At 72.1% G+C, this 55,603-nt stretch carries 53 protein-coding genes, 1 tRNA gene and 1 pseudogene (2 of these 55 running past the window's edge); 21 read left to right on the top strand and 34 right to left on the bottom strand.

Annotation, left to right across the window (positions count from 1 at the left end):
* From V5O46_RS07455 to V5O46_RS07400, 12 genes are all read right to left on the bottom strand, one after another.
* Positions 1–1,358 carry the 5' portion of an eCIS core domain-containing protein gene (locus V5O46_RS07455; RefSeq protein WP_332883634.1) on the bottom strand. Its footprint begins 88 nt before the window's first position, so only the first 1,358 of its 1,446 coding nucleotides appear in the window; the start codon lies at positions 1,356–1,358; the stop codon falls past the left edge of the window.
* Between the two features lie 176 nt (positions 1,359–1,534).
* A complete protein-coding gene (locus V5O46_RS07450) occupies positions 1,535–3,133 on the bottom strand; it encodes an alpha/beta fold hydrolase (protein WP_332883633.1) in 1,599 nt (532 codons plus the stop codon).
* Positions 3,130–4,380, bottom strand: a complete 1,251-nt coding sequence (locus tag V5O46_RS07445) for an alpha/beta fold hydrolase (protein ID WP_408648936.1) — start codon at positions 4,378–4,380, stop codon at positions 3,130–3,132. Before V5O46_RS07445 ends, V5O46_RS07450 begins: the two co-directional genes overlap by 4 nt.
* Before the next feature lie 763 nt (positions 4,381–5,143).
* A complete protein-coding gene (locus V5O46_RS07440) occupies positions 5,144–5,554 on the bottom strand; it encodes a hypothetical protein (protein ID WP_332883631.1) in 411 nt (136 codons plus the stop codon).
* Positions 5,555–5,882: 328 nt separating this feature from the next.
* Complete coding sequence (locus V5O46_RS07435) at positions 5,883–6,986, bottom strand: peptidoglycan recognition protein family protein (protein ID WP_332883630.1); 1,104 nt, start codon at positions 6,984–6,986, stop codon at positions 5,883–5,885.
* Positions 6,986–7,297 carry a twin-arginine translocation signal domain-containing protein gene (locus V5O46_RS07430; protein WP_332883629.1) on the bottom strand — a complete coding sequence of 104 codons (312 nt, stop codon included), beginning with the start codon at positions 7,295–7,297 and terminating at the stop codon, positions 6,986–6,988. Before V5O46_RS07430 ends, V5O46_RS07435 begins: the two co-directional genes overlap by 1 nt.
* A gap of 24 nt (positions 7,298–7,321) precedes the next feature.
* A complete protein-coding gene (locus V5O46_RS07425; RefSeq protein WP_332883628.1) occupies positions 7,322–7,660 on the bottom strand; it encodes a peptidoglycan-binding domain-containing protein in 339 nt (112 codons plus the stop codon).
* A gap of 76 nt (positions 7,661–7,736) precedes the next feature.
* Entirely contained in the window at positions 7,737–8,162 is a 426-nt protein-coding gene (locus V5O46_RS07420) for a peptidoglycan-binding domain-containing protein (RefSeq protein ID WP_332883627.1), read from the bottom strand.
* Between the two features lie 452 nt (positions 8,163–8,614).
* Positions 8,615–9,601, bottom strand: a complete 987-nt coding sequence (locus V5O46_RS07415; RefSeq protein WP_332883626.1) for a TniQ family protein — start codon at positions 9,599–9,601, stop codon at positions 8,615–8,617.
* A 4-nt stretch (positions 9,602–9,605) separates the two neighbouring features.
* Positions 9,606–10,658 carry an ATP-binding protein gene (locus V5O46_RS07410; protein WP_332883625.1) on the bottom strand — a complete coding sequence of 351 codons (1,053 nt, stop codon included), beginning with the start codon at positions 10,656–10,658 and terminating at the stop codon, positions 9,606–9,608.
* The gene (locus V5O46_RS07405; RefSeq protein WP_332883624.1) at positions 10,655–13,411 is read right to left on the bottom strand and encodes a TnsA-like heteromeric transposase endonuclease subunit; all 2,757 of its coding nucleotides are present in this window, start codon (positions 13,409–13,411) and stop codon (positions 10,655–10,657) included. Before V5O46_RS07405 ends, V5O46_RS07410 begins: the two co-directional genes overlap by 4 nt.
* 121 nt (positions 13,412–13,532) lie before the next feature.
* Positions 13,533–13,799, bottom strand: a complete 267-nt coding sequence (locus V5O46_RS07400) for a hypothetical protein (protein ID WP_332883623.1) — start codon at positions 13,797–13,799, stop codon at positions 13,533–13,535.
* A gap of 57 nt (positions 13,800–13,856) precedes the next feature.
* Between V5O46_RS07400 and V5O46_RS07395 the strand changes: the two genes are divergently transcribed.
* On the top strand, positions 13,857–14,450 hold the full coding sequence (locus V5O46_RS07395; RefSeq protein WP_332883622.1) for a DUF4240 domain-containing protein: 594 nt from the start codon (positions 13,857–13,859) through the stop codon (positions 14,448–14,450).
* A gap of 17 nt (positions 14,451–14,467) precedes the next feature.
* Here V5O46_RS07395 and V5O46_RS07390 read toward each other — a convergent pair whose 3' ends face one another.
* The 3 genes from V5O46_RS07390 to V5O46_RS07380 form a co-directional block, all read right to left on the bottom strand.
* A complete protein-coding gene (locus tag V5O46_RS07390; protein WP_332883621.1) occupies positions 14,468–14,884 on the bottom strand; it encodes a DUF5958 family protein in 417 nt (138 codons plus the stop codon).
* A 64-nt stretch (positions 14,885–14,948) separates the two neighbouring features.
* Positions 14,949–15,710 carry an SMI1/KNR4 family protein gene (locus V5O46_RS07385; RefSeq protein ID WP_332883620.1) on the bottom strand — a complete coding sequence of 254 codons (762 nt, stop codon included), beginning with the start codon at positions 15,708–15,710 and terminating at the stop codon, positions 14,949–14,951.
* Between the two features lie 59 nt (positions 15,711–15,769).
* Positions 15,770–16,555, bottom strand: a complete 786-nt coding sequence (locus V5O46_RS07380) for a hypothetical protein (protein WP_332883619.1) — start codon at positions 16,553–16,555, stop codon at positions 15,770–15,772.
* Positions 16,556–16,853: 298 nt separating this feature from the next.
* On the opposite strand from V5O46_RS07380, the gene V5O46_RS07375 reads away from it, so the two are divergent.
* From V5O46_RS07375 to V5O46_RS07365, 3 genes are all read left to right on the top strand, one after another.
* Positions 16,854–17,423, top strand: coding sequence for a helix-turn-helix domain-containing protein (locus tag V5O46_RS07375; protein WP_332883618.1), 570 nt, complete (start codon positions 16,854–16,856; stop codon positions 17,421–17,423).
* A gap of 77 nt (positions 17,424–17,500) precedes the next feature.
* Entirely contained in the window at positions 17,501–18,145 is a 645-nt protein-coding gene (locus V5O46_RS07370) for a hypothetical protein (protein WP_332883617.1), read from the top strand.
* Between the two features lie 108 nt (positions 18,146–18,253).
* Complete coding sequence (locus V5O46_RS07365; protein WP_332883704.1) at positions 18,254–18,586, top strand: DUF2516 family protein; 333 nt, start codon at positions 18,254–18,256, stop codon at positions 18,584–18,586.
* A gap of 114 nt (positions 18,587–18,700) precedes the next feature.
* On the opposite strand, the gene V5O46_RS07360 is transcribed toward V5O46_RS07365, so the two are convergent.
* From V5O46_RS07360 to V5O46_RS07350, 3 genes are all read right to left on the bottom strand, one after another.
* Positions 18,701–20,266 (bottom strand): PP2C family protein-serine/threonine phosphatase, encoded by a 1,566-nt coding sequence (locus V5O46_RS07360; RefSeq protein ID WP_332883616.1) that lies wholly within the window; start codon positions 20,264–20,266, stop codon positions 18,701–18,703.
* A gap of 269 nt (positions 20,267–20,535) precedes the next feature.
* The gene (locus tag V5O46_RS07355) at positions 20,536–21,642 is read right to left on the bottom strand and encodes an NlpC/P60 family protein (protein WP_332883615.1); all 1,107 of its coding nucleotides are present in this window, start codon (positions 21,640–21,642) and stop codon (positions 20,536–20,538) included.
* A gap of 175 nt (positions 21,643–21,817) precedes the next feature.
* A complete protein-coding gene (locus tag V5O46_RS07350) occupies positions 21,818–22,630 on the bottom strand; it encodes a class I SAM-dependent methyltransferase (RefSeq protein WP_332883614.1) in 813 nt (270 codons plus the stop codon).
* Positions 22,631–22,991: 361 nt separating this feature from the next.
* Here V5O46_RS07350 and mshA point away from each other — a divergent pair, with 361 nt between their 5' ends.
* Complete coding sequence (gene mshA, locus V5O46_RS07345) at positions 22,992–24,329, top strand: D-inositol-3-phosphate glycosyltransferase (RefSeq protein WP_332883613.1); 1,338 nt, start codon at positions 22,992–22,994, stop codon at positions 24,327–24,329.
* Complete coding sequence (locus V5O46_RS07340; RefSeq protein ID WP_332883612.1) at positions 24,322–24,822, top strand: type III secretion system chaperone family protein; 501 nt, start codon at positions 24,322–24,324, stop codon at positions 24,820–24,822. The genes mshA and V5O46_RS07340 overlap by 8 nt, the downstream gene beginning before the upstream one ends.
* A gap of 67 nt (positions 24,823–24,889) precedes the next feature.
* On the opposite strand, the gene V5O46_RS07335 is transcribed toward V5O46_RS07340, so the two are convergent.
* Positions 24,890–26,155 carry an MDR family MFS transporter gene (locus tag V5O46_RS07335; RefSeq protein WP_332883611.1) on the bottom strand — a complete coding sequence of 422 codons (1,266 nt, stop codon included), beginning with the start codon at positions 26,153–26,155 and terminating at the stop codon, positions 24,890–24,892.
* A gap of 196 nt (positions 26,156–26,351) precedes the next feature.
* Here V5O46_RS07335 and V5O46_RS07330 point away from each other — a divergent pair, with 196 nt between their 5' ends.
* From V5O46_RS07330 to V5O46_RS07320, 3 genes are all read left to right on the top strand, one after another.
* Positions 26,352–27,110, top strand: a complete 759-nt coding sequence (locus V5O46_RS07330) for a phosphoglyceromutase (protein WP_332883610.1) — start codon at positions 26,352–26,354, stop codon at positions 27,108–27,110.
* Positions 27,111–27,332: 222 nt separating this feature from the next.
* Positions 27,333–28,358, top strand: coding sequence for an alpha/beta fold hydrolase (locus V5O46_RS07325; protein WP_332883609.1), 1,026 nt, complete (start codon positions 27,333–27,335; stop codon positions 28,356–28,358).
* 169 nt (positions 28,359–28,527) lie between these two features.
* A complete protein-coding gene (locus V5O46_RS07320; RefSeq protein WP_332883608.1) occupies positions 28,528–28,749 on the top strand; it encodes a hypothetical protein in 222 nt (73 codons plus the stop codon).
* 360 nt (positions 28,750–29,109) lie between these two features.
* Here the strand turns inward: V5O46_RS07320 and V5O46_RS07315 are convergent, their stop codons facing one another.
* From V5O46_RS07315 to phoU, 3 genes are all read right to left on the bottom strand, one after another.
* Positions 29,110–29,448 carry an SCO4225 family membrane protein gene (locus V5O46_RS07315; protein WP_332883607.1) on the bottom strand — a complete coding sequence of 113 codons (339 nt, stop codon included), beginning with the start codon at positions 29,446–29,448 and terminating at the stop codon, positions 29,110–29,112.
* A gap of 132 nt (positions 29,449–29,580) precedes the next feature.
* Positions 29,581–29,829: an SCO4226 family nickel-binding protein gene (locus V5O46_RS07310; RefSeq protein ID WP_332883606.1), complete on the bottom strand. Its 249-nt coding sequence runs from the start codon at positions 29,827–29,829 to the stop codon at positions 29,581–29,583.
* A gap of 480 nt (positions 29,830–30,309) precedes the next feature.
* Positions 30,310–31,002: a phosphate signaling complex protein PhoU gene (phoU, locus tag V5O46_RS07305; protein WP_332883605.1), complete on the bottom strand. Its 693-nt coding sequence runs from the start codon at positions 31,000–31,002 to the stop codon at positions 30,310–30,312.
* A gap of 193 nt (positions 31,003–31,195) precedes the next feature.
* Here phoU and V5O46_RS07300 point away from each other — a divergent pair, with 193 nt between their 5' ends.
* Positions 31,196–32,518: a sensor histidine kinase gene (locus V5O46_RS07300; RefSeq protein ID WP_332883604.1), complete on the top strand. Its 1,323-nt coding sequence runs from the start codon at positions 31,196–31,198 to the stop codon at positions 32,516–32,518.
* The gene (locus V5O46_RS07295; protein ID WP_043502011.1) at positions 32,515–33,195 is read left to right on the top strand and encodes a response regulator transcription factor; all 681 of its coding nucleotides are present in this window, start codon (positions 32,515–32,517) and stop codon (positions 33,193–33,195) included. Before V5O46_RS07300 ends, V5O46_RS07295 begins: the two co-directional genes overlap by 4 nt.
* 85 nt (positions 33,196–33,280) lie before the next feature.
* Here V5O46_RS07295 and V5O46_RS07290 read toward each other — a convergent pair whose 3' ends face one another.
* A complete protein-coding gene (locus V5O46_RS07290) occupies positions 33,281–33,985 on the bottom strand; it encodes a copper chaperone PCu(A)C (protein ID WP_332883603.1) in 705 nt (234 codons plus the stop codon).
* Positions 33,986–34,650: 665 nt separating this feature from the next.
* On the opposite strand from V5O46_RS07290, the gene V5O46_RS07285 reads away from it, so the two are divergent.
* From V5O46_RS07285 to V5O46_RS07260, 6 genes are all read left to right on the top strand, one after another.
* On the top strand, positions 34,651–35,133 hold the full coding sequence (locus tag V5O46_RS07285; protein WP_003953493.1) for a CarD family transcriptional regulator: 483 nt from the start codon (positions 34,651–34,653) through the stop codon (positions 35,131–35,133).
* A 246-nt stretch (positions 35,134–35,379) separates the two neighbouring features.
* Complete coding sequence (ispD, locus tag V5O46_RS07280) at positions 35,380–36,216, top strand: 2-C-methyl-D-erythritol 4-phosphate cytidylyltransferase (RefSeq protein ID WP_332883602.1); 837 nt, start codon at positions 35,380–35,382, stop codon at positions 36,214–36,216.
* Positions 36,206–36,784, top strand: a complete 579-nt coding sequence (ispF, locus tag V5O46_RS07275) for a 2-C-methyl-D-erythritol 2,4-cyclodiphosphate synthase (protein ID WP_408648926.1) — start codon at positions 36,206–36,208, stop codon at positions 36,782–36,784. Before ispD ends, ispF begins: the two co-directional genes overlap by 11 nt.
* Before the next feature lie 113 nt (positions 36,785–36,897).
* Complete coding sequence (gene cysS, locus V5O46_RS07270; protein WP_332883601.1) at positions 36,898–38,298, top strand: cysteine--tRNA ligase; 1,401 nt, start codon at positions 36,898–36,900, stop codon at positions 38,296–38,298.
* Between the two features lie 109 nt (positions 38,299–38,407).
* Positions 38,408–39,349 (top strand): 23S rRNA (guanosine(2251)-2'-O)-methyltransferase RlmB, encoded by a 942-nt coding sequence (gene rlmB / locus V5O46_RS07265; RefSeq protein WP_332883600.1) that lies wholly within the window; start codon positions 38,408–38,410, stop codon positions 39,347–39,349.
* Positions 39,350–39,467: 118 nt separating this feature from the next.
* A complete protein-coding gene (locus tag V5O46_RS07260; RefSeq protein WP_332883599.1) occupies positions 39,468–41,186 on the top strand; it encodes a DoxX family protein in 1,719 nt (572 codons plus the stop codon).
* 259 nt (positions 41,187–41,445) lie between these two features.
* On the opposite strand, the gene V5O46_RS07255 is transcribed toward V5O46_RS07260, so the two are convergent.
* The 3 genes from V5O46_RS07255 to V5O46_RS07245 form a co-directional block, all read right to left on the bottom strand.
* Positions 41,446–42,180 carry a nucleotidyltransferase family protein gene (locus tag V5O46_RS07255; protein WP_332883598.1) on the bottom strand — a complete coding sequence of 245 codons (735 nt, stop codon included), beginning with the start codon at positions 42,178–42,180 and terminating at the stop codon, positions 41,446–41,448.
* Positions 42,181–42,229: 49 nt separating this feature from the next.
* Complete coding sequence (locus tag V5O46_RS07250; RefSeq protein ID WP_332883702.1) at positions 42,230–42,700, bottom strand: hypothetical protein; 471 nt, start codon at positions 42,698–42,700, stop codon at positions 42,230–42,232.
* A 308-nt stretch (positions 42,701–43,008) separates the two neighbouring features.
* Complete coding sequence (locus V5O46_RS07245) at positions 43,009–44,145, bottom strand: ABC transporter ATP-binding protein (protein WP_332883597.1); 1,137 nt, start codon at positions 44,143–44,145, stop codon at positions 43,009–43,011.
* Between the two features lie 241 nt (positions 44,146–44,386).
* On the opposite strand from V5O46_RS07245, the gene V5O46_RS07240 reads away from it, so the two are divergent.
* Positions 44,387–44,460: transfer RNA gene (locus V5O46_RS07240), tRNA-Thr, on the top strand.
* A gap of 57 nt (positions 44,461–44,517) precedes the next feature.
* On the opposite strand, the gene V5O46_RS07235 is transcribed toward V5O46_RS07240, so the two are convergent.
* A complete protein-coding gene (locus V5O46_RS07235; protein ID WP_332883596.1) occupies positions 44,518–45,396 on the bottom strand; it encodes an aminoglycoside phosphotransferase family protein in 879 nt (292 codons plus the stop codon).
* A gap of 119 nt (positions 45,397–45,515) precedes the next feature.
* On the opposite strand from V5O46_RS07235, the gene V5O46_RS07230 reads away from it, so the two are divergent.
* Positions 45,516–46,922, top strand: coding sequence for an NAD(P)/FAD-dependent oxidoreductase (locus tag V5O46_RS07230; protein WP_332883595.1), 1,407 nt, complete (start codon positions 45,516–45,518; stop codon positions 46,920–46,922).
* A 213-nt stretch (positions 46,923–47,135) separates the two neighbouring features.
* On the opposite strand, the gene V5O46_RS07225 is transcribed toward V5O46_RS07230, so the two are convergent.
* Genes V5O46_RS07225 through V5O46_RS07215 form a run of 3 tightly spaced genes read right to left on the bottom strand, consistent with a single transcriptional unit; the run spans position 47,136 to position 50,895 of the window.
* Entirely contained in the window at positions 47,136–48,638 is a 1,503-nt protein-coding gene (locus tag V5O46_RS07225; RefSeq protein ID WP_332883594.1) for an MFS transporter, read from the bottom strand.
* A gap of 55 nt (positions 48,639–48,693) precedes the next feature.
* On the bottom strand, positions 48,694–49,674 hold the full coding sequence (locus tag V5O46_RS07220) for a zinc-binding dehydrogenase (RefSeq protein WP_332883593.1): 981 nt from the start codon (positions 49,672–49,674) through the stop codon (positions 48,694–48,696).
* A gap of 60 nt (positions 49,675–49,734) precedes the next feature.
* The gene (locus tag V5O46_RS07215; protein WP_332883592.1) at positions 49,735–50,895 is read right to left on the bottom strand and encodes an NAD(P)-binding protein; all 1,161 of its coding nucleotides are present in this window, start codon (positions 50,893–50,895) and stop codon (positions 49,735–49,737) included.
* A 155-nt stretch (positions 50,896–51,050) separates the two neighbouring features.
* Here V5O46_RS07215 and V5O46_RS07210 point away from each other — a divergent pair, with 155 nt between their 5' ends.
* Entirely contained in the window at positions 51,051–51,812 is a 762-nt protein-coding gene (locus V5O46_RS07210; protein WP_332883591.1) for a pentapeptide repeat-containing protein, read from the top strand.
* An 88-nt stretch (positions 51,813–51,900) separates the two neighbouring features.
* Here V5O46_RS07210 and V5O46_RS07205 read toward each other — a convergent pair whose 3' ends face one another.
* A complete protein-coding gene (locus V5O46_RS07205) occupies positions 51,901–52,401 on the bottom strand; it encodes a hypothetical protein (protein ID WP_332883590.1) in 501 nt (166 codons plus the stop codon).
* A 212-nt stretch (positions 52,402–52,613) separates the two neighbouring features.
* Between V5O46_RS07205 and V5O46_RS07200 the strand changes: the two genes are divergently transcribed.
* Positions 52,614–54,017: a M1 family metallopeptidase gene (locus tag V5O46_RS07200; RefSeq protein WP_332883589.1), complete on the top strand. Its 1,404-nt coding sequence runs from the start codon at positions 52,614–52,616 to the stop codon at positions 54,015–54,017.
* Positions 54,018–54,094: 77 nt separating this feature from the next.
* On the opposite strand, the gene V5O46_RS07195 is transcribed toward V5O46_RS07200, so the two are convergent.
* The 3 genes and pseudogenes from V5O46_RS07195 to V5O46_RS07185 all read right to left on the bottom strand — a co-directional run.
* Positions 54,095–54,559: a tetratricopeptide repeat protein gene (locus V5O46_RS07195; protein ID WP_332883701.1), complete on the bottom strand. Its 465-nt coding sequence runs from the start codon at positions 54,557–54,559 to the stop codon at positions 54,095–54,097.
* Between the two features lie 139 nt (positions 54,560–54,698).
* Positions 54,699–55,154 (bottom strand): annotated as a pseudogene (locus V5O46_RS07190) (NUDIX hydrolase); the annotation flags it as partial.
* Between the two features lie 112 nt (positions 55,155–55,266).
* Positions 55,267–55,603, bottom strand: the 3' portion of a protein-coding gene (locus V5O46_RS07185) for a TerD family protein (RefSeq protein ID WP_332883588.1). 239 nt of this gene lie beyond the right edge of the window; only the last 337 of its 576 coding nucleotides appear in the window; the start codon falls outside the window, past its right edge; its stop codon occupies positions 55,267–55,269.

Here is a 55,603-nt window from a genome sequence, read left to right as displayed (position 1 = left end):
GCCATCGCCACGGGATCCTGAACCTGTAGCAGGAAATCGGCCATCTCCTCCTTCTTGACCACGTCACGGAACTCGCTCTCGGTGAGCGGGGCGAGCCCCGCCTGCAGCGAATCCCGCCGCTCGACCGCGACGATGTCGTAGGGCGCCGCCTGCCTGGCGATCCAGCCGTGCTCGGCGCCGGTGGCGCCCTTCGCCAGGTACTTCCTCTTGATCCGGACGGTGAGCACGTACCCGTAGCGGGCCTCGGCCGCGAACTTGGCGGCGATATCGGGATCGGTGGAGAACTCGATCAGCTTCGCGATCTCGTCGTCCCGGTGCTGACTCACGTAGCCCTGGACATGCTCGGGGTCCGGCTTCGTGGCCTTCTCGTCGGGGCTCTGGAGTATCTTCGGGAAACTGACGAAGGATCCGCGGATTATCTCCTTCTGGAGATGCATCCGCTGCGTGGGCGTCACCCCGCGCTTGAGGAGAACCTCCTGTTCGCTGTCCTCGGGCAGCGCCGCGATGTCGTCCTCGGCGCTGAGGCCCGGGGGCTGTTCCTGCAGCGCCACCCGCCTCCCGGCCCGGGCCTCCTCCGGCTGCTCCCCCTCCTCCGTCATCCGCTGGACGGGTCCGGTCGGGCCGTTCGCCGTGCTGCGCGAGGCGGTGAGGGAGGGGGCGGTGCGCTCACCCGCGGCGTAGGCGTTGCCGTCCCTCTCGGCCGCTCGCTCGGAGTCCTGCCCCGGGTCGGTGACGGTGACTCCGGCGCCGTTGCTGTGGCCCGTCTCGGGTATGCCCTTGAGGTTCTTGTCGACATGGCTGAGCTCATGACCGATCAGCCGCTCCTCGCCCGCGGCCCCGGCGGACAGGAAGATGTGGTGGCCGACGGTCATGGCCTGGGCCCCCATCGCCTCCGTGGCCCGCTGGGCCACCTCACCACGGTGGACACGGGTGGAGGCGAGCGCGTCGTTCTGGTAGAACGCCCCGGCCCTCGCCACGACCGACGAGGGCAGCGACTCGCTCGGCGAGTTCATGGCGGCGGCCAGCAGGGCGCTCTGCCCTTCCGGACCGGTCTCCTGCTCCCCGCCGTGGACGTGCTCGTCCTCCTCCGCGGCCCGCGCGACGGTGGTGTCGTGCGGAGAACGCTGTACCGGCGGTTCCTGCGAGCTGTGCCCGCATCCGGGACCGTGCCGGTGCCGGTCGTGCACTCCCGGCTGTCCGCCCCGCCGCACCATCTCGACGACGGCTTCGTTCCCGACCCGGCTCTGCAGGCCGAGCATCCGCTGCACGGCCGGGCCGGCGGACGCGGGAGCCGCCGGCGGGCGCCGAGCCGCCGGCCCCGTCTCCGCCGTGCTGTTCTCGTCACGGGCCCGTCTCATACGTCTTCCTCCGGCAGTCGCAGGCGAACGAACCGCCTCACGCTCGCACGGAAGCCGGTCCCGCCCCCAGGACCGCGGGGGCAGGACCGGGGCACACCTCCCGCCCCGACGGGCCGGATGCACGGGCCCGGGACGAGGGGGAGGAAGCGGACAGCGGCTTCCCTGCCGGTACGGCACTAAGGCGCGATCTCGAACTCGGGCGGCCGGAGATCCGCCAGGCACGACGTGTTCGGCCTGTCCGGGGTGTCGAAGAACGAAACGGTGATCTCCTGCGCGCACGGTGACTCGGCGAAGGCGACGTGGGCGACGTAGGGAACCGTGACCACGGTGGACCGGCTCAGCGTCCGGGCGGCGTACGCCCCGTTGCTCGCCCCGGTCTGGGCGTCGAACCCGGCTGACGTGACGAGCGCAGGGACGTCGCTCCGCGTGACGTCGCGGATCGAGCGCGGTGCCGCGGGGATGTCCCAGGCGCGGCAGTCAGCGTGGAGGAAGGGCAGCTGCGGGGCGTTGGCCAGGACCGAGCGGGGGAACGACGGGAACGCGCGGCGTCCGGCACGGATCACGTCGGCCTCGCTCTCGAAGGGGGTCCACTCACTGCAGAAGACGCCGTACGCGAGTCCGTGGGCGAGCCTGCCGACGGCCTGCGGGCTGAGCTTTCCGCCCGCCCACTGCTCGGCGATCCGCTGCGGGTCGCCGTGGGCGATTGCGTCGATGGAGCGGGGCACGCCGGCGGCCAGGTGGGTGGCCGAGGTCAGCCAGTTCACCAGGACCCCGCCGTCGATGACGACCTCCACCGGGGCCGGCCGGTCGGGGACGGTGACGGTGGTCGTGACCGGCCGGGCCTCGAGCTCACGGACGAGGCGCTCGAAGGTGTCGGACAGGTTCGGATAGCGGCTGTTGCAGGCGGGCTGCTGCGCGCAGGCCTCGAACAGGCCGTCGAAGCCCTGGCGGGCGGCGCTCCAGGTCAGGCTCGCCCCGGCCAGGGACGGCGGCAGCACGCCGTCGATGCCGACCGACCGGATGCCCTTCGGATGCTCCCGCAGGTAGGTCAGCGCCAGGTCGGTGCCGTAGGAGATGCCGAACACGTTCCACTGCCGCAGGCCGAGCGCCCGGCGCAGGTCGGCGTAGTCGGCGGCGCTCTCGGTGGTGTTGTAGGCGCTGAGGTCCACCCCGCGGTCCGCCAGCCGGTCGCGGCAGGCCCGGGTCGCCCGGACGTGGAGGCGCCCGGTCGAGGGGGCGTTGTAGACGAGACCTACGGCGCGGGCGTTGAACTCGTCGATGTTCGGACAGGTGAGCTCGGGGTCGGCGGAGTACGTGCCCCGCTGGGACATGAAGATCACGTCCCGGTCGCGGTTGAGGCCGCCGTCGATCGCCAGCTGGGCCTCGGAGACCGCGTCGTCGCCGGGCCCGCCGGCGAACCACACGATCGGGTCGGACGCCCGCGCGCCGGTGTCGGCGGCCGGCACGATCGCGACTCCGAGGGTGATCTTCCGCCCCTTGGGCCGGGACCGGTTCTCGGGCACGGTGAGCGATCCGCAGCGGGCGCCTTCGAGAGCGGGGACCGGGTCCGCGGTCCTCGGGCAGGGGCCCGGCACGAAGCGGGCATGGCCCACGGTCCGGGCGACCGTACCCAGCGGTGCCGGGTTCCGGGGGTCGGCCACGGCGGGTGCCGCGGCGAGGCCGGCGACCAGGAGACCGGCCGTGGCCCCGGCCAGCACGGCGGGCAGGCGTCGTACGGTGCGACGCCGGTGGTGCGGCGGGCGGACGGACATCATGCGCTCTCCCGGTCAGGGGTGATGGTGAACGGTCTGGGTGCGAGACCCGCCACGCAGCCGGTGTCGGGCGAGGTCGGATGCGTGAGGAAGGACGCCAGGATGCTCTGGGCGCAGGGCGACTGGGGGACCACCCAGTGGCCGATGCCGGGAATGCGCACCGTGGTGGAGCGCGGCAGCGTCCGGGCCGCGAACGCGCCCCAGCGTGCCCCGGTCTTCGCGTCGAACGTTCCGGAGACCACCAGCGCCGGCACCTTGCTGAAGGTCGTCCTCCGCTGGATGCCGGTACGGTCGGGGACGTCCCAGACGCGGCACACGTCGTGCTCGAAGGGAAGCTGCGGTGCCTGGGCCAGCACCGTGTCCGGAAAACCGGGAAAGGCCCGGCGGCCCGCCGCCAGCAGATCGGCCCGCGAATAGCCCGGCACCCACTCGCTGCAGGCCACCGACTGGGTGAGGCCGTGCGCGAACTCGCCGATGACCGGCGTGGCGCCGGCGGCGCGGGCCCGCGCGAACCGCTCCGGGTCGCCGTTGGCGAGTTCGTCGAGCGCCGCGGGTACGTCGACGGCCGGTACGGCGTTGGCGACCAGCAGGTTGACCAGCGCGCCCCCGTCGAGGACGACCTTCACCGGCGCCCCGCCCTGCGGTGGCTGCGCGGTGACCGTCAGGGGGCGCGCCTCCAGCCGCCGGACCTGTTCGGTCAGCGTGCGCGGGAGGTCGGGGTAGCGGTTCTTGCAGCGCGGCTGGGCCTCGCACGCCGCGAAGATCGCCTCGATCCCCTCGCGGGCGCTGTCCCAGGTCCACGGCAGGCTGACGACCTGCGGCGGGACGACGGAGTCGATCGCCACCGAGCGGATCCCCCGGGGGTGCAGGCGGAGATAGGTGAGGGCCAGGTCGGTGCCGTAGGAGTAGCCGTAGACGTTCCACCGGTCGATGTCCAGCGCCCTGCGCAGATCGGCGAAGTCCGCCGCGTTCTCGGTGGTGTTGTAGGCGGCCAGGTCGACACCGTCGGCCGTCAGGCGGTCCCGGCACTCCTCGGCGGCGCGCACCAGCAGCCGCCCGGTCGACGGCGCGTCGTAGCGCAGCCCGACGGCGTCCGCGTAGAAGCGGTCGATCTCCGGGCAGGCGAGGTTCGGCTCCGAGTAGAGCCCGCCGCGCTGGGTCATGACGATCAGATCGCGGTCCCGGTTCACGCCGGAGTCGATCAGGAAGGGGATGTCCCCGATCGCGTCGCCGCCGGGCCCGCCCGTCATGAACACCACGGGTTCCGGGGCCGGTTGCGCCGAGACGGCCGGAATGATCGCGACGGCCAGCCGGATGGTGCGCCCGCCCGGACGGGCCCGGTTCTCGGGAACCTCGAGGAACCCGCACCGCCCCGGAACCGGCTCGGGCGCGTCGGGGCAGGGCCCGGGCACGAACCGCGCAGGAGACTCCGGCAGCGGCTCGCCCGGGGAGGGTGACAGCGCGGTGCTGGGCGTGGGGGCGAGGGCGCCCAGAACGGCCAGACCGGCTGCGACGAGCGCCACTCTGGTCCGCGTGTCCCGGGAGCGTCGGTGTGCGCACCGGTCTCGTGTCCGCCGTCGCGGTACCGGCCCGCGGCTCTCGGGGACGGGCGGATGGCAGCCCGTTCCGTTGCCCTGTTGCGCCATGTGAACTCGCTCCCGTCGCCGTCCGTGGCCGCGGACGCCGACTACGCCCGCGCGTGGCTGCGCCCGCCACCGCATGCTGCGGGCGGGCGTTGCGTAGCCAGCCTTGGCGCGCCGCCCGACGGCCACCACCCGTGGACTCCACTTGGAGCATTCCGGCTTCGCCCGGTCAGGGGGCCGGTGCCGGACCGGAGGGCGCGCGAGGTGTTCCGGCGCGTGCGACGAGCTCCTCCCGGCCGACCGCCAGGCGGGTCGGGCGAAGTCCGCTGCGGTTCGGCAGCGCCCTGGAGGGGCGCGGGGAACTGCGCGACCGGGCCACGACGGCGCCGCGGACGAGCGACGGCACAGCCCGGCACTTCCGGCGGAGCGCTCAGGCGGCGTAGTAGCCGGTGGACTTGGCGGCGCTGCGGAACTGGAAGTAGTAGCGGCTGCCGGAGATGACGTCGGTGGCGATGGTGTTCCAGGTGCCGGCCCTGGCGAGGGTGTAGCCGGACTGGCAGCCGTGGCCGGTGAAGCAGACGCGCACGTACCGGTTGGTGTTGGGGCGCAGGTTGATGTCGTTGCAGTAGCCGGTGGTGGTCAGCGGGGTCTGGTTGAGGGGATAGGTGTAGTACTCGGTGTGCTTGATGTAGGCGCGGCCGGTGTCGTAGCAGGCCGCGGCGACTGCCACCGGTGCGCCGTCGGGGGCCTGGGGCTGGGCGGTTGCCGTGGCGGCGGTGGCGGCGAGAAGTGCGGCGGAGGTGCTGAGGCAGGCGGCCAGGCGCTTGAGGGCGGTGTTCATGGATGGTCCCTTTCGGTGCGATGCGGTGCAACTCGGTGCAGTGCAGTGCAGTGCAGTGCGATGTGGTGCGGGTGCGGGTGCCTGCGGGTGCGGGGCTGGGTGGGGCGGAGCTGGGGTGGGGTGGTGGGCGAGACGGCGGACGGTGCGTCGGCCGTGGCGAGGCCGGCCGGGCGTGGGCGGTGGCCGGAGTGGGGCCGGACACCGCCCGCCGTGCCGCCCGCCCCGCGCTCAGCGGCGGTGACCGCGCCGACGGTGGCGGGACCGTGCTGTCCGCCGACCGTGTCGTGCCGGGATCACGGGATGGTGCCGAGGAGCGCGGGAGTGCGTTTCAGGGAGTTCTATCGGCCGGTGATTCCGGTGATTCCGGCGACGTCCAGGCGGCGTGCCAGGTGGCCGGGCCCACGACCCCGTCGGGGTTCAGGCCCTGCGCCTCCTGGAAGGCCACGCAGGCTTCCCGGGAGCGGCGGTCGTAGGCGCCGCCGACGGGGACGTCCCAGCCGCGCTCGCGCATGCGCCGCTGCCAGACGCGTACGCCGGGGTGCACCGTCCTCGGCGGCCAGGTGAACAGCACGCCGGGCCAGTCGGGCGCGGCGGCCGTGGCCGGGGCGCCGGACCCGGCGGCGCCGGACAGGGCGGCCCCGGACCCGGTGGCGGCGGCCGTGGTGACCGGCGCGCTCCAGGCGGCGTACCAGGTCTTCTCGCCGACCACGCCGTCGACGGTGAGGCCCTTCTCCTGCTGGAAGGCGAGGCAGACGCGGCGGGACTGCTCGCCGTAGGCGCCGTCGACGGTGATGCTCCAGCCCCGGTCCTTCATCCGCTGCTGCCAGGTGCGCGCGCTGGAGTGCACGGTCACCGGCGGGTAGTGCAGCAGGACACCCGGGAACGGCGGGATGTCGGGCGAGGGCGGATCGCCGGGGTCGCCGGAGGAGCCCGGGTCCATGGCGGACATGTGGTTGCCGAGCCGGCCGGGGCACTCCGTGGGCAGGAACGCCTGGTGACCCCGGATGTCGGCCGCCGCCCCGCCGACGCTGCGCAGGCGGGCGATGGCGGTGCGGAAGCCGTCGATGAGGGCGTCGGTGACGGCGTCGTAGGAGCTGGAGGTGCCGCCGACCAGACCGCACACGGCGTAGTAGCGGTCGTTGGAGTCGTTCGTGCCGTTCGCGGCGGTCCTGATGCCCACGCCGCGGCCCTCGTATATCGAGCCATGGACGCAGACCAGGTAGGTGTAGGCGATGTCGTCCCAGCGGTTGGTGTCCATGTGGTGGTTCTGGATGCCGCGGACCTGCCCGGCGCAGCCGGAGTGGCTGCTCGCCGCGAAGCGGGTGGCTCCGGTGTGGTGGACCGCGACTCCTCCCCGTGCCGGGTCGATGTCCGTGGAACGCGCCTTCGGGTCCCGGGCGCCCCACTGGGCGCGGGTGACGAACGTGGCCATCAGAACCTCCCGCCGACCGCACCGCCGGCCCTTGCGGTCCCGGTGGGCAGGCCGCACTCGGCGGCGGCGTTGAGCGGTTCCCGGGACACCCCGTCGGCGCGGTCGGCGGCCGAGACGCGCGGGATACGGGCGGCGGGGTGGTCGGGGCCGGTCACCACCGGCAGCTCGGCGGCGGGGCCGGTGGCGTGGGTTGGGTCGGCGGCGTGGGCGGGGCCGGAGCAGATGACGGGCAGGGCCGCCGCAACGGCGGCGCCGGCCGCCGCCCGGCCGGACATCCCGAGGAATCCCCGGCGTGTGGTGTGATCGGTCATGAGTCAACTATCGGCTTGAATCGGTCAGTTGGGGTAGGCGCGGATGCTGCGCCAGGTCATGGGGCCGACGATGCCGTCGACCGTGATCCGTTCCCATTGCTGGAAGGACTTGACCCGCGCCTCCGTCTTCGGCCCGAAGATCCCGTCCACGGCCAGGGGTGCACCGCCCCAGATCTTGTTGAGCGCGCACTGGACCTCGCGGACGTGGTTGCCGGTGTGGCCGAGCCGGGCCGTCTGGTTGCCGCTGTGGTAGCCGCAGCTCGCCGCGGCGGCAGGCGGGGCCGTCGCCGTCTGGACCGACACGGCACCGCCGACCAGCGCGAGCAGCGCGGCGCCGGAGGCCAGACCCTTGCGTACCGTCATGGAGGTTCCCTTCTGGGCGAAGTGGGCGAAGTGGGCGAAGTGGGCGGGGTGGGCGGGCCGGCTGCGTCGGCGGGCGTCACCGGCGCAGCCACGGCCAGGACTGCGGGCCGGGCCAGCCGTCCACGGCCAGGCCGGCGTCGTGCCGCTGGTTGATCTTCCGCTGGAAGCGCTTCATCGCGTCCTGGGACTTCGGGCCGAAGTAGCCGTCGATCGCGCCCGTGTAGTAGCCCATGTCCTGCAACATGCACTGGGCCTCGATGCCGGCCCTGGTGACGACACCGGCGGACGGGACGACCGTCATGCCGTCGTAGTGCCCGGCGTACCAGTAGCCGCCCCTGAGGAGGGTGCTGCAGGTGTAGGCGGCGGCAGTGGCCTGGGGGGTGGTGCCGGCCGCGGCCGGGGAGGCTGCGGGCAGCACGGTGAGCGCACCGGCCGCCGCGACGGTGGCGAGAGCGGTGGCGACGGTACGGCTGGGCGTGCGGGTGTTCCTGCGCACGGGCACGGGGTGTGGTCTCCTTCGGCACGGGCCTCGACCGATGACCGGGATCCGTGATCGAACTCCGGGTCGGTGATCGGTGATCGGTGATCAGGGTGCCGGGGAGGGAGCGCGTCCCGCCAGCGAATGGGACGAGGTGGGAGGCCCGGGGAGCTGGGATCCCGCTGACCTGCGGTGACGACGGGGCGACGGGGCGGGGCGCGGGACGTCCCGGGATGCGCGGAACCACTGGATCACAGGGGGTCCGGGACGCGACGCCAGGACGCCCGCCGGGTCCGCTGCTGTCCGTTCCCAGTAGAAGTGGCGGAGAGCGAGGCCTCTGACCAGAGGTCCGTCAGTTGGAGCGGGACGCTGTGAGTCCGTGGCGTCCCAGCGCATGTGGTTGTGGGAATCCGGGTGGTCGCTGGTCTCATGGTGTCCCAGTAGAACTGGCAGCAGGCGCTGCGGTTGACCTGTGCTCATCCAGCTTGGCTGGGACTTCGGATGACGGTGTGCGGTTCGTCTCTGCATGGAAAGTGGACTCTGCCGCGGGGGTTGGTCCAACGGAACAGTGGGTCGTTGTGGAAGGTCCGGCGTTCGGGCATGACGCGGAGCGTCGGAACGGAGAGCCGACGTTCGGCCTCGGCGAAAATGACGGAGATGGCGTCTCGGTGATCTTCAATGCTGACGTGCCGGCCGGTGGGGATGCGGTGGGCCCGCCAGCGTGGATCAGCGATGAGTCCCAGGAGGCTGACGAACTCGGGATAGGTCACGATGCGCTCCCACTCATCATGGCGTTGGCGGGCCACGTCGCTGTAGCGCGGTTCCTCCCGAGGGAGCTGCACCAGCCGTTTCTGCCAACGCTTTTGAAGAACTGGCTGATAGTTCGTGATCAACCAGGAGCGGATGAGTTTCTCCGCCTCCTTCGTTGCCATGTCGATGGTGTCGGGGAAACGACGGACCAGCCCGAAGTGCTGGCGCTGTGCCTTGATCAGTCCGTCGAGATGGCCGACGTGGGGGTGGCATGCACCGTCGAGCCAGATGGTGTGCCTGCGGCAGAGCCGAAGGGCCGGAGCCATGTGTGCCAGCACGGGCTCGTGGATGCCATGTCGCAGCATGCAGAGCCGACAGACGACGTAGAGGTCGTAGTGGGCGTGGATGGGTTCTCCGGTGCCGTTGGCGCGTGCGGCGAGACGGGCGAAGGCGGGGAGGGAGCGTTGCAGCACGTCGATCGGGACGCCGGTCATTGTCGCCAGCCGCGGCAGTGCTGTTGGTGTCCAGCGACGCAAGGCATCTGTGCGCCTGGTGAAAAGGGGGTTGCTGTGAGGAGACAGATACTGCCCCAAGCGGGCAGAACTCATCCTGTTCGCCGCGGCGAGGCGGTGCAGGTAGGAGCCCAGCACTTCGCCGTGGACGGGTTGAAGCGCGACCGGCAGAAGCCGGGCCGGAGCATCCCAGGGTTCCACGTGATCAAGCCGCCTTCGAGTTCTTGCCCAGCCTCTTGGCGACGGGCTTAGGTCTGGCCTGCTCAGCGGTGTGGTCGAGTTCGACCGTATCGAGCGTGCGCTTGGTGATCTTCTCAGCGCCGCTGTCGATCGCCTCGACTGCTGCCTCCCGGATCAGCTGAGAGAGACTGCCGATCAGGCCACCAGTGCGTTCGTGCAGGTAGGCATCCAGAGCGAGCAGAGTGCCAGGCTGGTGCCGGTGCAGCCGTAGCGACTCCTCCAATGTCACGATGAGGGCCTGCCACTGCTCGCGGTCGCCTCGACTGCGTCGTCCGAAAGGGCGGGAGGGGATGACCGAGTACCGGCCGGCGATCTGTTGTCCCCGGGTTCCCTGGAACAGACTGCTGGTCTCGATGTTGAGTCCGGCGAGTACGAAGGTCGCCGCGATCCGTTCCGACAGGTACTTCAACTGGTCGGAAGCCTCAGCGCCGTATCGGGTGGTTAGGTCGAGGTTATGGATCTCGTCGACCAGTACCAACGTCGTGCCGAGCTGGGCGAGCAAGTCACAGACGGCGTTGGTGATCTGGACCTGACTCATGCGGTGCAGCAGCGGGAGCCCGAGAAACCGGGCGAACTCACCGGCGAGCATCTTCGGGGTGGCAGCCGGAGGGACGGTGACGAAGACGACTGGCAGTTGCGCCGTAGCGGCGGGGTTGCGGCGTCGAGCGAGCTGTTCGACGTTCTTGCCCAGTTGGGTGATCGCAGTTGTCTTCCCGGTGCCGGAGGACCCGGACACGATCAGCCCGCGTCGGGCGGACACCTGGTGGCGGTTGAGCACGATGCGCTTGCGGCCGGTGGTGACAACCTTGCGGATCGTGGGAGTGGCGACGATGACGGAACTGGAGTGATAGTTCTTCCGGGCTTCCTGGTAGGAGTCCAGCTCCTCCGCATCCAGCACAGCGCCCCGAGCCAGGGGCGGCGGAGGTTCGGGGTGCTCGTCGACGAACGCCCGCCAGCCCTCCTTAGTGGTCAGCGTCGAGTACGGGTTGCCGATGTCACCCGGCAGTTCCTCTGTCACAGGCGGCTCCCATCGGTGAAGGCATCGAATACGCCGAAGGGGATGACGTTGGACGGTCCGTCCGCAGGGGCATCCCCGTCCTCGTCCGCCACATCGAGATCTTGCGGCGCGGGTGGTAGAGCCGCGGCGGTCCGGGCGGGCTCAAGAGCGGCCCGCGTGCGGGCCGCGACGCGGCGGTCCGGGCCGGACTCCGCCCGGGTCAGCAATCGTTCGACGGCGGCCGCGACCGCGGCCTGATCGGTGTTGTCCATGCCTCGCAGGGCGAGCAGGTCACGGGCCCGGCGCCAGGTGAAGTCGGCGAACGGCGCGGAGATCAGATGCCGGTGCGTCCAGGGAACGGTGATCCACTTGCCGGTGCGGGCATCGCGTACCCAGACCTGGGACAGGTCGTAGGGGTCGTAGTGGACCTCCCAGAGGCCGCCTTTCGCGTCCACTCCGGAAGGGTGCCGCCGCAGTGGGGCCAACTCCGGGCAATTGTAGGTGCGATGGTCGATGCGGATTCCGTAATCGTTCACCGACCGCCAGACCGCCGGCAGCAGTTCGAGGTAGTCGAGACCGCTCAGCGGCAGCGGGACGTAGCCGGTGCGGGCCACGAGCAGCGCGTACGCGTCGTTGGGTGACATCGACCGGCCGGGCAGGAACGGACTGCGAAGCCCGTCGTGCGGCCGCTGCTGCCAGCAGGCCACGATCCATTCCTGAAGAAGGTCGTCGAGTTCCGCGAGCGTCCACACCGCCTCGACACCCGCGCCGCGGCGCTCCGTGTTGGAGCCGGTGTAGCCGGAAACATGCTGGCATAGCAGGGTATTGATGGAAGAGAACGTCCGCTCCACGATGGCCTTGTCCGTCGGAGTGGCGGGCCGCGAGGGCTGCACGGAGACGCCCAGCGACCGACAGGCGGCGATGAACGCGTCGGAGACGAACACCTTGCCGTGATCGATTCCGATGGTCTCCGGGACGATCACCGGCTTCGCGGCGGCCTGCTCCAGCCGGGCGTCGATGTCCAGCAGCCGGGCGTGCGGAATCAGCGTCGCCGACAGGGCCAGAGCCTCCGGCCAGCCCGGCCGTATGGGCTCGGGGACCAGTATCTTCGCCAGCAGCAGCGAGGCATCGACCGCCTTGGTGCCCGCCGGCCGCAGCACCGCAGCGCAGATCGTCCGGGTCGCCACGTCAACGGCGATGGTCAGTTCCGGACGACCGCTTACCCCGTCCTCCAGGATCACCAGCACGTCCAGCGGAGTCGTGTCGATCTGCACCAGCTCACCCGGTCGGCAGGCCGCGGACGGCGTGAACATCCCCTCGGGCCGCCGAGCTTGGGAGCGGCGGGAAGCAGCCGAACCGAAGGCGTGAGTGCCCGCGCTTACTGCCTCGACAAGCCGGTAGAACGTCGTCTTCGACGGCAACGGCACCACCCCGGCCCCATGCCGCTCGGCCAGCAGGGCCTCGACCCGGCGCCGCACCCGGCCTCGTGTCCCGGTCGACTCTTCCAGCTGGCCGGCCAGCACCTCGGCGACGGCTGCCACCACCCGCTCATCAGCCCGGCCCGTCGGCGAGGACAGACGGGTCTTGCGGTGATCGACCAGTCCCCAGACCCCTTGATCCCGGTAGCGGGCCCGCATCCGCTCGACCGTCCGCGCGCTCACCGTCCAGCCCAGGGCACGCATCTCGGCGGCCTTCGCGGCGATCCGCTCCTCCAAGGTGTGCAGGGCCGGGTCGTACTCCGGCCGCGGCCCCGCCCCGGCTCCGGTGCCGCTCTGCCGCCCGGACTCCAGCTCCAGTAGATGTCGTTCCCAGGCGGTGGCCTTCTCCGCCTCCTGCGGCGGAACGGTATCCAGCAACGCGAAGGGCGCCACTACCGGTGCCCCGTCCCGCTGGCCAAGGAACTCGAAGCCTTCGGCGGCCAGTAGGTGGGGCAGCAACACCAGACTCGCCCGACCGGCCTCGTCGGCCAGCCGCACCAGCGTCCCTGACAACCCGACCACGGTGTGCAGCCGCTCGTCGAGCCGGACCTGGTCGCCGACGCGCAGCGCCGACCGTCCGCTCACCACGCCCCCGCCCGCGACACCAGCGTCGTGTCCGTCAGCGGCTTCGCCAGGTCCGCCCGGAGCCGCCCCGCCCAGAGCAGATGGGAACACCGCTGGTAGCACCGCAATCGGATCACCCAACAGCGACGCCTGCCCCACCAACGGCGAGGGCACCGAGAACACCGCCATCAGCCGCTCGACCAACCCCGCGGTGGTCGCATGCCGAGGGTGCCGATACCCCGCCAGCCAGCGGACGTTGGCCATACGAACCGGGTCCACCATCCCGACCACCCGATAGCCCCAGCCCACCGCTTCACACGCCAGCCGCGTCACCGCGAACTTGGCCGCCGACCGCTCATCGACCCGGTCCAGAGGCCGGCAGTCCACCAGCAATCCCCGGCCGTCCTCGAACCGTGCGAAGTAGTCCGGCGCGTGCGAGACCACCCGGCCCTTGTCGTTCTGCCAGAACAGCCATAGCGGCTGCGACAGCAGCCCAGTCACCTCGGGCGTGAAGTCCAGCAGCATCGCGTGATCCCGCTCCAGCCACGACTCGAACCCCACGTGCTCGCCCGTCGTGGCCGACCAGTACAGGCCCGGGAAGTTCCGCTGACCGCGGTATGAAGGGAAGCCACGTACTGGGAGTCCCGTCTCGAACTCGACCCCTTCCGCCTCAATCAGCGGTCGTCGGTGTTCACCTCTGGCGTCCCGCCAACCGACCTCGAATTCGTCCACGTGTAGCGGTGCCGTATTGCTCGTTCCACCCAACCCCATGGACTTCACTGTCCAGAATCAATGGGAATCCACCAGAAGGTTTGGGATGAAACCCCTCAAGTGAGTGATGCTGAGAGCCACCTCAGTCAGAGGCTGCATGGTCATTGACGACATCGTCTGAGGCAGGTCGAAGCCTGCGACGTGCCGCGTCCAAGCGTTCGCCGTAGTCCGCCGCGAAGATCCCCGGCAAGGACTTGTCGAGCGTGCCGGCCAGCCTTTGAATGGGTGCCCAGACCGCCTCATCGTCGACGAGACGGCTGAGGTCCGTCATCTGCACCCTCTCCAGCCAATCGGACAGGACCAGGGCCTCATCAGGGGTGAGCTTGATGATGATCTCCGCGTTCTCCACTGCTCGAACATAGTTCGCCGATCAGGCGGTGTCAGAGGTGCCTGGCACAGTGCGGCCGTGGACATCGATTCCTTCTGGAAGCTCATCGAAGAGTGCCGACGGCAGACGCGGGGCCGGGACGAACGACTTGCGTGGTTGCGTGATGAGTTGTCGCGGAGGCCGCTGACGGAGATCGTGCAGTTCCAGGTTCGCCTGGACGAAGTGACGCAGGAAGCCTTCACCTGGGATCTATGGGCTGCGGCGGAGCGGATCTTCGGCGGCTGGTGTTCGGACGACGGGTTCTGCTACTTCGGCCTGTGGATGGTGGGGCTCGGCCGGAACGCCTTTTCTCAGGCAATAGCCGATCCCGACGCTCTGGCCGACACCCCAGAGGTTCAGTGCCTGGTGGGTCGCCCTCGGGAACTCTGGAACGACGACTGGCCCGAGTGGGAGTCTCTCGACTACGTCGCCATGGAGGCGTACGGGCTCCTCGTCGGCATCGATGACGACTGCGGCGACGCATTCTATGAAGCCGTCGAAGCCGAGCAATGCGATGTAGAAGGCAGTCGAGGGCCGCTCGGTGAGCAGTGGGACGTGCGGAGTGAAGACGAGGCAACGCGCAAACTGCCGAGGCTGAGCACGATGTTTCCCCTGCGGCCGCTGGCTCGGTAGGGGCGCCAGCGTGAGGATCAGGTGGGCGTTTCGCCGAGAAGGTCGACAGACAGGCGATGCCATTCGTGGCTGCAACCGTCGGAGCAGAAGCGCTTCCGTCGGCGTTCGTCGGCGACGGCCAGTACCGCGATCAGCAGCCGGAACGACTTGAGGCGCTCGTCGTGAGGGGTGAGACCGGCGATCTTCCCGAGTTGTTGGTCGATCTGCCCTCGTGCGATCAGCACTGCCGGCGTGTGCGTGGGGCGAAGTCCGGAGCGGCGAATGCTCTCCGGGGCGTCCTCCGTGGTGGCGCGGGCCTGAGTGCAGAAATGGGACAGGAGCCGCAGGGTGGTGGACTGCTCCTCGGCGGAGAGGCTCTCGAACCATTCGATGCCCTGTTGCATTGGCCGAAGCTCCTGGGCGAGCTCGTTGAGAAGGAGGTACGGATCAGCCATTCCCACGCCCCCGTTACGCTCGGATCACACGCCTTCCAAGCCATCCAAGCAGATCATCGAGTGCCTAGAAAGGCAGGCCGTCTGCTTTCAGCGGCTCCGAGTATCCATGTACCCAGTGGCCCGAGATGGTGGCGCAGAGTGACTCCAGGTCGGCCGGTGTCCTTCCCCGGACATGCAGCCAGCTTTGGTCACTCAGTCCGTCGAGCCGCAAGAGCTTCCCCGGTGCGGAGAACCAGCACACGGGTGACTCCTCCTTTCCCGTCCACATCGGATACTCGGGAAACTCCACCCGCGCGAACCGAATCGGCAGCTCTCGAATCAGATCAGCAGGAAGCTCGCACGCGTTGTATAGCCGTCCTTCGCTGCCAAACAGAGTCTCGCTGACTACGAGCTCGACGCAGGCCAGGGAGACGCGCTCAAGGAAGGGCACCCAGCCATCCCGCGACTGGACGAACACCGGCGGATCGTCTCGGTCGAGGTCCCGCAGCTGCACTCCCCAGAAGGCGCACCCCTGGTTCTCGCTGCGGAAAACGAGCACGCCGCCGAACTCGTCGTGCACGAACAATTCGGAAGGCCGTAGCAGTGGGTCCTGGTTGCTGGTGAGGTCGTGACGCGTACCGAGAAGCGAGTACGCCTCGCGCAACGCGGTCGGCAGCGCGAGCCCCAGCGTCTCCTCGGCTCGCTCCAGCTCCTCCGCTCGCGCACCCGCGCCGTCGGCGAGCGGCTCCGCCCACGCTGCGGCAAAGTCCCGAACGAAGGCCCAGGCTCGCTCCCTGTTGGGTGTCCCGCCGCTCAGAGCTTGCGCCACGTCGAACTCGTTAACCATGCGGTGGACCGTACAGGCCAGCCAGGTCCGCCGGGTGTGACTCCCAGCGGCCGTGGTCCTTACCGACTGCGGCGCCTGGGCACGATGTCGCCGACCAAGCCAAGGTGGGCGGTGGCCTCGTTGAGCGGTTGGGCGAGCGGCTGGTCCGTGAGGATGGAGTCGATGATCCTGCCCGACTGGATCAGGCACACTGCCGCCCAGATGATGTCGTTCAGACCGCTCGGTCTGGGCCGAGCACGGATCTGCCATGCGCCCGACGCGGCAGAGTGCAAATAGAGCTGCGCGGTCTCCCGCGTGGTGTGAGAGTACGAACTGAGGTGCCGGTAGGGCAGATATGCATCCTGCTCGCCGAACGCGGCCATCAGCTCGGCGGTATTGCGGATCTCGTTCTTCAGCCGATCGACCGCCGGGTTCGAATCGGTGACGCGGTCGTTGACCGCCTTGCGGACGCGGGCCTCGACGGGGTCTCCGCCGACGTCCCACCCGGCGTTCTTGGCGTTGGTGATCAGCTTGAGGAGCTGCTCGTCGCTATAGGCGTCCACGGCCTTGATCGCTGTCTCGCCGCCGTCGACGAGCCACGCGAGCGCCACCGTGTGCGTCATCAGGTTCCGCATCACAGGTGCGACGACGAAGCCGTTGCCCTTCACCGTCTCTTCCCGTACCACTCGCGCGGAGTCGCCGATGAGCATCCACCAGCTCCAGGCGCCCGGCGCCACCGCCTCGTGGTCCTTGAGGAAAGAGATGCCACCTTCACCGGCCGCGATCTGTTCACGTGCAGCAAGAAGTTGGTCGATGACATCGAGAGCGCGCCGAGCCGTGGCCTCGTCATGCGCAAATTCGGGCATTGCGCCAGGCTACGGCCCGGCCCCGCACCCGCTCGTGCTTTTCCGGCGGAACCGCCCGAGCAAGCCCCCTCGCGACATGCGAACGGACGCGCGGTGACAGTTGGGGCTGGGAGTGACAGCGATCAGCCGCCAGGCACACCGGGACTCCGCCAAGTCGTTCGCCAGAACCACTGGGACTCGCCACATCTGCTGAGAACGGACAGCTGCCCTGCTCGGGCGCAGTCCGCCGCAGGGCTCGCGGTGCAACTATTGCAAGCGGATGCTTGCAATAGTTAGCAAGGTGCGGCATCGTGGGGGCATGGCATCGCTCAACGTCGGCAATCTCGGCGACTACCTGCGCGAGCAGCGGCGCAGTGCGCAGCTGTCGCTGCGGCAGCTCGCCGATGCCGCGGGGGTGTCGAATCCGTATCTGAGTCAGATCGAGCGCGGGCTGCGCAAGCCCAGCGCGGAGGTGCTGCAGCAGGTCGCCAAGGCCCTGCGGATCTCCGCCGAGACGCTCTACGTACGCGCCGGGATCCTCGACGCCGAGCGGGACCGGGACGAAGTCGAGACGCGAGCCGTCATTCTCGCCGACCCCACGCTCAACGAGCGGCAGAAGCAGGTGCTGCTCCAGATCTACGAGTCCTTCCGCAAGGAGAACGGATTCGGGGCCGCAGGCGAAGACGGCCCGGAGGTCCCGGACGGCCCGGAGGTCCCGGACGGCCTGGACGTCCCGGACGTCCCGGGCGGCCCGGACGTCCCGGGCGGCGTCGGCACCTCCATATCCGGCCTGCACGCGGCCGACGGCGACACCACCGCCGCACGGCCCCGCCCCCGCAAGACCACCGGCGGCAGCGACGACGCCGACCCGCAGCAGACGACCGGCTGAGCGAGCGAGCACCGGCCGGCCGAGCGCGGGACACCCCGAAAACCCTCAGCCGAACGTGATCCGGGAGGACCGTCACCATGGCCATCACCGACGACCTGCGCAAGACCCTCAGCGACCCCACCCCCCTCTACTTCGCCGCAGGCACCGCCGATCTGGCGTGGCAGCAGGCCAGGAAGGTGCCCGTCCTGGTGGAGCAGCTGCGCACCGAGGCCCCGGCCCGGATCGACGCCGTGCGCAACACCGACCCGAAGGCCGTCCAGGAGAAGGCGTCGGCCCGGGTGAAGGAGACCCAGGAGAACCTGCAGACCAAGGTCAACGAGTTCCTCGGCTCCCTCGACACCGACCTCAAGAAGTTCGGTGAGAGTGCGCAGGACTTCGCGCTGCGCGGCGTCGGCGTCGCCGCCGAGTACGCCGTCAAGGCGCGGGAGACCTACGAGAAGGTCGCCGAGCGCGGCGAGCAGACGGTGCGCACCTGGCGCGGCCAGGCCGCCGAGGGCATCGAGGACATGGCCGAGGAGGTCGAGGAGCTGGCCGGGGCCGTGGAGCCCGGGCCCGCCCCGGCCGGGGCCGCGGACAGGTCCGCCGGGGCCGGGTCCGCCGGAGCCGGGTCCGGCGAGGCCAAGTCCGCTCCCGCCGCCCGGAAGGCCCCCGCCAAGAAGGCCCCGGCGAAGAAGACCACCACGGGTGCGGCGGCGAAGAAGACCACGCCGTCGGCCAAGTAATCGGTCAGGTAATCGGCGCGGGCCGGGCACCCTTGGGATGTCCGGCCCGTTCTCCGGGTACGGTGACCGCGTAAGGACGACCCGAGTCTGGTGGTGGACGTTGTGCTGATGCAGGGGTTCGCAGGGCTGATGTGGCTGCTGAGCATGGCCCTGATCCTTTTCAGCGGCTTCGCGTTGGTCGACGCCGCCATCCGCCGGGAGGACGCCTACCGGGCGGCGGACAAGAAGACCAAGCCGTTCTGGCTGATCATCCTCGGGCTCGCCTTCGCGGTGAACCTGATCTTCAACATCCTGTCGTTCCTGCCGATCATCGGCCTGATCGCGACGATCGTGTACATGGTCGACGTCCGGCCCGCGCTGCGCGGTCTGTCCGGCGGGGGGCGCCCCCGCCGCGGCTCCAGCAGCGACGGTCCGTACGGGCCGTGGAACGGCGGGCGGTAGGTCCTTACGCCCCGCGTGGGCCCCGCGTTGGCCCTCCGTACCGCAGGTCCGAGGGGCACGACAGGCCCGTGAGGGGTGCCGCCGGCCGAGCCGGTCCCGGGTGGCTCCGCGGAGTCACGGCATGCGGTCCAGCAGCAGGACCGCCACATCGTCGGTCAGCTCACCGCCGTTGAGGTCGCGCACCTCGTTCACCGCCGCCGTCAGCAGCCGCTCGCCGCGCAGCCCGGCGTCGAACTGGCGGCGGACCATCTCCAGCATCCCGTCCTGGCCGAGCCGTTCCCGGCCCTCGCCGACATGCCCCTCGATCAGGCCGTCGGTGTAGAGCATCAGGCTCCACTCGACGCCGAGCTCCACCTGCATCCGCGGCCAGCGGGCACCAGGGAGCAGACCGAGCGCCGGTCCGTTGTTGTCGTAGGGCAGCAGGCGGGCGGCGTGGCCCTGGGAGGCCACCAGCGGGGCCGGATGGCCCGCAAGACACAGGCCGGCGCGCCGGCCGTCCGGTGCGATGTCCACCGTGCACAGGGTGGCGAAGATCTCGTCGTCGGCGCGCTCGTGCTCCAGCACCTGCTGCAGCGTGCCGAGCAGCTGATCGCCGCAGAGCCCCGCCAGGGTCAGCGCCCGCCAGGCGATACGCAGCTCCACGCCGAGCGCCGCCTCGTCCGGGCCGTGCCCGCAGACGTCGCCGATCATGGCGTGCACGGTGCCGTCCGGGGTGCGTACGACGTCGTAGAAGTCGCCGCCGAGCAGCGCGCGCGAGCGGCCGGGACGGTAGCGGGCGGCGAACCGCAGCGGGGAGCCGTCCAGCAGCGGGGTCGGCAGCAGCCCGCGCTCCAGGCGGGCGTTCTCCTGTGCGCGCAGCCTGCCCTCGGCCAGGCGCCGCTCGGCCGAGTCGGAGCGTTTGCGCTCCACGGCGTAGCGGATCGCCCGGCTCAGCAGCCGGCCGTCCAGCTCGTCGCGGAACAGATAGTCCTGGGCGCCGACCGCCACCGCCTCCGCGCCGCGCTCGGCGTCGGCCGAAGCTGTGAGCGCGAGGACGGCGTGCCGGGGCGCGAGCTCCAGCACGTGCTTGAGTACCGCCAGCTCGTCGTCCTGCCCGTCCTCGTCCTTGCCCCCGTCCCTGCCCCCGTTGCCGGGGCCGCCGTCGCCCGCACGGCCGCCGGGGGACGGCAGGGCGAGGTCCAGCAGGATGCAGTGGACGTCGTCGGTCAGCAGCCGCTCGGCCTCGGTGAGGTTGCGGGCGGTGCGGACCCGGATCGGGTTGCCGGCCTGGTCCAGCAGGTCGGGCACGATCGCCGAACCGGCGGGGTCGTCCTCGATGAGGAGCACCGTCAGGTTCGTGGGCACCGGGGCGCTCGCCCGGCCGGCCGGGGTTCCGTCGGGGCGGGCGCGCCGGTCCGTGCGGCTGTTCGTGCCGTCTGTGCCGTTCGCGCCGTTCGCGCTGTTCTGCTCATCGGTGTGCGCGCTGTTCTGCTCGCGGCTGTGCACGAGGGCGCTCTCGCGGCTGCCGGCCGTGGCCGCGCGCTGGTCCGTGGCGGGCGCGCGCGGGTCCGTGGTGTTCTCGACCGGTGTGCCGCCGAGCGGGGCCATTTCCTCGGAGTGGCCGCCGCCCGGGGCAGCGGCCTGCGCCTGACCACTCTCCACGGCCGGGATCGCTCTCTGCCGCGGTACGGGTACGGGCATCGTCTCGGTTTCCTTCCCTCCCCCCGAGGGCACGGTGGGGCGAGGGACCTCGACCCACCGACGGGGACCATAGCGGGTGACCGCGGCGCAGCGGAATGGTCCAGAGCACTCTGCTCGGCCATCGGCCACTGTCATATGCCGCGTTCCCTATCGCAGTTGGACACCTCGTCCACGCCGTCGGGATGACGAACGTCACGTCTCCCCCTGGTTTGGGCCGGGGTTGGGGCGTGGAGTGCATCACGTGGCGCGGGTCACGGCTGCGGCGTGGCTCACGCGTCGGGCCGTACCACCCCGAGGATGGGCATCGAACCCGCGCCCGCGACGGTCACCGACCGGCCGGGCCGTGGGGCGTGCACGATCTTGCCGTCACCGACGTAGATGCCGACGTGGCTGGCGTCCTCGAAGTAGATGATCAGATCGCCGGGCCGCATGTCCGCCGTGTCGACGTGGCGCAGCTGCTTCCACTGGGCCTGCGAGGTGCGGGGTATGCCCTGCCCGGCCGAGGACCAGGCCTGTGAGGTCAGCCCGGAGCAGTCGTAGGTCTTCGGCCCCTCGGCGCCCCACTGGTAGGGCTTGCCGAGCTGGGCGGTGGCGTACTCCACGGCCTTGCGGCCCTGCTCGGAGGCGTCGCCGGTGATCTCCTTCAGGATGCCGGAGCCGAGCCAGGCGGTCTGCGCCTCGGCCTCGGCCTGCCGCCGGAGCCGCTCGAGGCGCTCCTTCTCCTCCTTCTCCAGCTCGGACTCCAGCTTCTCGGCCGCCGCGATCTGCTTCTCGATCTTCTTCTGGGCGGCGGCCTTCCTGGTGCGGTTCTCCTCCAGTTTCCGCCACTGGGCGGAGGCGTCGGCGGCGTAGGTCTTCAAGTCCTGCTGGGTGCGGGCCGTTTCGGCGATCAGGTCCTTGGTGCCGCGCTGCCCCTGGAGCACCCGGCCGGTGTTGTCGAGAAACTCCTGCGGGTCGTCGCTCAGCATCAGCTTGGCCTCGTCGGGCAGCCCGCCGGTGCGGTACTGGGCGCGGGCGGCGGCGCCGGCCCGGTCCTTGAGCCGGTCCAGCTTCTCCTGGCCTTCGACGATCTTCTTGGCGAGCTCGACGATCTCGGCGGACTGCTGCTCCGCCTTCTCCTCGGCGGCGTTGTACGCGTCGGTGGCGACGGCGGCCGCGCGATAGAGCTCGTCGAGCTGCTTGCGTACGGCTTCCAGGTCCCTGTCCGGGGCGGCGGTCGACGACCCGGGCGGTGCAGGGGCCGCGGACGGTGCGGAGGAGGGCGTTGGCGGCGAGGGGGCCGGTGCCGCGAACGCGGTGCCCGGTGCCGCCAGCACGGTGACCGCGCAGACCACCGTGACAGCCGTCGCGATCAGGCCACGCTTCCCCGGTCCCATACCCGCCCCCAAGAACTGATTATCCGCCAGTAATATCTGTTCGCCTGGGGGATCGTGCCATGGCGGGCGACAAAGCGACAGAGGCAGTCCTTCACCCCTCCCGCCCCTTCGCACGCCCGTTTCCCCCGGCTGTGTGACGTACGCCGCGCGGAGATCGTTCCCGCGGGCGGCTGCCTCACCCGCGCGGCGCCAACGCCTCCCAGCGCACCGTCACTTCGCCCTGCCGCCAGCGTGCGGGACCGTCCGCCACCGGCCAGTCGGCCGTCAGGTCCCGCACCGCCCGGATCCAGCGCTGGCGGACACCGTACGAGGCGTAGGGCGCGGCGGCGGCCCAGGCGCGGTCGAAGTCGCGCAGGAAGGCGTGCACCGGCTCGCCGGGGACGTTGCGGTGGATGAGTGCCTTCGGCAGCCGTTCCGCCAGGTCGGAGGGGCGCTCCAGGGAGCTCAGCCGGGTCGCGAAGGTGACCGTGCGGGGCCCGTCAGGGCCGAGTGCCACCCACACGTGCCGGCGCCCGATCTCGTCACAGGTGCCCTCGACCAGCAGCCCGCCGCACGTGCCGGCACCGGCGGGCGCGAGCCGCGCGCACAGCCGTCGCCAGACGTCGGCGACCTCCGCCTCGTCGTACTGGCGCAGCACGTTCGCCGCGCGGATCAGCAGGGGCCGCTGGGGGAGCGGGACCTCGAAGCCGCCGCGGAGGAAATCGAGCCCCTCGCGCGCGTACGGCGTGGCCGCCGCGACCCGCGCCGGGTCGATCTCGACGCCGACCACACGCGCGCGCGGGGTGACGGTCCGCAGCCGGTGCAGCAGCTCCACGGCCGTCCAGGGGGCGGCGCCGTAGCCGAGGTCGACGGCGATCGGGTCGGCCGTGCGACGCAGCTCGGCACCGTGCGTCGCGGCGATCCAGCGGTCCATGCGGCGCAGCCGGTTCGGGTTGGTCGTCCCGCGCGTGACCGTTCCCACGGGGCGGGACGGGGCGCGGGATCTCATGCGTACGAGGGTAAGCGGGCCCGCCGGGGGCTCGGGCCCGCCCGGGTGCGGCCTGCCGGGGGCTCGGGCCTGCCTGGGGCTCGGGCACGCCGGGGATGCGGGCCGGCACCGGACCGGTACGCGGCGGAGCACGGGCGCGCCGTGGAGCACAGCTGCACCGTGGAGCGTTGGAACGTCATGGAGCACCGGTACGCATCGGAGCCTCGAACGGTTGAGCGATCAATGGTAATCATTCGGTAAAAGAGAGGAAACCGGGAAGGCAGCTTCGCTCCCGCATGTTGCATCCCCTGGAGGGCGGCGTGTCCTCCCACCGGTGTGCCCCGCAGCAGGCCGGTCCGCCCGCAGCAAGGAGGAACGCCACGTGAGCCAGTACGTCAGCAGGCTCCAGCGCCGCTCCCAGGCGGCCGGCGCCCGGCTGCGGCTGCACCGGCGCCCGCGCCGCGTCGCGATGCTCTCCGTGCACACCTCCCCGCTGCACCAGCCCGGCACCGGCGACGCCGGCGGCATGAACGTCTACATCGTGGAGCTGGCCCAGCGCCTCGCCGAGATCAACATCGAGGTCGAGATCTTCACGAGGGCCACCACCGCGGCCCTCCGGCCGTCCGTCGAACTCGCCCCCGGCGTCCTCGTCCGGCACGTCGACGCCGGCCCCTACGAGGGCCTCGCCAAGGAGGACCTCCCGGCCCAGCTGTGCGCCTTCACCCACGGCGTGATGCAGGCGTGGGCCGGCCACCGCCCCGGGTACTACGACCTGGTCCACTCCCACTACTGGCTCTCCGGCCATGTGGGATGGCTCGCCGCCCAGCGCTGGGGCGTCCCCCTGGTGCACGCCATGCACACCATGGCCAAGGTCAAGAACGCCAACCTGGCCGAGGGCGACACCCCCGAGCCCGCCGCCCGGGTCATCGGCGAGACCCAGGTGGTCGCCGCCTCCGACCGGCTGATCGCCAACACCGCCGAGGAGGCCGACGAACTGGTCCGGCACTACACCGCCGACCCCGCCCGGGTCGCGGTCGTGCACCCCGGAGTGAACCTCGACCGGTTCCGGCCCGCCGACGGCCGGGCCGCCGCCCGCGCCCGCCTCGGCCTGCCGCAGGACGCGCTGATCCCGCTCTTCGCGGGCCGTATACAGCCTCTCAAGGCGCCCGACGTCCTGCTGCGCGCCGTCGCCGTCCTCCTCGACCAGCGCCCGGAGCTGCGCTCCCGGCTGGTCGTGCCGGTCGTCGGCGGCCCCAGCGGCAGCGGCCTCGCCAGACCGGAGGGCCTGCAGAAGCTCGCCGCCCGGCTGGGCATCGCCGACGTCGTGTGCTTCCGGCCGCCGGTCGGTCAGGAGCGGCTCGCCGACTGGTTCCGGGCCGCGTCCGTGCTGGTCATGCCCTCCTACAGCGAGTCCTTCGGCCTGGTCGCCATCGAGGCGCAGGCGGCCGGGACGCCGGTGCTCGCCGCGGCGGTCGGCGGTCTGCCGGTCGCCGTGCGCGACGGACAGACCGGCTTCCTGGTGCGGGGCCACGACCCCGTCGCCTACGCGCGCGTGCTGGGCGAGTTCGCGGACGACGTCGAGCTGACGCCCCGTATGGGCGCCGCCGCCGCCCGGCACGCCGGGTCCTTCGGCTGGGACACCGCAGCCGCCGCCACCGCCGACGTCTACACGGCGGCGATGCACGCCCACCGGCGTCGCGTACGCTCGCTGCATGGCTGACGCGCAGAAGGCAGCACAGGTCGTCGAAGACGCCCTGGAGGACGCCGAGCTGGAGTGGGAGACCCCCGGGCCCGGCAGCTACGTCGTCAGACTTCCCGGCACCCACAAGCTCTCGACGACGGTCTCCCTCCTCCTGGGCCGGCACTCCCTGTCCCTGAACGCCTTCGTCGTCCGCCACCCCGACGAGAACGAGGCCGGCGTGCACCGCTGGCTCCTGGAGCGCAACCTCAAGCTGTACGGCGTGAGTTACGCCGTCGACGGCCACGGGGACGTCTACGTCACCGCGAAGCTTCCGCTGGCCGCCGTCACCGCCGACGAGATCGACCGCCTCCTCGGCCAGGTCCTGGAAGCCGCGGACGGCGCCTTCAACACCCTCCTCGAACGCGGCTTCGCCACGGCGATCCGCAAGGAGTACGCCTGGCGCACGGCCCGCGGCGAATCCACCCGCAACCTGGACGCCTTCACCCACCTGACCCGGCGCCCGGCCGACTGAGGCCCGCGCGGACCGCTGCCGCAGCGGCCGGCCGCAGCCTCCGCCCGGGGCCCGCCGGACGGCACCGTCAGGCGGGCGTGGCCTCGGAGGCGGCCGGGGCCGGGGCCTCCGGAGTCCGCGGCTCCTCCGCGGGCAGCCGCCGCATCAGGGCCGCGTATCCCACGCCCGCCACCGTGCCGACCACCGCGCACAGGGCCCACAGCCAGTCGGCGCCGTACCGGTCGATGACGATGCCGGACATCAGCGGGGCGACCAGCGAGGCGACCGACCAGGACAGCGTGTACATGCCCTGGTACCGCCCGCGGCCGTGCACCGGGGACAGCCGCACCACCAGACCGGTCTGCGTCGGCGCGTTCACGATCTCGGCCAGCGTCCACACGCACACCGTCAGCGCGAAGACCCCGACCGAACCGGCGAACGCGGTGAGGCCGAACCCGTACCCGGCCAGCAGCGACGAGACGACGAGCAGCCGCCGCGGGTCCCGGTGCTCGATGAACCGGGTGACCGGGATCTGCAGGACGACGATCAGCACCCCGTTGACGGCGATCGCCATGCCGTAGTCCGCGGCGGAGAACCCGGCCTCGCCCATGGCCACCGGCAGCCCCACCATCCCCTGCTGGAAGATCAGCGCGATCAGGAAGGACAGTGTGACGACGCCCATGAACCGCCCGTCGCGCAGCACGGTACCGAGCGACACGGCGGCGGAGCCGGCATCGCCGGCCCCGGTGCCCCGGCCCTGCGGCCGGGACTCGGGCAGCTTCACGAACACGACGATCGCGCAGACCATCGTCATCCCGGCCTCGATCAGGAACCCGGCGAGATAGCTGTACTCGGCGATGAACCCGGCCGCCATCGACGACACCGCGAAGCCGAGGTTGATCGCCCAGTAGTTCAGGGAGAAGGCCCTGATCCGGTCCTCGGGCCGCACGATGTCCGCCATCATCGCCTGCACCGCCGGCCGGGAGGCGTTGGAGGCCATGCCGACCAGGAAGGCGACGGCCGCGATGGCGACCGGGTCCCGCACGAAGCCGAGCAGGGCGACGGACACCGCCGTCGAGGCCTGCGCCACGAGCAGCGTGGGCCGCCGGCCGAGCCGGTCGGTCATCACCCCGGCGCCCAGGGAGGACAGGACACCGCCGAGCCCGTGCAGCGCGGCGACCAGACCGGCGTACGAGGCGGAGTAGCCGCGGTCCAGGGTCAGGTACAGCGCCATGAAGGTGGCGACGAACCCACCGAGCCGGTTGACCAGCGTGCTGATCCACAGCCACCAGAAGGCGCGGGGGAGCCCGGAGACGGACTCCCGCACGGCACGCCTCGCCCTGACGAACGACATCGGCCCCCCACGGACGCACACAGAAGATGTAAGTACCCCAACCGCTGTGCACAACTTACGAAACTCGGGGTCGGGGAAGCCACCGGATTAACAGAAGCCGTCAACCGACCCGCCCGAGCCCCTGCCCGAGCCGCCGCCCGTTCCGCCTGCCGGGCAGGAACGCGGACGGGCGAAAGCGTGGATTACGCTCTGGGACATGGCCGACGCACCGTACAAGCTGATCCTCCTCCGCCACGGCGAGAGCGAGTGGAACGAGAAGAACCTGTTCACCGGCTGGGTGGACGTCAACCTCACCCCGAAGGGCGAGAAGGAGGCGACGCGCGGCGGCGAGCTGCTCAAGGACGCCGGTCTGCTGCCCGACGTGGTCCACACGTCCCTCCAGAAGCGCGCCATCCGCACCGCGCAGCTCTCCCTGGAGGCCGCCGACCGCCTCTGGATCCCGGTCCACCGCAGCTGGCGGCTGAACGAGCGGCACTACGGCGCCCTGCAGGGCAAGGACAAGGCGCAGACCCTCGCCGAGTTCGGCGAGGAGCAGTTCATGCTCTGGCGCCGCTCCTACGACACCCCGCCGCCGCCGCTCGACCGCGACGCCGAGTACTCCCAGTTCTCCGACCCGCGCTACGCCACGCTCCCGCCGGAGCTGCGCCCGCAGACGGAGTGCCTGAAGGACGTCGTCACCCGGATGCTCCCGTACTGGTTCGACGCCGTCGTCCCCGACCTGCTCTCCGGCCGCACCGTCCTGGTCGCCGCCCACGGCAACAGCCTGCGCGCCCTGGTCAAGCACCTGGACGGCATCTCCGACGGCGACATCGCGGGCCTGAACATCCCCACCGGCATTCCGCTCTCCTACGAACTGGACGCCGACTTCAAGCCGCTCAACCCGGGCGGCACCTACCTCGACCCGGACGCCGCCGCGGCGGCCATCGAGGCGGTCAAGAACCAGGGCAAGAAGTAGTAAGCGCCCACGAGTAAGCCCCCTGCCTGCATGTTCTCCGCAGGCGGGGGGCTTTTCGCCGCCCCTGGCCGCCGTCTGGGCGTCACCGCGCCGTCACCGCGCCGTCACCCCGCTCGGCCGGGCCGTGGCCGGCGGGGGAGACTCCCGGTCGGGTTCCACCAGCACCGGGCGACGACTCCCGTTCCCGGTGGCGGGGGCTCCCGCGGCTGCAAGACTCGGGGTGTGGACGCAGGACGCAGGACGCTCGCACACGCCACGGCGGGTCCGGACCGACGTGGTTCACTCCACCGCGCCCTCGCCGTCGCGGTGACCGCCGCGCTGATCTCCGGCGGTGCGTCGCTCGTGGCGGCCGGCGGCGGGAGTCCGACCGGAGACACCGGGGTGACGGAGAACTCCGCGGACCCGGGACGCGGGGACGTCGCCCGCCTGGTGGACATCGGCGGCGGTCGCAGTATCTACCTGCAGTGCAGCGGTGCCGGGTCGCCGACGGTGGTGCTGGTATCCGGCACGGGGGGCGCCGCGGACGAGTGGACCCACGTCGTCGGCCCCGCACGGGAGCCCAGCCTGACGCCCAGCGGGTCGGCGGTGTTCCCGACCGTCGCTGCGCACACCCGGGTATGCGCCTACGACCGGCCCGGAACCACCCGCGTGGACGACTCACCGACGCCCTCCACCCCGGTAGGGCAGCCCACGACCGCGGCGCAGGGCGTGGCCGACCTGCGGGCGGTACTGGCGGCTGCGGGCGAGCGCGGCCCGTACGTGCTGGTGGGGGCCTCCTGGGGAGCGATGATCACGACGCTCTTCGCGCGCACCGACGCCGCCCGGGTCGCGGGCCTGGTAACCCTCGACGGTGCCTCGCAGTACCTGCGGGACACCCTGACGCCGGCGCAGTGGTCCGACTGGATGGCGAAGGTCGCCGCGGCGGACCCGACGGCGCGACTCGACACGCCCGACTACCCGGCAAGCGTCGACCAGCTCCGTGCCGCCCCCGCGCCGCGCCAGGGCCTGCCTGCCACCGTGCTCACCGCCGATCATCCGTGGGACCTCCGGGTGGGGGACACCGGATCGACCTGGCCGGCCTGGCTGGCCGCACAGAACCGCCTCGCTGCCGAGCTGCAGGCACGGCACATCACCGACACCGACAGCGGCCACGGAATCGCCGTCGAGCAGCCCCGGCTGACGTCGAACGCCGTCCTGGACGTGGTCGGACGGGCGGGCCGAGGCGTCTCCCCCTCCGGTCCGGGCTGACCGCCGGACGGGTGGCCGTCGGGCCGGCCACGGCCCAGCGGTCCCGCGCATGTGACCGACCGGTCCCGCGCATGTGACCGACCGGTCCCGCGCACGTGACCGACCGGTCCTGTGGGCTTCTGTGCCGACGGCCATAGTCAGCCCGACGGACATGAGGTCATACTGAGCCATGACAAAGCCTGCGGCACCGAAGCGTCACCTGCCCACCAGCCCCTTCAAGGCCCCGGTCACACCGGCTCCCAAGTACTTCGCCATGGGCGACCAGGTCACACACGACGTCTACGGCCTCGGCCGGGTGATCGGCATCGAGGACGGAATCGCGGCGCTCGTCGATTTCGGCTCGGCGCAGATGCGGATCTTGAGCCCGTACGCCAAGATGACCAAGCTGTAGGACCGCTGTGCCCGGTCACGGCACGCCAGGACCCGGCAGGGACCTGTAACGAAAGGCAGACCTCTCATCGACCCGACGTCGCTGTTCTCCGCCCCGGAAGGGCAACCCCGCCGCCCCGTCGCCGTAGCACCGCCTCCGACGACAAGACCGTTCCGGGCCCCGGACTTCGGGGAGGACGACATCCCGGTCTCCGAGGACGCACAGGCACCCGCCCCGGGCGCGCGCGCCGCGAAGCCCGAGGCCGCCTAGCCGTTCTGTCCGGGGAGGTCGGGGACAGGTGAGCCAGGTCCGGGCAGCCGCCCGGCGGACACCTCCCGAGCCGTCTCCGGCGCGGCGGTCGCCGACGCGAGTACCCGCCGCCTACGCCGCCGTCGGCTTCCGGCGCCGGCCGCGCAGCGCACGCAGGGCCGCTCCCAGCGCCAGGGACTGGAGCACGGCCGCGACGACGATCGAGGTGACGAGGAACCAGCCCGACCCCTCCCCGCCCCGGGCCACGTCGCCGAGGAGGAGAAGGACGCCGGAGGCCGGGAAGGTGAGGAACAGCGGCCACACCCAGATCAGCGAGGCGTCCGGCCGGTCGGTGAACAGCGGTTCCAGCGCGGCCGTGGCGACAGCCGCCCCGACCAGCCCCAGATAGACCGCCGAGGCGGGATTGGCGAAGGCCGGCCGGACGAGGGTGCGTATCGGGCGGGTGCTCATCGGGACTCCCCTGGGTCGACGCCTGTCGTCCCGCCCATGGTCGGGCCGGGCCGGAGCCGTGTCCTGAGTACCCGTACTCAGCTCACCGAGCCGGCCGCCCGACCGCTCACACCCCGCTCCCCGAGCACCGGCTCACACCGTGATGGGTACCGGGTGGATCTCGTCCGCCGGGTGCCCCGCGCGCTCGTGGATACGCTGCACCGCCTCCGCCGAGGGAGCCTCGGACAGGCAGTACACCGTGCCGGAGTCCGGGTCCGCCCAGGCCTGCTTGAAGTGGACGCCCTCCTCCTTCTCTATCGCGAGGTCGGCCTGGTGCGCCTCACGGATCTGGTCGGGGGTGACGCCCTGCATACCGTGGTGCACGTCCATGTACTGGGTCATGGCCTCGCACCTCCCTTCCGTGTGCGTGCGCCTGCTCCTCCCTCCATGCTGCGCCCGCACGGCGGCGGTGGCGACCCTGGACCGGCGGCACGACGAGGGCCCCGGCGGACGTCCACCGGGGCCCTCGTCGTCGCGTCGTACGTCCTCACCCGCACTGGCAGGGCGCGCCGGACTGGCAGCCGCATCCGCACCCCGAGCCGCAGCCGCACGCCGCGATCAGGGGCAGGCTCCTGACCTCGGGTGCTTCCTCGGTCCGGCGGTCCTGTGCGGGGTCGGGTGTGATGCTGGGGGAATCGGCCATGGTCCCTCCTCGGGGCTGGTGCCTGTGCCCATTGGATGCCCGGTCCGGTGGTCGCATCAACGGCGCACAGGGGCGCCCCGCGCGCGCCCCCGCCCCGCTTCCGCACGCCTCGCGCCCGCACCTTCCGGGTCCGCACCCCCCGGCCCCGCCCCGGGTCGGCGGGGCGCCCCGGCATCGGCTCAGGCGGTCTCGACGCCCGTCACCGGCGGGATGTCCGCCGCCTGCAGCTCGTCCGCGTGCTCGCCGGTCACCAGGTACACCACCCGCTTGGCGACCGCCACCGCGTGGTCGGCGTACCGCTCGTAGTAACGGCCGAGCAGGGTCACGTCGACCGCCGTCTCGATGCCGTGCTTCCAGCGGTCGTCCATCAGGTGCTGGAACAGGGTGCGGTGCAGCAGGTCCATCGCGTCGTCGTCCTGCTCCAGCTGGAGCGCCAGGTCCACGTCCTTGGTGATGATCACCTCGGCCGCCTTCGCCATCAGGCGCTGTGCGAGCTGGCCCATCTCCAGGATCGTCGCGTGCAGATCCCGCGGAACCGCCCGCTCCGGGTAGCGCAGCCGGGCCAGCTTGGCCACGTGCTGCGCCAGGTCGCCGGAGCGCTCCAGGTCGGCGGACATCCGCAGCGAGGTGACGACTATGCGCAGGTCAGTGGCGACCGGCTGCTGCCGGGCCAGCAGGGCTATCGCCCGGGCCTCCAGCTCGTGGTGGAGCTCGTCGACCTTCTGGTCGCCCTCGATCACGTTCTCGGCCAGCTTCAGGTCGGAGTCGAGAATGGCGGTCGTGGCGCGTCCGATCGCCGAGCCGACCAGCCGGGCCATCTCCACCAGTCCGTCGCCGATCGAGTCCAGTTCCTCGTGGTACGCGTCCCGCATCTTCGGTTCCCTCTCCTACGTACGGTTTCAGGGGGCTCTCACTCCCACGGTTCCACGTTCCGGGCCGTACGAGTCCGTTTCCGGCACCACAAATGAACCATCACTGGCTCCAAGGTGAACTCTGGGCGACGAGTGTTCGAGCTCGCCCTCCGATGGCTGGGGACGGGTCGCCCGACATGCCTAACCTGGATGCATGGACGTGAACGCGGCGGTCGCCGCAGCAGCTGCGATCGCCGGGGTGCTCACCGGCGCGATCGCCGTGCTGGCGTTCCGCTGGAGCGAGCGCGAGCAGAAGCGCCCGACGCGCACCTCGCTCCATACGGACCCGGTGCTTCCGCCGGGTGTCGACACCGTCCTGTCGGTACTGCGCTCCTCCGCCGTCGTGCTCGACGAGGCCGACGCCGTCGTCAAGGCCAGCTCGGCGGCGTACGCCCTGGGCCTGGTCCGCGGCGGCAAGCTCGCCGTCGAGCCCATGCTGCAGATGGCCCGCGACACCCGGCGGGACGGCGAGATACGGCAGGTCGAGCTGGACCTGCCGAGAAAGGGCACCGGGCGGGGCGAGGCGCTGGCCGTGTCCGCCCGGGTGGCGCCCCTGGGCTCCCGGCTGGTGCTGCTGCTGGTGGAGGACCTCACCGAGGCCCGCCGCATAGAGGCGGTACGGCGCGACTTCGTCGCCAATGTGAGCCATGAGCTGAAGACGCCCGTCGGCGCGCTCTCCCTGCTCTCCGAGGCCGTCATGGACGCCTCCGACGACCCCGAGGCGGTGGAGCGGTTCGCCGGCCGGATGCAGGTCGAGGCCACCAGGCTGACCAGCCTCGTCCAGGAGCTGATCGACCTCTCCCGGGTGCAGAACGACGACCCGCTGGAGGACGCCGAGCCCGTCCGGGTGGACGAACTGGTCGCCGAGGCCGTCGACCGCTGCCGGCACGCGGCCGGCACCAAGCAGATCACCATGGCTTCGAACGTGGGGGCGCCCGGAGGGCCCGATCAGGGTGACGGCGGGCGACGGGAGGGAGGCACCGCGGAGCTGACCGTCACCGGCAACCGCGGCCAGCTCGCCGCCGCCCTCGGCAACCTCGTCGAGAACGCCGTCAACTACTCGCCCGCCCGCACCCGCGTCGGCATCGCCGCCCGCCGGGTCAACGCCCCGGGCGGCGACTTGATCGAGATCGCGGTGACCGACCAGGGCATCGGCATCTCCGACAAGGACAAGGAGCGCATCTTCGAGCGCTTCTACCGCGTCGACCCGGCCCGCTCCCGGGCCACCGGAGGCACCGGCCTGGGTCTCGCGATCGTCAAGCACGTGGTCGCCTCGCACGGCGGGGAGGTCACGGTGTGGAGCGCCGAAGGCCAGGGCTCCACCTTCACCCTGCGGCTGCCGGAGGCGGGCCCGGCCCGCAGCCGCACAGTGCAGCGATCCGCCCGGTCCGGACTCGCCGACGAGACCGACCGGTCCTCTTCCACCCCCCGATCATCCCCGTACGCATCGCTTCCCGCCCCGGAGGTCCTTCCGTGACCCGAGTGCTTGTCGTCGAGGACGAGGAGTCCTTCTCCGACGCCCTGTCGTACATGCTCCGCAAGGAGGGCTTCGAGGTCGCCGTCGCGACCACGGGCCCCGACGGCCTCGACGAGTTCGAGCGCAACGGCGCCGACCTCGTCCTCCTCGACCTGATGCTGCCCGGACTGCCGGGAACCGAGGTCTGCCGCCAGCTGCGCGGCCGCTCCAACGTCCCCGTGATCATGGTGACCGCCAAGGACAGCGAGATCGACAAGGTGGTCGGGCTGGAGATAGGAGCCGACGACTACGTCACCAAGCCCTTCTCCTCGCGCGAGCTGGTCGCCCGGATCCGTGCCGTGCTGCGCCGCCGCGGCGAGCCGGAGGAGGTCGCCCCGGCCGCGCTGGAGGCCGGTCCGGTCCGCATGGACGTCGACCGGCACGTGGTGACCGTCGGCGGCTCCAAGGTCGATCTTCCGCTGAAGGAGTTCGACCTGCTGGAGATGCTGCTGCGCAACGCCGGCCGGGTGCTGACCCGGATGCAGCTCATCGACCGGGTCTGGGGCGCGGACTACGTCGGTGACACCAAGACCCTCGACGTCCATGTCAAGCGGCTGCGCGCCAAGATCGAGCCGGACCCCGGCGCCCCTCGGTACCTGGTGACGGTCCGCGGCCTGGGCTACAAGTTCGAGCCGTAGACCGGCTCACGAGGCAGGGCGCAACGCCGAAGGGCGGGACCTCCAGGAGGTCCCGCCCTTCGGCGTTGTGTCCGGCGGCCACCGCTCAGTGGCCGTCCGAGCCGTGCTCCCCGGCACCCGCGGTCGCCGTCCCGCCCTCGGACGCTCCGTCGGCCGGGGTGCCCGGCTCCGACCCCGCGTCGGAGCCGGAGGAGCCGTCGGCGGGCTCGCCGGTGGCGCCGTCGCCCGGGGCCGACTCCTGGGACGACGACCCGGCGGTCGCTCCCGCCGCCGGGGTGCCGCTCGGACCCCACGACTCGTAGAAGCTCTCGGCCGGGTGGACGAACGCCTGCAGGCTCACGTCCCCGGTCTTGCTGAAGGTGAAGGTGATCTTCTGCGCGTTGCCGTCCTGGATGGCCTCGCGGCTGCTCGGCAGCACGGCGGAGGCATTGCCCTCGCCGCCGAGGATCAGTCGGCCGCCGGCGGGGACGGTCAGCTCGCCGTCACCCTCGGCGGGGCTCAGCTCGGCGGTCTTGCCGGTACCGTCGACCTTGATGGACTCCAGGGTCTGGTCGGTGCGGCCGCTGTTGAAGAAGGTCGCGGCGACCACGGCGGGACCGGTCGACTGCAGGTCGGCCTGGGTGATCACGATCGCGTTCTGGATCTCGATGTCGCCGACCGAGGTCGCCGCGTGGTCCGGCCTGACCTCCAGCGTCTGGGCGTTGTTGCCGGCGCCGCACGCGGCCAGCGAAAGAACGGAGACTGCGATGGCGGCGGCGGCGAGGGCGCCGCGTCGAAGGCTGCTGCTCACGGCGGCGGCAACTCCTTGACTCGAGCGTGGCGGCGGCCAACGGATAAAGCCGCCCTAAGTGACTGTCAGCGGCCCTTAGGCTACCGAGCCGTTCCGGGGCCGCCGCACCCGACCCTCCCCCCGCGGGCATCCGGGTCCCCCGCTTCGCCCGGCAGGCGGTAGCCGCGGCAGCCCGCCGCCGGCCGACGGGCGTCCGCCGCGCCGGGAAAGGGCGCCACTCGTCCTCCATTCACATAAGAGCGTCGGCGAACCGCCGGCAGAACGCCGGGCATACGTCACCCGGCCGAACGCGAAAATTCCGTGAAGGAATGCGCGGGCGCCGCAGAATTGATCACCCGGCCTCCTCGGCGGGCACGGTGATCAATTCCGGATTCGACCGGAAGCCCACTCAGGTCACCGAACGGAGTAGCGGAAGTCGAGCGCACGGAACCGGACATAAGGGGACGTTCGGCCGCTCGACCTCGTGTCGGGAAGCGTGTAACGTACGCGTTTCGCTCGCCCCGAAGAGCCGCTCCCACCTGCGAATACCGCCTTCCGTTAGGTCGTCGCAGCACGTTCCTGTTGCTGTTGTCAAGCCCCGAGATATGCCCTGACCTGCGAAAACGCCATTCAGAAGACGCCGTATCCGTGTTACCCTGGATAGCCACGGAAGGGGTACCTGTCACATGACGTTCAAGGTTGGCGACACCGTGGTCTATCCCCATCACGGGGCCGCGCTGATCGAGGCTATCGAAACTCGCCAGATCAAAGGCGTGGACAAGACCTACTTGGTGCTGAAGGTCGCCCAGGGTGACCTGACGGTGCGTGTGCCAGCGGACAATGCGGAGTTCGTCGGCGTGCGTGATGTGGTCGGTCAGGACGGGCTGGACCGGGTCTTCGAGGTGCTGCGCGCGCCGTACGCCGAGGAGCCCACGAACTGGTCCCGTCGTTACAAGGCAAACCTGGAGAAGCTCGCCTCCGGCGACGTCATCAAGGTGGCGGAAGTGGTCCGCGACCTGTGGCGCCGCGAGCGCGAGCGCGGACTCTCCGCCGGTGAGAAGCGCATGCTCGCCAAGGCCCGCCAGATTCTGGTGAGCGAGCTGGCTCTCGCGGAGAACACCAACGAGGACAAGGCCGAGGCCCTGCTCGACGAGGTTCTCGCCTCCTGACCCGAGGCGGATCCCGCTGGGTTCAGCACATGAAATGCCGCGGTGCCCGATGACCTGTTAGCCGTCGCCGGGCGCTGCGGCATGTTCGTACCCGGATGCCGTCCGTACGCTCCCCCCGTGTCCTGGTGTGCCGGGCCCGGGCAGCTGGCTCGACCAGTGTCACGGAAGGGTCCGGTCGAGGCGTCGCGCCCGGCACTTCCCAGGCCATACCCACGCCAGGCCAGCACACAAACCTGACAGGAACCGATGTCTGACGAATCGCGTCCTTCGCCCGCGCCCTCCGGCGCACCCGCCGCCCCATCAGCCGCCGACGCGCCGTCCGACGCACCCGCCACGCGGGCCCGGACCGCCGCCGTGATCCCCGCCGCCGGCCGGGGCGTGCGCCTCGGCCCCGGTGCCCCCAAGGCGCTCCGTGTGCTCGGCGGCACCCCCATGCTCGTCCACGCCGCCCGCGCGATGGCCGCCTCCCGCGCCGTCTCACTGGTCGTCGTGGTCGCCCCGCCCGACGGCGCCGCCGAGGTCAAGAGCCTCCTCGACGCCCATGCCCTGCCCGGGAGCGCCCCCGGCGGCAGCTGGGGGAGGACCGACTTCCTGGTCGTCCCCGGCGGCGAGTCCCGCCAGGAGTCCGTGCGGCTGGGACTGGAGGCGCTGCCGCCCGGCCACGAGATCGTGCTCGTCCATGACGCCGCCCGGCCGCTGGTCCCCGTCGACACCGTCGACGCCGTCATCGAGGCCGTCCGCGACGGCGCCCCCGCCGTCGTCCCGGTGCTCCCGCTCGCCGACACCGTCAAGCAGGTGGAGCCCGCGGCCGTCCCGGGCGATCCGGAACCCGTCGTGGCCACGCCGGACCGGTCCCGGCTCCGTGCGGTGCAGACGCCGCAGGGCTTCGACCGGGCCACGCTGGTCCGTGCCCACGAGACGGTGACCGACGACGTCACCGACGACGCGAGCATGGTCGAGCAGCTCGGCCTGACCGTGGTGGCGGTGCCCGGACACGAGGAGGCCTTCAAGGTCACCCGGCCGCTCGACCTCGTCCTCGCCGAGGCGGTACTGGCACGCCGGAGGCTCAACGATGGCTACTGAGCCCTCCGAGGCGGCCGGGACGGCTTCCGCGGCGGCCGGGACCCACGGCACGTCCGCGTCCCACGGCGCGCCCGACGCCGCGCTGCCCCCGCTGCCCCAGGTCGGCATCGGCACCGACATCCACGCCTTCGAGGAGGGCCGCGAGCTGTGGTGCGCGGGCCTGAAGTGGGAGGGCGAGGGCCCCGGGCTGGCCGGGCACTCCGACGCCGACGTCGTCGCGCACGCCGCCTGCAACGCGCTGTTCTCCGCCGCCGGACTCGGCGACCTCGGACAGCACTTCGGCACCGGCCGGCCCCAGTGGTCCGGCGCCTCCGGCGTGACCCTGCTGACGGAGGCCGCGCGGATCGTGCGCGCGGCGGGCTTCCGGATCGGCAATGTCGCCGTGCAGGTGGTCGGCCCGCGCCCGAAGATCGGCAAGCGCCGCGAGGAGGCCCAGAAGATCCTCTCCGAGGCCGCGGGTGCCCCGGTGTCCGTCTCCGGGGCGACCACCGACGGACTCGGCTTCCCGGGCCGCGACGAGGGCCTGATGGCGATCGCCACGGCCCTGGTGGCGCGCGTGAACCCGTGAGCCGATGAGGACCACCGCCGGGTGCCCCCGCCGGGGCGCCCGGCCGGTCACGAATCGCCTGCCCTTCACGGCACGGGCACAGGGCACTGCCCACGGCCTACTACCCTGGACCCGTGACTATTCGCCTGTACGACACCAGCGCCCGGCAGATCCGTGACTTCACCCCGCTCACGCCGGGCTGTGTCTCGATCTACCTGTGCGGCGCCACCGTGCAGGCCGCCCCGCACATCGGGCACATCCGCTCCGGACTGAACTTCGACATCATGCGCCGCTGGTTCGCCCACCGCGGCTACGACGTCACGTTCGTCCGCAACGTCACCGACATCGACGACAAGATCATCAACAAGGCGGCGGAGCAGCACCGCCCCTGGTGGTCCATCGGCTACGAGAACGAGCGGGCGTTCGACGACGGCTACACCGCCCTCGGCTGCCTGCCCCCCACCTACGAGCCCCGCGCCACCGGCCACATCACCGAGATGGTCGAGATGATGCGCGGCCTCATCGAGCGCGGCCACGCCTACGAGGCCGACGGCAACGTCTACTTCGACGTCCGCTCCCTGCCCGGCTACCTCGCCCTGTCCAACCAGGACCTGGACGACCTGCGCCAGCCCGAGGGCGAGGGCGAGACCGGCAAGCGGGACCCGCGGGACTTCGCCATGTGGAAGGCGGCCAAGCCGGGCGAGCCCAGCTGGGAGACGCCGTGGGGCCGGGGCCGCCCCGGCTGGCACCTGGAGTGCTCGGCGATGGCCCACAAGTACCTGGGCACCGAGTTCGACATCCACGGCGGCGGCCTCGACCTGATCTTCCCGCACCACGAGAACGAGATCGCCCAGGCCAAGGGCTTCGGTGACGCGTTCGCCCGGTACTGGGTGCACAACGCCTGGGTCACCATGAGCGGCGAGAAGATGTCCAAGTCGCTGGGCAACTCGGTGCTCGTGTCCGAGATGGTCAAGCAGTGGCGCCCCATCGTGCTGCGCTACTACCTCGGCACCCCGCACTACCGCTCGACCATCGAGTACAGCGAGGAGTCGCTGCGCGAGGCCGAGGCGGCGTTCGCCCGCATCGAGGGCTTCGTCCAGCGCGTGGTGGAGCTCGCCGGGGGCCCGGTGGCGCCCGCCGCCGAGGTGCCGCCCGCGTTCGCCGAGGCCATGGACGACGACCTCGGCGTGCCGCAGGCCCTCGCCGTGGTGCACACCACCGTCCGGCAGGGCAACAGCGCGCTGGCCGCCGACGACAAGGACGCCGCCGTCGCCCGGCTCGCCGAGGTCCGCGCCATGCTCGGGGTGCTCGGCCTGGACCCGCTCGACGCGCACTGGGCGAGTGAGTCCGGCCGGAGCCAGGAGCTGCACGGCGTGGTCGACACCCTGGTCCGCCTGGTCCTCGACCAGCGCGAGGCAGCCCGGGCCCGCAAGGACTGGCCGACCGCCGACGCCATCCGCGACCGGCTGAACCAGTCCGGCCTGGTCATCGAGGACGGCCCGCAGGGCCCCCGGTGGAGCCTCGGCTCCCGCTGACCGCCGCGACAGCTTGATCAAGTGTGCCGCCCGGGCCTCAGGGCGGCACACTTGCCAGGACGACGCACGTACGACGCACACTTCCGCAAGAGAGCGAGACGGGTAACTCATGGCCGCGAACAACCGCCGCATGTCCGGCAAGAAGGGCGCGCAGGTCGGCAGCGGCGGCAAGCGGCGCCGGGGCCTGGAGGGCAAGGGGCCCACGCCCCCCGCCGAGATGCGCAAGGGGCACGCCAAGCAGCGCGCCGCCCAGACCAAGGCGCGCCGCGCCCAGGGCCGCACGCAGGGCAGGCGCGGCGGCGGCAGGACGGCGTCCGAACTGGTCGTCGGCCGCAATCCCGTCGTCGAGGCGCTGCGCGAGGGCGTGCCCGCCACCACGCTCTACGTCCAGCAGTTCATCGACAGCGACGAGCGCGTCCGCGAGGCCCTCCAGCTCGCCGCCGACCGGGGCGGCATCAACCTCATGGAGGCCCCCCGCCCCGAGCTGGACCGGATGACCAACGGGCTCAACCACCAGGGCCTGGTCCTCCAGGTCCCGCCCTACGAGTACGCCCACCCCGAGGACCTGCTCGGCGCCGCCGCCGACGAGGGCGAGGACCCGCTGATCGTCGCCCTGGACGGGGTCACCGACCCGCGCAACCTCGGCGCCGTCGTCCGCTCCGTCTCCGCCTTCGGCGGCCACGGCGTCGTGGTGCCCGAGCGGCGCGCGGCCGGGATGACCGCGGGCGCCTGGAAGACCTCCGCCGGCACCGCCGCGCGTACGCCGGTCGCCCGCGCCACCAACCTCACGCGCGCGCTGGAGGCGTACAAGAAGGCCGGTGTCGTGGTCGTCGGCCTGGCCGCCGACGGCGAGGTCGAACTCGGCGAGCTCCAGGCGCTGGACGGCCCGGTCGCCGTCGTGGTCGGCAGCGAGGGCAAGGGCCTGTCCCGGCTGGTCGGCGAGACCTGTGACTTCCGGGTGCGGATCCCGATGCCGGGCGGTGCCGAGTCGCTCAACGCCGGTGTCGCGGCGGGCATCGTGCTCTACGAGGCGGCACGCAGGCGCTCCTGAACGGACGTTCGGCGCCGTACTCCGTACGGGGTGATCCGGACGGTCCGGACATGCTTGACGGGGTCCGGACAGATCCGCCCGGTCAAGACAGTGTCCTAAGCACACGTCACTCGGTTAGATGAGTGTGGACACCAGAACACCCCGCACACCCACGGGGGACCGCTCGTCGGGAATCGACGACGCTCCCGCGCTGAGCATGGTGAAGGTGCCGAGCGATCCGGCCCAGGTCATCGTCAATCACGCGAGCTTCCGCGTGCAGCTGGGCGCCTCGGCGCGAGGCGCCCGCTCCCCGCGGGTCGCGCGGCACCTGACCGCGACCCATGACACCGCCCCCGTCCCGGCCGTCGGCGCCCCGGCCGGGCGCGCGGGGACCGCCGCGCCCGCCCGCCGCAGGCCCGTCGTCTGGAGCGGCCGGTCCGACCCGGACGACACCGGCGCCCACCGCCTTCTGCAGGCCGTGCGGTCCGGCGCCGCACCGGCCGCCGACGCAGGCGCCACCCAGGTCATCCCCCGCGTCGGCCTCGACGGCCCCGGTCCCGGTGGCTACGACGACGACCTCACCACCCAGACCCTGCCCACCCCCGTCGTGGGCGCCCAGCGGACCCCGGGTGACGCGGACGGCACCCGGCTGCTGCCCGCCATGCGCACCGTCGGCAGCGCCTACGACGAACCCGGCTACGCCGAACCCCCCTACGGCGGCGAGGACTTCGACGACGACCCCGCGGACGGCACCCGCGGCGGCCCGGACACCGCCGAGGGCCCCACCCGCCGCCACGGCGACGACCCGGCCCGGCACGCCTACTACCCCGGCCGCCGCATGAACCTCGGCGTCGTCCTGCTCCCGCTGCGGGTCTTCCTCGGCTTCATCTCCATCTACGCCGGTATGGGCAAGCTCTGCGACCCCGTCTACTTCGACGGCGGCAAACGCGGCTCCATGGTCACCTGGCTCAACACCCTGCATCCGTGGGAAGTCGCCGAGCCGCTGCGCCAGTTCGCCCTCGCACACCCCGTCGGTTCCGGGCTGGTCATCGCCTTCCTGCAGGTCATCGTCGGCGTCCTGACCGTTCTCGGCTGCTGGCAGCGGGTCGCCGCCGTCGTGGGTGCCCTGCTCTCCGCCGCGCTGCTCGTCACCGTCAGCTGGAAGGCCGTCCCGGTCTACGACGCGCCGGACATCATCTATCTCGCCGCCTGGTCCCCGCTGATCATCGCCGGCGCCCCCGTCTACTCCGTCGACGGCCGCCTCGCCGGCAGTGCCTGGCGCCGCCTCGGACCCCGCGCGGCCATCTGGGACCTGCGCCGCTACGTTCTGCGCCGCGGCGCCCTCATCACCTTCCTCGTCACCGGCATCACCCTGCTCGTCGGCTCCCTCCTCGGCGGCGCCGTCCGCGACGCCGACCGTGTCGTCGTCCCCGGCCCCGGCGAGGCCCCCCGGAACGAACAGCCCGGCTCGCCGCTCCCCCAGGAGCCCGGCGAACGGCAGCACAAGAGCCCCGAGGCGTCCTCGTCGCCCACCAGCGGCGCCACCTCGTCCGGCACCACCGGACCGTCCAGCCCCGCCACCACCCCCGGCGCGACTCGCGACACCGGCCGCGCCACCGCCGGCACGCCCAGCCAGACCCAGGGCACCACCGGCCAGGCCCCGCCGCAGCAGACCTCCCCGGGCGGCGACCAGGCCCCGAGCACCAGCGCGGGCCCCACCAGCGGCGGCAGCGCCACCGGAGGCACCGGCAGCGGCCCCACCGGCGGCACCGGCACGGGCAACGACAACGGCAGCGGCGACGACGACGGCTCGTCCAGCACCGGGCGGCCCGGACTCGTGGGCGGCCTGCTCGGCTGAGCGCTCCGCTGGAAGTGCCGCGACATGCCGTCGCTCGCCTGCGGCGCCGTCGTGGCCGGTCGCGCGGTTCCCCGCGCCCCTTCAGGGCGCTGCCGAACCGCAGCGGCTTCGTCCGACCCGCATGGCGGCCCGCTCCGGACCGGCACGGCGGTACCGCAGCCGGTACGGCGACGGGGCCCGCACAGACGATGTGCGGGCCCCGTCGCCGTTGCCCGGCGGGTGCTCTCGGCGACTGCTCGACGCCGCGTGCAAAGGGCGCTCAACGCCCCAGCGCCGTCAGCTCCTTGGCCGCCTCCGTCAGATCCTTCGCGGTGTCGATCGCCCGCCAGTAGGCGCCCTGCGGGAGCGGGAAGCCGGCCAGCCGCCGTTCCCGGGCCAGCCTCGGGAACGTGGACCGCTCGTGGTCGCCGCGCTCCGGGAGCATCTCCGCGAAGCCCGGCGAGAAGACGTACACCCCCGCGTTGATCTCGAACGTCGACGGCGGTGCCTCTATGAAGTCCGTGATGTGACCGAAGCCGTCCGTCTGCACCGCGCCCCACGGCAGCCGAGGACGCGCCAGCGCCAGCGTCGCGACGGCATCGCGCTCGGCGTGGAAGTCCGCCATGTCACGCAGCGAGAACCGGGTCCAGATGTCGCCGTTCGTCGCGTACCAGGGCCGGTCGGGACGGGGAAGGCGCGCGGCGGCGTACTTCAGGCCGCCGCCGCGGCCGAGGGGCTCGCTCTCCACGACGGTGGTGACGGAGACCGGCAGATCGGCGGTCTCGAGCCACTTCTGGAGCACCTCGGCGAGATGGCCGCAGGAGACCACCACATCGGTGACGCCCTCCTCGGCGAGCCAGGAAAGCTGATGGCCGATGATCGGCGTCCCCGTACCGGGGATCTCGACCATCGGCTTGGGCCGGTCGTCGGTGTACGGACGCAGCCGGGACCCCTGTCCGCCGGCCAGGACGACGGCTTGCACGGGGCGGCGGGACGCAGCGCTCGGATCGGTCATGCCCGAACTGTACGTGGCGCCCCGCCCGCCGTGCCCGGCTGCCGCCCGCTCAGCGGTGTGCGGCCAGCACGCCCGAGGCGAAGGCGGTGTCGCACACCGGCCGCGCATAGGACTGCGCGCGCGTCGGGCCGTACACCCGCACCGCCGCGCGGCCCAGCGCGCGGGCGATGGAGGCGCAGTGCTTCGCCAGCGACGGACGGCCGTCGACGGCCTGCTGGAGGTGGGTGAGCGCGACGCCCGGGTCCTCCTCCTGCAGCTCGGTCAGCAGCTCGTCGCGCAGCACCTCGTGGGGCGCGCGGGACTTCGCAGGGGAGGACGCCTTCGCCGAGGACGCGTGCGACGAGGACGCCTCGGACGCGGTGAGCACCGAGTCCGAGGGATTCCCCGACCAGTTGACTCGGGTGACCGCGAGCGTCCCGGACAGCACCAGGACGACGGGCAGGACGAGGGCGAGGGAGCGGCCGATCCGGCGGGCGGGGCCCCGGCCACGTCGCGTCTGTTGGGTGGTGGAGTGCTTCACGGAGTGCTTCACGCGAGTGAGGGTAGCGCCCGGTAATGATTTGGCGACATTTGGTCACCGATACGGGGGATGAGAAAAACCCCGGGAGTGGGTAACGGGTTGACGCACACGGCTCGAAACGTCCGGTCTGCCGGGGTATTTGTCGACAACGGGAAGGGCCCCGCAGCAGTTTGCGGGGCCCGGTTTCGTCAACGCGGGTGAATTCTCCCGGGACGAGGTGTACGACGGTGAAGTCCGCCGATTCTGTTACGCCCGTTGTGCCGGGTGAGCCGGACCGGCCGGGGGTGCCGGCCCTGCCCGGCGCGCGGTCAGCCGGCCAGCCGCTCGCCCGTGGACGTCGAGAACACATGCGCCTCACCCGGCTGCGGCACGACGTGCACGGTCGAGCCCTTCTCCGGCACCGCACGGCTGCTGACCCGGACCACCAGGTCCTTCGACTCGCCGTCGACGTCGACCGTGCCGTAGATGAAGCCGTCGGCGCCGGTCTCCTCGACCACGTTCACCGAGACCGCCAGCCCCGCCGGAGCGTCCTCGGCGTCCTTCGACAGCGTCGCCGACGCCCCGCCGTTCAGCTCCACCACGTCGAAGTGCTCCGGCCGGACGCCGACGGTGACCGTGCGGTCGCCCTTGTCCGCGGCGGACTGCAGCGCCTCCCGGCCGACCGGCACCACGCTGTTGCCGAACTTCACACCGCCGTCGGTGATCGGCACCTCGATCAGGTTCATCGCCGGGGAGCCGATGAAGCCGGCGACGAACAGGTTCGCCGGCTTGTCGTACATGTTCCGCGGGGTGTCGACCTGCTGCAGCAGACCGTCCTTGAGGACCGCGACCCGGTCACCCATGGTCATGGCCTCGACCTGGTCGTGCGTCACGTACACGGTGGTGATGCCGAGCCGCCGCTGCAGCGAGGCGATCTGCGTACGGGTGGAGACCCGCAGCTTGGCGTCCAGGTTGGACAGCGGCTCGTCCATCAGGAACACCTGCGGCTCACGCACGATCGCGCGGCCCATCGCCACCCGCTGACGCTGACCGCCGGAGAGCGCCTTCGGCTTGCGGTCCAGGTACTGCGTCAGGTCGAGGATCTTCGCGGCCTCCTCGACCTTCTGCCGGATCTCCGCCTTGTTCACGCCCGCGATCTTCAGCGCGAAGCCCATGTTGTCCGCGACCGTCATGTGCGGGTACAGCGCGTAGTTCTGGAACACCATGGCGATGTCCCGGTCCTTCGGCGGCAGGTGCGTGACGTCGCGCTCACCGATGCGGATCGCGCCGGCGTTCACGTCCTCGAGCCCCGCGAGCATCCGGAGCGAGGTGGACTTGCCGCAGCCGGACGGGCCGACCAGGACGAGGAACTCGCCGTCCGCGATCTCGATGTCGAGTGCGTCGACGGCGGGCTTGTCGGCACCCGGATAGACCCGGGTCGCCTTGTCGAACGAGACAGTGGCCATGGTGAATGGGCCCCCTTCTACCGGCAGGAACGTGCCGGACGATCCGTTGTAGGAAGGTGGTGTGGTCCACGATGCGTGAACCGGCTCTGGACGCTACCTGGCGTTCACCTGGTCTGTCAGCATCCGGGGCTGTGTGAACTTCGCCGGAACTCCGTCACCGGTCCACCGTGGAACGTCGTGGCTCGGGGAAACGGGCTCTGTGTAGAGTGGAGCAGCCTCTGCGCGCGTGTGCCCGCGCGACGCCTCCTTAGCTCAGCTGGTTAGAGCGCCGCTCTTGTAAAGCGAAGGTCGTCGGTTCGAATCCGACAGGGGGCTCTGCCACGAACCGGCCCCCCGCCTGCCACGGGCGGGGGGCCGAGCCGTGTCCGGGGGTCATCCGAGCAGCCGTGCGATCTCCAGCTGCTCCTCCTCGACCGGATCGCCGTCCGCCACGCACCACAGGCAGTTCTGCAGGACGCGGGCCAGTGTCCAGGCCCGCGCCCGCTGCCGGTCGAGGGCGAGGACCTCCGTCAGCGCGTCGAAGCGCCAGCGGACCTCGGCCGGGTCGTAGCGGTTGTCGATCGCCGGGAGGAGGTCGAAGCCGGGGTCGCCGGCGAGGGGCTTGGGATCGATGGCGAGCCAGGGGGCGCGGGCCGAGGCGAGGACGTTGTCGTAGTGGAGGTCCCAGTGGAGCAGGCGGTCGCCGGGATCGTCGATGACCTCGCGGACGGCCGCCGCGCAGTCGGCGATCAGTCGGCGGGCGGCCGGGTCGGGGATCCGCGGCAGCGCCCGGGGCGTGTGGTCGAGCATGGCGCGGGCGATGTCGCCCAGGCCGCGCACGGTGGGCGGGGCGGGGGTGGCGGTCAGGCGGGCGAGGAGGCGCGCGATGACGAGGACCGCCTCGCGGGTGTCCTCGACGTGGGAGAGGGAGCGGGTGGGGTCGAGGCGTTCCAGGAGCATGGTGCCGGTGGCCGGGTCGTGGTCGAGGAGGTGCACCGCGCCGTCGCCGTTCCACACGCGCAGGGCGACCGGCTCGCCCTCGGTCTCGTCGTCGAGGATCTGGAGTTTGAGGGCGGCGGGGGTGCCGTCGGCACGGCGGACGACGGGCAGGACGAGGGCGGCCCAGCCGTGCATGGCGGGGCCGTCGAGGCGGAGGTTCCAGCGGTGGAGGAGGTCGGCGGCGAGGGCGGGGAGGCCGGCGATGAAGGCGCGGCCCGCCGCGCCGTTGTGCTTGGCCTGCGAGGTGGCGAGGGCGTGCGGAATCTCGATCACACGGGGTGACGGTACGGGCGGTGCCGGGTGGCCGCATGCGGATTTCGACGGCCCCGGCGCCGGAAAGTCCACGGATTCCGTAGCAGACAGGGGCTGCGGGTGCGGGCTAGCGTCCGGGCATGAGCAGCTGGACCAGTGGTGTCGTGAACGGTGGCGTGTCCTTCTGGTATGCGGACGACGGTCTTCCGGTGGTGCGGGAGCCGTTGGGCGGGGACGCGTCCGCGGATGTGGTGATCGTCGGGGGCGGGTACACGGGGCTGTGGACGGCGTACTACCTGAAGCAGGCGGCGCCGTTTCTGCGGATCACGGTGCTGGAGCAGAAGTTCTGCGGGTACGGAGCCTCGGGACGCAACGGCGGCTGGCTGTACAACGGGATCGCGGGCCGGGACCGGTACGCGAAGCTGCACGGGCGGGATGCCGCGGTGCGGCTTCAGCGGGCGATGAACGAGACCGTGGACGAGGTGATCCGGGTCGTCGAGGCCGAGGGCTTCGACGCGGACGTGCACCAGGGCGGCGTGCTGGAGGTGGCGCGCACACCGGCTCAGCTGGCGCGGCTCCGGGCGTTCCACGAGGCGGAGTTGGCGTTCGGGGAGAAGGACCGGGAGCTGTACGGGGCCCGGGAGACCGCCGAGCGGATCCGGGTGGCGGACGCGGTGGGGTCGGTGTGGACGCCGCACGGGGCGGCGCTGCATCCGGTGAAGCTGGTCAAGGGCCTGGCGGCGGCGGTGGAGCGGCTGGGCGTGGCGGTGCACGAGGCGACGCCGGTGACGGAGATCGGGCAGGGGCGTGCGGTGACGCCGTACGGGACGGTCCGGGCACCGTACGTGCTGCGCTGCACGGAGGGGTTCACGGCGGCGCTGAAGGGGCAGCGGCGGACCTGGCTGCCGATGAACTCGTCGATGATCGTGACGGAGCCGCTGTCGGAGCGGCAGTGGGAGCAGATCGGCTGGGCAGGGAGGCAGACGCTGGGGGACATGGCGCACGCGTACATGTACGCGCAGCGCACGGCGGACGGGCGGATCGCGCTGGGCGGGCGCGGGGTGCCGTACCGCTTCGGGTCGCGGACGGACAACGACGGCAGCACGCAGGCGGCGACGGTGGCGGCGCTGCGGGAGGTCCTGGTGGGCTTCTTCCCGTCGCTGGCCGGGGTGCGGGTGGAGCATGCCTGGTCGGGGGTGCTGGGGGTGCCGCGGGACTGGTGTGCGTCGGTGTCGCTGGACCGCTCGTCGGGGCTGGGGTGGGCCGGCGGGTACGTGGGTTCGGGCGTGGCGACGGCGAACCTTGCGGCGCGGACGCTGTGCGATCTGGTGCAGCAGGCGTCGGGGCAGGGCGGGAGCACGGAGCTGACGGCGCTGCCCTGGGTGGGGCACCGGGTGCGGCGCTGGGAGCCGGAGCCGTTGCGGTGGCTCGGGGTGCAGGGGATGTACGCCGTGTACCGGGCGGCGGACCGGCGGGAGGCGGTGACGCACAGCGTGGGGTCGTCGCGGCTGGCACGGGTGGCCGACCGGGTGGCGGGGCGGGGATGATCGGCTCGGGCTGCCGACCGGTTCGGGCTGAGACGGGCTCTGGCTGGTGGTCGGTTCGAGCCGCCGGCCGCCGCGCTGCCGACCGGCACCGGCTGCCGGCGTCACCTGTCGGCACCGGTTCTCGGCGGTGCTGATCGCCGGATGGTGGCGTGGTTGGCGGTGACAGGGGTCCGGCGGGCACCGGACCCCTGTCACCGTTCCCCCCGTTCCCCCTCAGGCCACCGGTTCGGGCACCGGCCGGTCCGACGGGGTGCCGTGTTTCGGGGCCCGGGCGGTCACCATCAGGCCCGCGACCAGGGCCGCCAGCAGCATGATGCCGGCGGCCAGCCAGATGGCGACCGTGTAGCCGTGGACGATGCCCTCGCGGGTGATCAGCTCCCGCTGGGCGGGGTCGGTGAGGTGGGCGGTGATCCAGGATGCGCTGGTGGTGGTGGCGACGGTGTTGAGCAGGGCGGTGCCGATCGACCCGCCGACCTGCTGCGAGGTGTTGACGGTCGCCGAGGTGACGCCGGAGTCGTGCGGGGCGACGCCCGCGGTGGCGGTGGCGAAGACCGGCATGAAGGTCAGCCCCATGCCGAGGCCGATGAGGAGGAGTGCGGGCAGGATCTCGGAGGCGTAGGAGGAGTGCACGGTCATCCGGGTGAGCAGCATCATGCCGCCGGAGGCCAGCAGCATGCCGGGGACGAGCAGCATCCGCGGGGGGACGTGGTGCAGCAGCCGGGCGGAGATCTGGGTGGAGCCGGTGATGATCGCGGCGGTCAGCGGCAGGAAGGCCAGGCCGGTGCGGACGGGGGAGTAGCCCAGGATGACCTGCAGGTAGTAGGTCATGAACAGGAACAGGCCGAACAGGCCGATGACGGCGAGCAGCATGGTCAGGAAGCAGCCGGCGCGGTTGCGGTCCCGGATGATGTGCAGCGGGAGCAGCGGCGAGCGCGCGCGTGACTGCCAGCGTACGAAGGCGGTGAGCAGGACGACGCTGCCGGCGAGGCAGCCGAGGACGAGGGCGTCGGACCAGCCGCGGGACTCCGCCTCGGCGAAGCCGTAGACGAGGGCGACGAGGCCGCCGCAGCCGAGGAGGACGCCGGGGACGTCGAGGCGGGCGCCGCGGTGACCGGGGCGGTCGTGCAGCAGGGCGAGGGCGCCGAGCAGGGCGATCGCGGCGATGGGCACGTTGACGTACAGGCACCAGCGCCAGTCGAGGTACTCGGTGAGGATGCCGCCGACGAGGAAGCCGATGGCGGCGCCGCTGCCGGCGAGGGCGCCGTAGATGCCGAAGGCCTTGCCGCGCTCCTTGGGGTCGGTGAAGGTCGTGGTGAGCAGGGACAGCGCGGAGGGGGCCAGGACGGCGGCGAAGGCGCCCTGGAGGGCGCGGGCGCCGAACAGCATGGCGGGGCCGGTGGCGGCGCCGCCGAGGGCGGAGGCGGCGGCGAAGCCGACCAGGCCGATGACGAAGGTGCGCTTGCGTCCGGCGAGGTCGGCGATGCGTCCGCCGAGCAGCAGCAGTCCGCCGAACGCGAGGGTGTACGCGGTGATCACCCATTGCCGGTTGCCGTCGGACATGCCCAGTTCGCGTTGCGCGGAGGGGAGGGCTATGTTCACGATCGTCGCGTCCAGGACGACCATCAGCTGGGCGAGGGCGATGACCACCAGGCCCCACCAGCGGCGCGGGTCGGCGTCCGCGGGGGCGGCTTCTTCACCCGTTCGGGTGAGTCTCACCCGGCCAGAAGACCATGGATCGGGGCGTGTCGCATCCTCTGGCCGTTGCCGCTGGTCATGGCTCCAGGACCACTTTTCCGACGGTGCCGCGGGTCTCCAGCGCCCGGTGTGCGGCGGCGGCCTCGGCGAGGGGGAAGCGCTGGACGGCGGGGGTGAGGCGGCCTTCGGCGGCCTCGGTGAGGGCGCGGAGTTCCAGGGTGCGCAGGGGGTTCGGGCCGCCGGCGCGCTGCAGCATGGCGGGGCCGAGCACCTCCTGCGAGACGCCCTCGACGAGGTAGGGCCCGCCGTCGCGGATGCCCTGGCCGGACCAGCCGAAGACGAGGTGGGTGCCGCCGGGGTCGAGGAGGGCGACGGCCTCGCGGGCGATGTCCCCGCCGACGCCGTCGAGGACGACGGTGGCGGGCCGCCCGCCGAGCCGGGCGCGGACCTTGGCGGGCCAGTCGGCGGCCGTGTAGTCGACGGCGTGGTCGGCGCCGCCCGCCGCGACGCGGGCGGTCTTCTCGGGCCCGCCGGCGAGGCCGACGACGGTGGCGCCGGTGTGCTCGGCGTACTGCACCAGCAGGGTGCCGATGCCGCCGGCGGCGGCCGGGATCACGGCGACCGCGTCCGGACCGAGATCGGCGAACTGCAGGATGCCCAGCGCCGTACGGCCCGTGCCGATCATGGCGACGGCGGCGGCGTCGTCGAGCGTGCCGGGGATCTCGTGCAGCCGGGCGGTGTCGGTGACGGCCAGTTCGGCGTAGCCCCCGGGGGCGAAGCCGAGGTGGGCGACGACGCGCCTGCCGAGCCAGTCGGGGTCGGTGCCCTCGCCGAGGGCGTCGACGACACCGGCGACCTCGCGGCCCGGGACGGTCGGCAGCGTCGGCGGTTCGGGGGCGGGGCCCTGCATGCCCTCGCGCAGGGCGGTGTCGAGGAGGTGGACACCGGCCGCGCGGACGGCGATACGGACCTGGCCGGGGCCGGGAGCCGGGTCGTCGACCTGCTCGAGGGTGAGGTTCTCGGCCGGGCCGAAGGCGTGCAGTCGGACGGCGTACATGGGTGCCCCCTGGGTGGATGGTGCGGTGCGTTTCGCTCCGGTGGGGACCACTCAACGACCTCAAGCATGCTTGAGGTCAACCTCCCCTCCGCCGAGGGCCAGGGACACGGCGGCCAGGGCACTGGTGAACGACACCTCCGACAGCACCCCGGGCGCCGCCACCTGGTCACCGGCGAGATAGACGCCGTCGCCGCGGTCGACGGCGGGCCGGTCGCGCCAGCTGGTGCCGGGCAGGTCGACGGCGCCGGTACGGCCGTTCGCGACGGCCTGGCGGCGCCAGGTGACACGCTCGCGCCAGCCCGGGAGGCCGAGGTCGAGCAGCTCCTCGGCGCGCGCGATGCCGTCGGCCTTCGCCTCCCCGGGACCGATCGGGATCTGCCCCTGGATCAGCTGCTCGCCGGCGGGCGCCAGGGCGCGGTCCTGCGCGGTGAACCGTTCGATCCAGCCCGGTGCGTCCAGGTCGGAGACCGCGAAGGCGTCGCCGCGCCGGGTGCGTACGGCGAGGTCGATCAGGGCGGTACGGCCGCTCGGCCAGGTCAGGGAGGCGTCGCCGAGCAGGCGGCGGGCGGCGTCCAGGGAGGTGGCGACGACGACGGGGGTGCCGGTGGGCAGGGCGTCGACGCGGGACAGGGTCTCCATCCGGACGCCGAGGTTCCAGGCGCGGGCGGCCATGCGGTCGATCAGCCCGCCCCAGCCGCCGCGCGGGTAGTGCGCCTCCGGGGGCAGCTTGGCGGCGCGGCGCAGCCGCTCCTGCACGAACGCGGCGGACAGCGAGCCGGGGTCGTGGTGGAACAGGGCGACGGCCGCGTAGTGGGCGGCGGCGCGGGCGCCCTCCTCGCCCGCGACGCCGGTGGCCCATGTGCGGAAGTCGATGTCGACGGGGGCCCGGCGCACGCCGCGGCGCAGCAGCTTGAGCATGGCGAACGGCGGGGTGCGGCGCAGTGCGCCGTGGTGCCGCAGTCGCAGCCGGGCCGCCTCCAGCGGGGGGATCGGGGCGAGCGGACCGATCAGGTCGCGCTGCCTCAGCCAGGCCCAGTGCGGGCCGCCGTTGTAGAGGGCGTGCGGCCCTTCGTTCGTCCGGTACGGGCCCTCGGCGGTTCGGGCGCGTCCGCCGAGGGTGTGGTGGGCCTCGTGGACCGTGACCCTGGCGCCCGCCTCGGCGGCGGTGATGGCCGCGGTGAGTCCGGCGAAGCCGCCGCCGATGACGGTGATCCGGTGCATCTGGGGTCTCCCTCGGGTCGTTGGTCCTCTGCGGTCCTTCTGCCGTTCCTCTGCGCAGACGACCGACCCGGGTGCCGGAATGTGACATCGGGCTCCACGGCGCCGGTTCGGTGCAGGTCGGGCGGGCTGTCAGTGGTGGGGTGCAGCATGGGGGCATGGCGAGGAGAGCGGTTGGCGGAGCCGGTGCGGGCGGTCCCGGGAGTTCGCGCGGCCCGGGTGGCGGGACCGGACCGGGCGGCGCGGCGGTGGTGCGGGCGGCGCGGCGCCCGGAGGTGCGGTTGCCGCCGCTGGAGACGTACGCAGGCGGGGACCTCGAGCCCGACGGGGACTACGACGGTCTGCGGATCGAGGAGGTGGACCTCGCGGGCCAGGACGGGGCGGGGTCGCGCTTCCTGGACTGTGCGCTGACGGGGTGTGTGCTGGACGAGACGGTGCTGCGGCGGGCGCGGCTGCTCGACTCGGTGCTGACCGGAGTGCGGGGGGTGGGCACCGATCTCGCGGAGGCCACCCTGCGGGAGGTCGAGCTGGCCGACGCCCGGCTGGGCGGGGCGCAGCTGCACGGTGCCGCGCTGGAGCGGGTGCTGGTCCGCGGCGGCAAGTGGGACTTCGCGAATCTGCGCAGGGCCCGGCTGAAGGACGTGGTCTTCGAGGGCTGTGTGCTGGTGGAGCCGGACTTCGGGGGCGCCCGCCTGGAGCGGGTCCAGTTCGTGGACTGCGCGGTCAGGGGCGCCGACTTCACCGCGGCCGCCTTCGTCGACGTCGATCTGCGCGGTGCCGTGCCGCTGGAGATCGCCCGCGGGGTGGACCGGCTGGCGGGCGCGGTGATCAGCCCGGCGCAGCTGCTGGACCTGGCCCCGGTGCTGGCGGCCGAGCTGGGGGTGCGGGTGATGCCGGAGGGGACGGACGGACGGGGGTAGGCGCTGGACGGGCGGCCGGGCGGGGCCGTCGCGGGACGGGCGGCCCGGGGACAGGTGCCCGCGGGCGGTCGCCGGGTCCGGCACTCCGTCATGGCACGCGTGGGAAGCGGGCCTGGAGGGTCCAGATCGCCGGGTTGTCGGCCAGGCCCTCGTGCAGGTCCACGAGGTCGGCGAGCAGGTCGTGCAGGAAGTCGCGGGCCTCCCGGCGCAGTTCGGCGTGGGAGAACGACAGCGGCGGTTCGGACGCCGGGAGCCACTCCGCATCGACGTCGACCCAGCCGAAGCGGCGTTCGAACAGCAGCCGGTCGGTGGACTCGGTGAAGTCCAGCTCCGCCCGCTGCGGTCCGGCGGCTCTGGAGCCGGCCGGATCCCGGTCGAGGCGCTCCACGATGTCGCACAGCGCCCAGGCGAAGTCGAGCACCGGGACCCATCCCCAGGCTGTGGAAATCTCCCGGTCGGCCTTGGTGTCCGCCAGATAGACGTCCCCGCAGAACAGGTCGTGCCGCAGTGCCCGCACGTCGGCGCGCCGGTAGTCGGTCTGCGGGGGGTCGGGGAAGCGGTTGGAGAGGGCGTAGCCGATGTCGAGCACAGGGTGATGGTGTCATGGTGCCGGCCGGGCTCGTCGGGGCGGCCTGCGCCGCCACCGGGGCCGCCCGGGCCGTGCTGACGGCCGCCGGGAAGGAGAGCCGGCGGATCACGGCCGCCGTCGTCGGCTGACCGACCAGCAGCGGTCGCCCGCCGGGCCCGGGTACATGGTCTGCCAACAGGCGTTTCACGTGAAACGCCACATAGGATCGTAGCGTGCGCAACCGCCGTCCGCTCGCCCTGGTGACCGCCGCCGTGGCCGCCGTCGCGGCATGCGGGGGCGTGCACGGCACCCCCGGCGGCTCCGGCATGAGCGAGCGCGACCCGTACTTCCCGAAGGCGGGCAACGGTGGCTACGACGTCACCCACTACGCCCTCGATCTCGTCTACGACCCCGACGGTCACCGCCTCACCGGAACGGCGACCGTCACCGCCCGCGCCACCCGGGACCTCTCCGCGTTCAACCTGGACCTGAAAGGCCTGAGCGTCGGCAAGGTCACCGTGGAGGGCCGCAACGCCCGCTTCAACCGCGCCGGACAGGAGCTCACCGTCCGCCCTCCCGCCGACCTCGACAAGGGCGAGACGTTCCGCGTCGCCGTCCGCTACTCCGGCTCCCCGGTGACCGTCACCGACCCCGACGGGTCGAAGGAGGGCTGGCTGCGCACCGCCGACGGAGCGCTCGCCCTGGGGCAGCCGGTCGGGTCGATGGCCTGGTTCCCCGGCAACCACCACCCTTCCGACAAGGCGTCCTACGATCTGACGGTGACCGTGCCGGAGGGACTCGGGGCGGTATCCAACGGCGAGTTGACCGGCGAGCGCAGCGCCCGGGGCCGGACCACGTACACCTGGCGCACCACCGAACCGATGGCGAGCTACCTGGCCACGGTGGCGATCGGCGAATGGGACATCCGCCACTCCAGCACCCCGGACGGGCTTCCGGTCCTCACCGCCACCGACCCCCGGCAGACGCGGGCCGCTCGCCCCGTGCTGGCACAGATCCCCGACATCATCGTCTGGGCGCAGGACCTGTTCGGCCCGTACCCGTTCTCCTCCACCGGTGCGATCGTCGACCGGCCCCAGGACATCGGCTATGCCCTGGAGACCCAGAACCGGCCGACGTTCCCCGGCACCCCCGACACCGTCCTGCTCGTCCACGAGCTCGCCCACCAGTGGTACGGCAACTCCGTCTCGCCGAAGACCTGGCGGGACATGTGGCTCAACGAGGGCTTCGCCACCTACGCGGAGTGGCTGTGGCAGGAGGACCACGGCGGCGACACCGCCGAAGAGATCTTCGACGCGCTCTACGACGGCCGCTACTTCGGCGACCCGGGCGCGGACGCGGCCGTCTGGGCGTTCCCACCCGCCGACCCTCCCGACGCGGCGCACATCTCCGCCGCCCCCGTCTACCAGCGGGGCGCGATGGTGCTGCACCGGATCCGGCAGGAGATCGGCGACGACGCCTTCCGCACCCTGCTCAAGGGCTGGGCCGCGGACCACCGGCACGGCAACGCCGACACCGCCGACTTCACCGCCTACGCCGAACGCACCGCACCGGACACCGACTTCACCCGGATCTGGGACGACTGGCTCTACGGCGACGGCAGACCGCCGCGCCCCTGACCGCCCTGCGCCACGCCACGGGGACCGCTCCGCACGCCGGGGCGGTCGACGCCGTTCCTCGGACGGTTTCCCGGCGCTCAGCCCGTCGGGTCCGGAGCGGTCAGGTCAGCGGCGTACCGATCGAGTGGGATGGTGCAGCCCGGGAGGCGGGGGGCGAGGGCTCCGAGGGCGAGGGCCGCGGCTTCCCGCGCGCGGCCCAGGTCCACGAACGCAAGCGCGAGAAGGGCCGTGACCGCGTCGTCGAGGTGGACCGATGCTCTGTCGCGCTCCGCGAGCAGCAGGTCGGCACCGGCCTGCGGACGGCCGAGTGCGCGCAGGGTGCTCGCGAGCTGGACGACGGCCTGGCGCCGGCGGTCGCCGTCCAGGCCGGCGTCAAACGCCTCCCGGTGCAGCGGTACTGCGCGCTCACCCAGGTCCGTCGTGTCGTGGGGGCGGCGGCGGGTTCGAACGCGGAGACCGGGTGTCCCGCCGGGAGTTCGCCGGTCAGCGTCTTCATCCGCGCGCGGAACTCCGCCTCGGGGCAGTCGTCGAAGGCCGCCCACAGGGCGGCGCACCGCTCTTCCCAGTCCGCCGTGGTCGTCGTGGTCGACGGAACTCCTCTGTGGATGCCCCGGTTGCCGGGACGGGGAGGAAACGGGCTCCGGGAAGCAGGGAAGGAAGCGGGTTTCAGCCGGGGGGACGTCAGTCCCCCGTCGCGTCAGTCCCCGTCGCGTCGAGCAGGGTGGCCAGGTCCGGGGGCCAGAGCGCCTCGGGGGCCTCGGTGAGGTCCTTCCGTGACCACCAGCGCCAGGTGAGGATGCCGTCCTCGGCGTGGGCGGCGGCGAGACGGGCGCCGGTCGGTTCGCGGCGGGGGCCGTGGGCGAGATAGATGTGCTCGTGCTGGCGGACCGGGCCGCGGCTGCCGTGGGTGAAGTCGTGCTCCCAGGTGCACAGCAGCGGGCCAGGCGTCAGGTCCGTCCAGCCGGTCTCCTCGCGCAGTTCGCGCAGCGCGCCCTCGCGGGGCGTCTCGCCGGGTTCCAGTCCGCCGCCGGGCATGGCCCAGTGCACGCCGACCTCGATGTTGTCGTAGCGGAAGAGGAACACGGCGCCGTCAGGGTCGAGTACGGCCGTCCGGGCTGCGCGGCGCGGGGTACGTGGCGCTCGGTTCACGGCGTCTCCGGTGGAAGCGGGGGCAAGGCCCGGGAGGGCCGACGCGGCAGGTCCACCGAGCGGCTCGGTGGACCTGCCGTGGTGTTGTCCGTGCCGGAACTCAGACGTTGACGCCGAAGTCCTGGGCGATGCCCACCAGGCCCGAGGCGTAGCCCTGGCCGACCGCGCGGAACTTCCATTCGGCGCCGTTGCGGTACAGCTCGCCGAAGACCATCGCCGTCTCCGTCGCCGCGTCCTCGGAGAGGTCGTAGCGGGCGATCTCGGTGCCGCCGGCCTGGTTGATGATGCGGATGTAGGCGTTGCGGACCTGGCCGAAGTTCTGGCTGCGGTTCTCGGCGTCGTAGATGGAGACCGGGAAGACGACCTTGTCGATGTCGGCCGGGAGCGCGGCGAGGTTGACGTTGATCGCCTCGTCGTCGCCGGCGCCCTCGCCGGTG

The sequence above is a fragment of the Streptomyces poriticola genome (assembly GCF_036689765.1).
In the GTDB taxonomy this organism is placed as follows: Bacteria; Actinomycetota; Actinomycetes; order Streptomycetales; family Streptomycetaceae; genus Streptomyces; species Streptomyces poriticola.
This window is presented reverse-complemented; position numbering and strand designations above follow the sequence as displayed.

Excerpts from the sequence above, each read along its gene's own strand:
- V5O46_RS07315 (WP_332883607.1), bottom strand. The coding sequence starts at position 29,448 with ATGAGCACCCGCCCGATACGCACCCTCGTCCGGCCGGCCTTCGCCAAT.
- V5O46_RS07425 (WP_332883628.1), bottom strand. The coding sequence starts at position 7,660 with ATGACGGTACGCAAGGGTCTGGCCTCCGGCGCCGCGCTGCTCGCGCTG.
- ispF (WP_408648926.1), top strand. The coding sequence starts at position 36,206 with ATGGCTACTGAGCCCTCCGAGGCGGCCGGGACGGCTTCCGCGGCGGCC.
- V5O46_RS07435 (WP_332883630.1), bottom strand. The coding sequence starts at position 6,986 with ATGGCCACGTTCGTCACCCGCGCCCAGTGGGGCGCCCGGGACCCGAAG.
- V5O46_RS07370 (WP_332883617.1), top strand. The coding sequence starts at position 17,501 with ATGGCCATCACCGACGACCTGCGCAAGACCCTCAGCGACCCCACCCCC.
- V5O46_RS07330 (WP_332883610.1), top strand. The coding sequence starts at position 26,352 with ATGGCCGACGCACCGTACAAGCTGATCCTCCTCCGCCACGGCGAGAGC.
- V5O46_RS07350 (WP_332883614.1), bottom strand. The coding sequence starts at position 22,630 with ATGAGATCCCGCGCCCCGTCCCGCCCCGTGGGAACGGTCACGCGCGGG.
- V5O46_RS07245 (WP_332883597.1), bottom strand. The coding sequence starts at position 44,145 with ATGGCCACTGTCTCGTTCGACAAGGCGACCCGGGTCTATCCGGGTGCC.
- ispD (WP_332883602.1), top strand. The coding sequence starts at position 35,380 with ATGTCTGACGAATCGCGTCCTTCGCCCGCGCCCTCCGGCGCACCCGCC.
- V5O46_RS07450 (WP_332883633.1), bottom strand. The coding sequence starts at position 3,133 with ATGATGTCCGTCCGCCCGCCGCACCACCGGCGTCGCACCGTACGACGC.
- V5O46_RS07375 (WP_332883618.1), top strand. The coding sequence starts at position 16,854 with ATGGCATCGCTCAACGTCGGCAATCTCGGCGACTACCTGCGCGAGCAG.
- V5O46_RS07285 (WP_003953493.1), top strand. The coding sequence starts at position 34,651 with ATGACGTTCAAGGTTGGCGACACCGTGGTCTATCCCCATCACGGGGCC.
- V5O46_RS07355 (WP_332883615.1), bottom strand. The coding sequence starts at position 21,642 with ATGGGACCGGGGAAGCGTGGCCTGATCGCGACGGCTGTCACGGTGGTC.
- V5O46_RS07260 (WP_332883599.1), top strand. The coding sequence starts at position 39,468 with ATGAGTGTGGACACCAGAACACCCCGCACACCCACGGGGGACCGCTCG.
- V5O46_RS07335 (WP_332883611.1), bottom strand. The coding sequence starts at position 26,155 with ATGTCGTTCGTCAGGGCGAGGCGTGCCGTGCGGGAGTCCGTCTCCGGG.
- phoU (WP_332883605.1), bottom strand. The coding sequence starts at position 31,002 with ATGCGGGACGCGTACCACGAGGAACTGGACTCGATCGGCGACGGACTG.
- V5O46_RS07300 (WP_332883604.1), top strand. The coding sequence starts at position 31,196 with ATGGACGTGAACGCGGCGGTCGCCGCAGCAGCTGCGATCGCCGGGGTG.
- V5O46_RS07220 (WP_332883593.1), bottom strand. The coding sequence starts at position 49,674 with ATGTACGCCGTCCGACTGCACGCCTTCGGCCCGGCCGAGAACCTCACC.
- V5O46_RS07210 (WP_332883591.1), top strand. The coding sequence starts at position 51,051 with ATGGCGAGGAGAGCGGTTGGCGGAGCCGGTGCGGGCGGTCCCGGGAGT.
- V5O46_RS07365 (WP_332883704.1), top strand. The coding sequence starts at position 18,254 with ATGCAGGGGTTCGCAGGGCTGATGTGGCTGCTGAGCATGGCCCTGATC.
- V5O46_RS07445 (WP_408648936.1), bottom strand. The coding sequence starts at position 4,380 with ATGACGGGCGGGCCCGGCGGCGACGCGATCGGGGACATCCCCTTCCTG.
- V5O46_RS07255 (WP_332883598.1), bottom strand. The coding sequence starts at position 42,180 with ATGACCGATCCGAGCGCTGCGTCCCGCCGCCCCGTGCAAGCCGTCGTC.
- rlmB (WP_332883600.1), top strand. The coding sequence starts at position 38,408 with ATGGCCGCGAACAACCGCCGCATGTCCGGCAAGAAGGGCGCGCAGGTC.
- V5O46_RS07340 (WP_332883612.1), top strand. The coding sequence starts at position 24,322 with ATGGCTGACGCGCAGAAGGCAGCACAGGTCGTCGAAGACGCCCTGGAG.
- V5O46_RS07440 (WP_332883631.1), bottom strand. The coding sequence starts at position 5,554 with ATGAACACCGCCCTCAAGCGCCTGGCCGCCTGCCTCAGCACCTCCGCC.
- V5O46_RS07310 (WP_332883606.1), bottom strand. The coding sequence starts at position 29,829 with ATGACCCAGTACATGGACGTGCACCACGGTATGCAGGGCGTCACCCCC.
- V5O46_RS07390 (WP_332883621.1), bottom strand. The coding sequence starts at position 14,884 with ATGGCTGATCCGTACCTCCTTCTCAACGAGCTCGCCCAGGAGCTTCGG.
- V5O46_RS07230 (WP_332883595.1), top strand. The coding sequence starts at position 45,516 with ATGAGCAGCTGGACCAGTGGTGTCGTGAACGGTGGCGTGTCCTTCTGG.
- V5O46_RS07320 (WP_332883608.1), top strand. The coding sequence starts at position 28,528 with ATGACAAAGCCTGCGGCACCGAAGCGTCACCTGCCCACCAGCCCCTTC.
- V5O46_RS07385 (WP_332883620.1), bottom strand. The coding sequence starts at position 15,710 with ATGGTTAACGAGTTCGACGTGGCGCAAGCTCTGAGCGGCGGGACACCC.
- V5O46_RS07430 (WP_332883629.1), bottom strand. The coding sequence starts at position 7,297 with ATGACCGATCACACCACACGCCGGGGATTCCTCGGGATGTCCGGCCGG.
- V5O46_RS07215 (WP_332883592.1), bottom strand. The coding sequence starts at position 50,895 with ATGCACCGGATCACCGTCATCGGCGGCGGCTTCGCCGGACTCACCGCG.
- V5O46_RS07380 (WP_332883619.1), bottom strand. The coding sequence starts at position 16,555 with ATGCCCGAATTTGCGCATGACGAGGCCACGGCTCGGCGCGCTCTCGAT.
- V5O46_RS07360 (WP_332883616.1), bottom strand. The coding sequence starts at position 20,266 with ATGCCCGTACCCGTACCGCGGCAGAGAGCGATCCCGGCCGTGGAGAGT.